Here is a 49,641-nt window from a genome sequence, read left to right as displayed (position 1 = left end):
GGGTGGAAAAGTAGGACACCGCCGAACACCCTTTAACCGCGGCCCTCCGACACCAACCGGAGGGCCGCGGCATTTCCATTTGAATAATGGCGAATTGTCGACCGTTCACGCCGGCACGTAAACTCGCGTCGGCGGGGCGACAGCGAGAGGTGTACGTGAGCGAGGACAGGCAGGCCGGCGGACGCGACGAACGTCGGCCGCGGCGAACGTCGAACTCGAGTGGGCCGCGTCGTCCCCGCGATCAGCGGGCGGCGCCGCGCAGTTCCGGTCCCAACCGCGCCCGCTCGTCGCAACCACGCTCCACGGACAGCCCGCGTTTCGAGGGTCCGCCCATTCCGCCCGAGATCGAGGCGAAACAGCTGGCGCCCGAAATCCGCGGTGAATTGACCACTTTGGACCGCAGCACCGCCGACGCCGTCGCCCGCCACCTCGTGGCGGCCGGCGAATTCCTCGACGAGGACCCCGAACTCGCGCTGGCGCATGCCCGCGCCGCGAGGGCCCGGTCCGGGCGCATCGCCGCGGTGCGGGAGGCGGTCGGCATCGCGGCCTACCACTGCGGTGACTGGGCCCAGGCTCTCGCCGAACTTCGAGCCGCCCGCCGAATGGGCAGCAAGTCACCGTTGCTCCCGCTCATCGCGGACTGCGAACGGGGGGTCGGACGTCCCGAACGCGCCATCGAACTGGCCCGCGGCCCCGAGGCCGATCAGCTCACCGGAGACGACGCCGACGAGATGAAGATGGTCGTCGCCGGTGCGCGGGCGGACCTCGGACAACACGAACAGGCCCTCGCCGTGCTGGCCACGCCGCAGCTCGATCCGGCCCGGCGCGGCCCAACGGCTGCGCGTCTGTTCTACGCCTACGCCGACACGCTGCTGACCCTCGGGCGCACCGCGGACGCGCTGCAGTGGTTCCTCCACGCGGCGGCCGCCGACATCGAGGGCGTCACCGACGCCGAGGACCGGATCACGGAACTCAGCTGACGTGACAACCCTTGTGCAGCAGCACGACTGTCTGCTTCTCGACCTCGACGGGACCGTCTTCCGCGGACACGAACCGACCACCGGAGCGGTCGACACCCTCGCCGCGCTGAGCGTGCGCGTGCTCTACGTGACCAACAACGCCTCGCGCAGCCCCGCCGACGTCGCGGGCCACCTCGTCGAACTCGGCTTCGCCGCGGCGGCCGACGATGTGGTGACCAGCGCCCAGAGTGCGGCCCACCTGCTGGCCGAGGAGCTACCCGCTGGATCGCGGGTACTGGTCGTCGGCACGGACGCGCTGGCCGCCGAGGTGGCCCTGGTCGGGCTCGAACCGGTCCGGCGGTTCGACGAGGACCCCGTCGCCGTCGTCCAGGGGCATTCGCCACAGACCGCATGGGCCGATCTCGCCGAGGCCGCACTGGCGATCCGCGCAGGCGCACTGTGGGTCGCCGCCAACGTCGACCTCACGCTGCCGTCCGAACGCGGCCTGCTGCCCGGCAACGGCTCCATGGTGGCCGCGTTGCGCACGGCGACCGCCCGCACACCCAGGGTGGCGGGCAAACCGCAGCCCACGCTGATGCGAGACGCGTTGAGCCGCGGCGACTTCCGCACGCCGCTGGTGGTGGGCGACCGGCTCGACACCGACATCGCCGGGGCGTCCGCGGCGGACCTGCCGAGCCTGATGGTGCTCAGCGGCGTCAGCACCGCCGACGAAGCTCTGCGCGCGATACCCGAGGAGCGGCCCGACTACATCGCCGAGGATCTGCGGTCCCTCGACGCGCCGGCCGACGTCCTGCGCATCGGACCGCACCCCGGGTGGCGATGCGAGGTGGACGCCGACGGGGTGACCGTGCACACCGTCGACGGGCACCGCGGCGACGCACTCTCGGTGTTGCGCGCGACGGCGTCGGCGGTCTGGCAGTCCGACCTGCCCGGCACCGACTTCGCCGTGCGCGCCGGTGACGACACCGCGGCCGCCGCGCTGCAGCGGTGGTCGCTGCTGTCCACAGCCATCGACTAGCGTGGCTGTCGACATGAGTACCGATCCCGATCAGCTTCGCACCGAGGTCGCGGCCCTGCTCGCCGACCTGCCCGCGCCCGATCATGCCGGGGACCTCGCCGACGGCGACATCGACACGGTCGCCGCGCGCTTGGAGGAGGCGCACGATCTGCTCGTGCAGGCGCTGGCGGCGGTCGAGAAGGGCTGAGCGCACGTGACACGGCGCGCCCGGGTCGACGCCGAGTTGGTGCGGCGGGGGATGGCCCGATCGCGGCAACAGGCCGCCGAACTCATCGCGGCCGGCCGGGTCACCGTCGACGGGATGCCCGCGGCCAAACCCGCTACCGCCGTCGCGGTGACCGCCAACATCACCGTCGACACCGGCGACGAACGCACGTGGGTCTCCCGCGGTGCCCACAAGATCATCGGCGCCCTCGACGCCTTCGGTGTCGTCGTGACCGGCAGGCGGGGTCTGGACGCCGGGGCGTCGACGGGTGGGTTCACCGAGGTCCTCCTCGACCGGGGCGCCCGGGAGGTTGTGGCCGTCGACGTCGGCTACGGACAGCTGGCGTGGTCGCTGCGTTCGGATGCGCGCGTGGTCGTCGTCGAACGCACCAACGTGCGGGAACTCACCCCGGAGATGATCGGCGGCCCCGTCGACATCGTGGTCGCCGACCTGTCGTTCATCTCGCTGGCGACCGTGCTGCCCGCGCTGACCGCCTGCGCGTCGCCCGACGCCGATATCGTTCCCATGGTGAAGCCGCAGTTCGAGGTCGGGAAGGATCGGGTGGGCGCCGGTGGTGTCGTCTCGGATCCCGAGCTTCGGATGGAATCCGTACTGGCCGTGTCGGCCAAGGCCGACGCGCTCGGCTGGCAGACCGTCGGCGCGACCGCGAGTCCGTTGCCGGGCCCGTCGGGCAACGTCGAATACTTCTTGTGGCTGCGGTCCCGCACAGACAGCGGGTTGCGCGGCGACGATCTCGAGAACGCGGTGCGCCGCGCCGTGACGGAAGGGCCGCAATGACGTCCGAACGCACGATCCTGTTGGTGGTCCACACCGGCCGCGACGACGCCACCGAAGTGGCGCGTCGGGTACAGAAGGTGCTCAGCGACAACAACATCGGATTACGGGTGTTGGCCGCCGAAGCCGTCGACCGCGGTCCGGTGCACCTGTCGCCCGACGATATGCGCGCGATCGGCGTGGACATCGACGTCGTCGACGCCGACGAACGCGCGGCCGAGGGCTGCGAACTGGTGCTCGTCCTCGGCGGTGACGGCACCTTCCTGCGGGCCGCCGAACTCGCCCGCAATGTCGAGATCCCGGTCCTGGGCATCAACCTCGGCCGCATCGGCTTCCTGGCCGAGGCCGAGGCCGAGGCCATCGACACCGTGCTCGACCACGTCGTGCGGCGGGACTACCGGGTGGAGAACCGGATGACCCTCGACGTCGTGGTGCGGGCGGAGGGCCGCATCCTCACCCGGGGGTGGGCGCTCAACGAGGCGAGCCTGGAGAAAGGGCCGCGGCTCGGGGTGCTCGGCGTGGTCGTGGAGGTCGACGGCAGGCCGGTCTCGGCGTTCGGCTGTGACGGTGTGCTGGTGTCGACGCCGACCGGTTCGACGGCCTACGCGTTCTCCGCGGGCGGGCCCGTGCTGTGGCCGGACCTCGAGGCGATCCTCGTGGTGCCCAACAACGCCCACGCGTTGTTCGCGCGGCCGATGGTCACCAGCCCCGACGCGGCAATCGCCGTCGAGATCGAGGCCCGCGGCCACGACGCGCTGGTGTTCTGCGACGGCCGACGCGAGATGGTCGTGCCGGCCGGCGCCCGGCTCGAGGTGACGCGGTGCGGGACGCCGCTGAAGTGGGTGCGGCTCGACAGCGCCCCGTTCACCGACCGCCTGGTGCGCAAGTTCCGGCTCCCCGTCACCGGATGGCGGGGGCAGTAACGCATCGTGCTGTCGGAAATCCGCATCGAGTCCCTCGGCGCGATCAGCGCCGCCACCGCAGAGTTCGACCGTGGCCTCACCGTGCTCACCGGCGAGACCGGCGCCGGTAAGACCATGGTCGTCACCGGGCTGCACCTGCTCGGCGGCGCGCGCGCCGACGCCAACCGCGTCCGGTCCGGTTCCGAACGCGCCGTCGTGGAGGGCCGGTTCCTGACGACCGACCTCGGCGACGGCGTCGCACAGCGCGTCGACGACCTGCTCGAATCCTCGGGCGCCGAACGCGACGACGACGGCAGCATCATCGCCGCGCGGTCGGTCAGCAAGGACGGACCGTCCCGCGCCTTCCTCGGGGGCCGCAGCGTGCCCGCCAAGTCGCTGGGCAACTTCACCACCGAACTGCTCACCCTGCACGGTCAGAACGACCAGTTGCGGCTCATGCGCCCCGACGAACAGCGTGCCGCTCTCGACCGGTTCGCCGCGGTCGACAAACCGCTGCGCCGCTACCGCGCCGCCCGCGAGGAGTGGCTCACCGCCCGGCGCGATCTGACCGACCGCCGCGCGCGGGAGCGCGAACTCGCGCAGGAGGCCGACCGGTTGAAGTTCGGGATCGCCGAGATAGAGACCGTCGACCCGGCGCCCGGCGAGGACGACACGCTCGTCGACGACATCCGGCGGCTCTCGGAACTCGACGCGCTGCGCGACGCCGCGGTACTGGCCCGCGCCGCGCTCAGTGGCGCCGACGACGATCCGACCGGGGATGCGGCATCGGCGGCCAACCTCGTCGCGCAGGCCAAGGCGGCCCTGGAGGGCACCGACGACGCCACCCTGCGGTCGCTGGCGACCCAGCTCGCCGAAGCGCTCGCGGTCGTGGGCGACGTCGCCGGCGAGCTGGGCGACTACCTGGGCGCGCTGCCGTCGGACGCGAGCACGCTCGAGACCAAACTCGCGCGCCAGGCCGAGCTGCGCACCCTGACGCGCAAATACGCCGCCGACATCGACGGGGTACTCGCGTGGGCGCAGGAGTCGCGGGACCGCCTCGACCAGCTCGATGTGTCGGAGGAGGCGCTGGCGAGCCTGGAACGGCGCGTCGGCGAACTGCAGGACGCGGTGGTGGCCGCCGCGGCCGAACTGACCAAGACCCGCGCCAAGGCCGCCAAGGGGCTGGCCAAGGCGGTGACGGCCGAACTGTCGGGGCTGGCGATGGGCGGGGCGGAGTTCACGGTCAGCGTCGCACCGCTGGCCGTGCGCGCCGACGACACAGCCCCGCTCACGCTCGCCGACGGCACCGTCGCCCACGCCGGCCACGACGGGGTCGACGCCGTCGACTTCGGGTTCGCGGCCCACCGCGGCACCGACGTGCTGCCGTTGTCGAAGTCGGCGTCCGGCGGCGAACTGTCGCGGGTGATGCTCGCGATCGAGGTGGTGCTCGCCGCGTCGGCGGAGGGCACCACGATGGTCTTCGACGAGGTGGACGCGGGTGTCGGCGGCCGGGCCGCGGTGCAGATCGGCAGGCGGTTGGCGCGCCTCGCGCGGACCCACCAGGTCATCGTCGTCACCCACCTGCCGCAGGTCGCGGCGTACGCCGACGCGCACCTCGTGGTCGACAGCAGCGGGCGGGGCAAGGCCAGCGTGGTCCGGCGCATCGAGGACGACGACCGGGTCGCCGAACTGGCCCGGATGCTCGCCGGCCTCGGGGACACCGACAGCGGCCGCGCCCACGCCCGGGAACTGCTCGACGCGGCGCGGGCCGAGGCCGCCGAAGCGCGGTGAGCCTCAGCGCGCGAGGACGGTGTCGACGAGGGTCGAGATGAAGAGGGCGTCGGGTGCGTCGGCGGTGAGCAGACATCGGTAGAAGACGGCGCCGGACAGTGCCAGCGATGCCGACTCGGGATCCACTGATCGCACCTCACCCGCCCGCACCGCGTCGGCGATGGTGTCGGTCAACCGCCGGCGGCGCTGTGCCGAGTACGCGTGCAAATGCGCGCGCATGCCGGTGTCTACATCGGCGGCGTGGATCAGCGCCGGGATGGCCGCCGACACCGCGGAGTCGGACAGGGCCCCGGCCAGGTGGGTCAACAGCAGTTCGATCCGCTGCCGGAACGTGCCGGCCGGAATGGCCGACGCCGGGTCGGGTTGGGTGTTGAGGGTGCGAAGAGCATCGGCGAGTAGCGCCGCCTTGTCCGGCCAGTGCCGGTAGACGGTACTTCGTCCCACGCCTGCGCGGGTCGCCACCGCGTCCATGCGGAACCCGGCATATCCCGACGCGGCGAACTCCTCGAGTGCGGCGCGGCAGATCACCCGGCGCGAGTGCTCGACGCGCGGGTCGGGCGGACGGTCAACCACGCGTTTTCCTGTGACACAGACCTGTTCTATAGCGAGACATGAGCGTATCGTAACCCTCAGGAGGTGCGAAGATGACTGAGACACGCATCCGTTACATCGTGGACGACGTCGACGTGGCGGTCGAGTTCTACACCCGGCATCTGGGGTTCGACGTTCGGATGAGACCCGGTCCCGGCTTCGCGATGATCGGCCGGCAAGACCTGTGCCTACTGCTCAACTCCCCGGACGGCGGCGGTGGCGCGGGCCGTTCGCCGGTGCCCGGCGACAGTCCGGAACCCGGCGGGTGGAACCGCTTCCAGATCCAGGTCGACGACCTCGCCGCCGTGGTGGACGACATGCGTCGCGGCGGTGTGCGCTTCCATGGCGACATCATCACGGGCCGGGGCGGCAGACAGGCGCTCGTGCTCGATCCCGCGGGCAACAAGGTGGAACTCTTCGAGGCCTACGGCTGACCGCTGACCTGGGACGCGTGTGACAGAAGGTAACTTCTGAGGCAGGTGTTACGGCGCGCCTCCACCTCTACTTGAGGGTTCGACTACAGAATCGCCGACATGAAGATGTCAGCGCTGCTCACCCGTAATGCCAGTGCACGTCCGGGAATCACCGGCACCGCCCGCGTGGATCGCGACATCGACCGACTTCTGCGCCGTATCGGGCCCGGTGACATCGTCGTCATCGACGCCCTCGACCTCGACCGCATCACCGCCGACGCGCTGGTCGAGGCCAGGGTGGCGGGTGTGGTCAACGCCTCGCCGTCCATCTCGGGGCGCTACCCGAACCTGGGTCCTGAGGTGTTGGTGGCCAACGGGATCGTGCTGATCGACGAGACCGGTCCCGAGGTCTTCAAGAAGGTCAAGGACGGCCACCGGGTGCGGCTGCACAACGGCGGCGTCTACTCCGGTGACCGGCGTCTGATCGCGGGCACCGAGCGCAGCGACCACGAGATCCACGAGTTGATGCACGAGGCCAAGAGCGGGCTGGTCGCGCACCTCGAGGCGTTCGCGGGCAACACCATCGAGTTCATCCGCAGCGAGAGCCCGCTGCTCATCGACGGTATCGGCATCCCCGACATCGAGGTCGACCTCAACCGCCGCCACGTGGTGATCGTCGCCGAGGAGCCCAACGCCGCCGAGGATCTCAAGGCGCTCAAACCGTTCATCAAGGAGTACCAGCCCGTGCTGGTCGGGGTGGGCACCGGCGCCGACATCCTGCGCAAGGCCGGCTACCGGCCGGCGCTCATCGTCGGCGACCCCGACCGGATGAGCGCCGAGGTGCTGCGCAGCGGCGCCCAGGTGGTGTTGCCCGCCGACGCCGACGGCCACGCCGCGGGCCTGGAGCGCATCCAGGACCTCGGGGTGGGGGCGATGACGTTCCCGGCCGCGGGTTCGGCCGCCGACCTCGCGCTGCTGCTGTGCGATCACCACGGCGCGTCGCTGATCGTCACGGTCGGCCACACCGCCAGCATCGAGGAGTTCTTCGACCGTAACCGGCAGCGCAGCAACCCCTCGACGTTCCTGACCCGCCTCAAGGTGGGGGAGAAGCTCGTCGACGCGAAAGCCGTTGCGACGCTGTACCGCAGCCGGGTGTCCGGTGGTGCGATCGCGCTGCTGATCCTGGCGATGCTTGTCGCGGTGATCGCCGCGCTGTGGGTGTCCCGCGCCGACGCCGCGGTGATCGAATGGGTCCAGCAGTACTGGAATCAGCTCGTGCTCTGGGCGCAGGGCCTGGTCAGTTAGGGGGGCACGGTGATATCGCTGCGTACGCACGCGATCTCGCTGGCGGCGGTGTTCCTGGCGCTGGCGATCGGTGTCGCGCTGGGTTCGGGCCTGCTGTCCAACACGGTGCTCTCCGGGCTGCAGGACGACAAGAAGGATCTGCAGAACCAGATCAACGGGCTCACCGACGAGAAGAACGCGCTCAACCAAAGGCTCACCGCCGCAGGGGAATTCGACGCGCAGATCGCGCCCCGGGTGCTGCGCGACACGCTCGGCGGCAAGTCGGTGGTGCTGTTCCGCACCCCGGACGCCGCCGACGCCGACGTCGACGCGCTGACCCGCTCGATCGGGCAGGCGGGCGGAACGGTCAGCGGCACCGTGACGCTGACCCAGGAATTCGTCGACGCCAACTCCGCGGAGAAACTGCTGTCGGTGGTGAACTCGCCGATCGTGCCCGCGGGCCAGCAGCTCAGCACCACCGCGGTGGACCAGGGCTCGCAGGCCGGCGACCTGCTCGGCATCGCGCTGCTGCTGGGCAAGGACCCCGCCGCTCCCGCGGTCGGGGACGCCGAACGCGACACCGTGCTCACCGCGCTGCGCGACACCGGGTTCCTGACCTACGGCGCCGAACCGGTGCGTGCGGCGAACACCGCGCTGATCGTCACCGGCGGCGGCCTGGGTGACGACGCGGGCAACCGCGGCGCCACCGTCGCGCGCTTCGCGGCCGGCCTCGCCAAACACGGCGCCGGGACCGTCCTGGTGGGGCGGGACGGCTCCGCGACGGGCACCGGCGCCGTGGCGGTCACCCGCTCGGATGCGGCGCTGACGGGCGCCGTGAGCACCGTCGACGACGTGGACACCGAATCGGGTCGCATCACCGCGGTGCTCGCGCTCGCCGACCTCATCGGCGGTGCCAGGCCGGGGCAGTACGGCATCGGTCAGGGGGCGGGTGCGGTCACCGTCACGCAGTGACCTCCGGCGCGCCACCGACGACCTGTCGGAGTCGGTGTTAAGGTGGGGTTCCGTGGGTCGGCAGGCCCCAAAGCTAGGACCAAGCCTAGAAAAGTAAGCCCTGCCCGTCGTCACGGAGGTTGTTCTTGCCAGCGCTACGCAAGCATCCGCAAACGGCCACAAAGCACCTCTTCGTCACGGGCGGCGTCGTCTCCTCCCTGGGCAAGGGTCTTACGGGGTCGAGTCTCGGACAGTTGCTCACTGCCCGCGGTTTGCAGGTGACGATGCAGAAGCTCGATCCCTATCTCAACGTCGACCCCGGCACCATGAACCCGTTCCAGCACGGCGAGGTGTTCGTCACCGAGGACGGGGCCGAGACCGACCTCGACGTCGGCCACTACGAACGGTTCCTCGACCGCAACCTGTCGGGGTCGGCCAACGTGACCACGGGCCAGATCTACTCGTCGGTGATCGCCAAGGAACGCCGTGGCGAGTACCTCGGTGACACCGTGCAGGTGATCCCGCACATCACCGACGAGATCAAGAGTCGCATCCTGGCGATGGCCGCTCCCGACGAGCACGGCAACCGGCCCGATGTGGTGATCACCGAGGTCGGCGGCACCGTCGGCGACATCGAATCGCTGCCATTCCTGGAGGCCGCCCGCCAGGTGCGCCACGAGGTCGGCCGGGAGAACTGCTTTTTCCTCCACTGCTCGCTGGTGCCGTACATGGCACCGTCGGGCGAGCTCAAGACCAAGCCGACCCAGCACTCGGTCGCCGCGCTGCGCAGCATCGGTATCCAGCCCGACGCGCTGATCCTGCGCTGCGATCGCGATGTGCCCGAGGCGCTGAAGAACAAGATCGCGCTGATGTGCGACGTGGACGTCGACGGCGTCATCTCCACTCCCGACGCCCCGTCGATCTACGACATCCCCAAGGTGCTGCATCGCGAGGAACTCGACGCCTACGTCGTGCGGCGGCTGAACCTGGCGTTCCGCGACGTGGACTGGACGCAGTGGAACGATCTGCTCAAGCGGGTGCACGAACCGCACGAGACGGTGCGAATCGCGTTGGTGGGCAAGTACATCGACCTCTCCGACGCCTACCTGTCAGTGACCGAGGCGCTGCGCGCGGGCGGGTTCTTCCACCACGCCAAGGTCGAGATGGTCTGGGTCGCCTCCGACGACTGCGAACTCGACAACGGTGCGGCCGCGGCGCTCTCCGACGTCGACGGTGTGCTGATCCCCGGTGGGTTCGGCATCCGTGGGATCGAGGGCAAGATCGGCGCGATCGCCTACGCCCGCAAGCGGGGTCTGCCGGTGCTCGGGCTGTGCCTGGGACTGCAGTGCATCGTGATCGAGGCGGCCCGCTCGGTCGGGATCACCGGCGCCAACTCGGCGGAGTTCGATCCGGCCACCCCGGATCCGGTGATCTCCACGATGGCCGATCAGCGCGACGCGGTCGCCGGTGCGGCCGACCTCGGCGGCACCATGCGGCTCGGCGCGTATCCCGCTGTGCTGGAAGAGGATTCGATCGTCGCGCAGGCCTACGGTGCGACCGAGGTGTCCGAGCGGCACCGGCACCGCTACGAGGTCAACAACGCCTACCGCAAGCGGATCGCCGAGAGCGGCCTGCGCTTCTCGGGCACATCGCCGGACGGTCACCTGGTCGAGTTCGTCGAGTACGACGCCGAACAGCATCCGTTCCTCGTGGGCACGCAGGCGCATCCGGAGCTCAAGAGCCGGCCCACCCGGCCGCACCCGTTGTTCGCGGCGTTCATCGGCGCCGCACTGGACTACAAGGCCGCTGAGCGGTTGCCCGTGGAGATCCCCGAGCAGCGTTCCAACGGGGTCGAGCAGTTGCTGCAAGAGCCCGCATCCCGTGGCTGAGCACGACTTCGAGACCGTCGACAGCGAGATCGTCTACGAGGGGGCGATCCTCGCGCTGCGTGCCGACGAGGTGCGGATGCCGGGCGGCACCACCGCCCGCCGCGAGGTCGTCGAGCACTTCGGCGCGGTGGCGATCGCCGCACTCGACGACGACGGCAACATCACGCTGGTCTACCAGTACCGGCATCCGGTGGGCCGGCGGTTGTGGGAGTTGCCCGCCGGACTGCTCGACATGGGCGGTGAGGCCCCCCACCTGACGGCGGCGCGCGAACTGCAGGAGGAGGCGGGGCTGGCCGCGCAGGAGTGGCGGGTGCTGGTCGACATCGTGTCCTCCCCGGGCTTCGCCGACGAGAGCGTGCGCGTCTACCTCGCGACGGGGATCACCGAGATCGACCGGCCGGAGGCCCACGACGAGGAGGCCGACCTGATCGTCAAACGCGTTCCGCTGTCGGAGGCGGTCCGTATGGTGCTGTCCGGAGAGATCGTCAACTCGATTGCGGTGGCGGGGATCCTGGCGGCACATGCGTTCCGGGACGCGGACACCCTGCGTCCGCTCGACGCGGAGTGGACCGACCGGCCCTCGGCTTTCGCCGGGCGGAAAGGTCACTGATGACCACCTCAGCTGTTCGACGCACGCTCGACGATCAGCTGCAGGGGTATCTCGACCACCTGACCATCGAACGCGGCGTCGCCGCGAACACCCTGAGTTCCTACCGGCGGGACCTGCGCCGCTACGCCGAGCACCTCACCGTGCGCGGCGTCGAGGACCTCGCGCAGGTCACCGAGACCGACGTCAGTGAGTTCCTGGTGTCACTGCGCCGGGGCGATCCGGACACCGGCGCGAATGCGCTCTCGGCGGTGTCGGCGGCCAGGGCGCTGATCGCGGTGCGTGGTCTGCACCGCTTCGCCGCCGCCGAGGGGCTGACCGAACTCGACGTCGCCCGCGCGGTCAAACCGCCCACACCCGGCCGCCGCCTGCCCAAGAGTCTGTCGATCGACGAGGTGCTCGCGCTGCTCGACGGCGCAGGCGGGGACAGTGAGGCCGACGGCCCGCTGACGCTGCGCAACCGCGCCCTGCTCGAACTGCTCTATTCGACGGGCGCCCGGATCTCCGAGGCCGTCGGGCTCGACATCGACGACGTCGACACCCACGCGCGGTCGGTGCTGCTGCGCGGCAAGGGCGGTAAACAGCGGCTGGTGCCGATCGGCAGGCCCGCGGTGAGCGCACTCGACGCCTACCTGGTCCGCGGTCGTCCGGACCTCGCGCGCCGGGGTCGCGGCACCCCGGCGATCTTCCTCAACGCGCGCGGCGGGCGCCTGTCCCGCCAGAGCGCGTGGCAGGTGCTGCAGGACGCCGCTGAACGGGCCGGGATCACCTCGGCGGTGTCGCCCCACACCCTGCGCCACTCCTTCGCCACCCACCTGCTCGACGGCGGCGCCGACGTCCGCGTCGTCCAGGAACTGCTCGGCCACGCCTCGGTGACGACGACGCAGATCTACACGATGGTCACGGTGCATGCGCTGCGCGAGGTCTGGGCCGGGGCCCATCCGCGGGCGCGCTGACTCAGCGTCTGCTGATCCCGTTCGCACGCAGCCCGTCGACCTCGAGGGTGATCCGCTTCGCCGGCGCCACTGCGATACCGCGGGCGACGCTGCGCGGCGACGGCGCGAGGCGGTCACGTTCGGGCATTCTCAGGTCGAGGCGCGCCAGGATGGTGCCGAGGGCGACGGCGAGTTCGGCCGTCGCGAATGCCGCGCCGATACAGCGCCGGTACCCGCCGCCGAACGGTGCGTACTCGAACGGTGTGGGGCGACGGGCCAGGAAGCGGTCCGGATCGAACCTGTCCGGCGCCGACCAGATCTCCGGGTTGAAGTGCAGCGCGTGGAGCGCGACGCCCACGACCCGGCCCGCGGGGTGGGTGACCCCGGCGACGGTGAGTGGTTCGGTCAGTCGCCGCAGCACGATGGGCACCGGCGGGTGCATCCGCAGCGTCTCCTTGACCACCGCACCCAGGTACGGCAAGGCGACGAGGTCGAGTGGGGTGGCCGCGCCGGAGAGTTCGGTGAGGACGCGCCCGCGCACCGCGTCGTCTCGGTGGATGTGGAAGAGCGCCCACGCCACCGACGAGGCGGTGGTCTCGTGACCGGCGGCGAGCAGGGTCCGCAGCTGGTCGAGGGTCTCGGCGTCGGTGCGACCCCGTCCGGTCTCGTCGGTGGCGGACAGCAACAGGTCCAGCATGTCGCCCCCGGAACACCCGGGTGCCCGGCGCGTTGCCATGTCCTCCGACAGCAGCCGGTCGAGATCGTCGCGCAAGCGCAACAGCTTCGCCCACGGTCCGACACCGGCGAGGTCGCGGCGTAGGGCGGGCAACAGCATCAGCGGTGCGGTGTTCGCGGCGAGCAGGGCCTTGACCGCCTCGGTGTAGCGCTGCCTGCGGGCGGGGTCGGCGACGCCGAAGACCACGCGGACGGCCACATCCAGGGTGATGTCGACACCGAGGTCGTAGGCGTCGACGGTGCCGCCGGGACGCAGGAGGTCGATCTGTGCGGCCGCGGCTTCGGCGATCACGTCGGTGTAGCTCTTGACCTGCTCGCCGTGTAAAGCGGGCGTGAGCAGTGCGCGCTCTCGGCGGTGGTGTTCCCCGGAGAGCAGGATCAGCGACGCCGGACCCACGACGGGTTCGATGGGGTTGGGCAGCGGCGCACGGCAGCCGTGCGACGGTGCGGTCAGGATGTCCCGGGCGGCCGCGCTGGTGCCATGGAAGACCACCCGTCCCAACCCGGGGAAGTGCAGTGCGAACGGGCCCTGCGAGGTGGCCTTACCGGTGAAGAACTTCACCGGGTCCACGGCTGCGGCGGCGGCCGACAGCAGCGCCGTGGGCAACTCGGACATTGTCGCTCTCACGGACACTGCACCACTTTTCGGTGACCGCTTTCGCCACCGACGCTCCGCCGCGTCGACCGTATTTCCAGGAGGCCGTGTCGTCGGACGGATCCATCGCCGCGGAGGACGGCCGGTGAGAATATCCCAGGTTTGCCTAATTGGTGCGAGGATGACGTTTTCACTGTTCGTACCCGGGGTAATTCGTCACGACTGGTTCTCTGAGAGAGCGAGTGGAGCCGTCGCGTCCTCAAAGGCGAAAGCACGGCATGGACACGCATCGGTGCTGGTCGCAGCATCGCGCGTGCAGGCGTTCCTTGCGGACGCGAATACCTTGCACAGCGTGGTTCGTTGAGTTGAGGTCGGGTGCCGCCGACTGTTGCGTCGCTCCGAGTTCTCATCAAGATCGCCGGATTGTTTGCGCGTGGCGATTCGGTATGGGGACCGAATTCCGCATGAATGGTATTCAGAAATTGACCAGGTGGTAAGTCCTCCATTGGTTGATCAATTCCTTTCTCGCTTTCATCGGTTCATTCGAACCGCCGGCGGACGGGAATTCGCAGGAGAATTGATTGTTTGCGAGCTCGGACCACTGCGTTGCGTGCTGTCGACCCCACGTTACGCCCGGCACGCGGCGGCGGAGCCGAAACAGCGATATCGGTCGCGGTGGTCATGTTGGCTGCGCGCACCGCGCGGGGCGGCGTCCTCCCGACCGAAGGCGCCGGCCCGGTGGCGCACGGTTCGACATCTCGACGACGGCGAAACACGCGGTTGTGGTGCAGATCGTGCCCATACCACGGCTCGGCGGCCGCTAGGGTTCAAACAGTTCGGTGGTCACTTCTCCGTCAGGAACCGGTGCTGTGGGGCGGTTGCTGACATCACACGCCCATGGTGCGTCGACCGGCTCCACGGCAAGTCGGTCGCCGTCCCGCAAAAGACCAATTTTGGTCGGACCTTGGTCGGTTCCGTTTGCCATAGGGCCGGAACCGGCTGGTAAATCACCTCGACATCGAACGGCTGCACGCAATCATCATTGATTAAGAAAGCATTTCGTCGAGGTCGCAAAAAAGTTTCGCTCTGATGGCCTGAATTCGGCGTAACGTAACGCAGCCAAGAGGGTCGACTCGCATTCCTGGGGCGCTATTCGCGGCGGAGTGGCGATGAATCGGGGTGGTTTTCATGGGTGGTTGTCCCGTCGACGCGGCAACCCGGCCACGCGTGGTGGACCACATCGTCGACTACCTGGCTGCCGGCGGTGTGCGGTATCTCTTCGGTGTCGACGGCGCGAACATCGAAGACGTCTACGACGCCGCCCATCTGCGTGATGACGTCACCGCGGTGCTGGCCAAGCACGAGTTCTCGGCGGCCGCGATGGCCGACGGGTACAGCCGCAGCGGTGCCGGGCTCGGGGTCGTCATGGCGACCTCCGGTGGCGGTTCACTCAACATCGTCCCCGGACTGGGGGAGTCCCTGGCCAGCCGCGTCCCGGTTCTTGCGCTGGTCGGCCAGCCGCCGTTGTCCCTCGACGGTCGGGGGAGTTTCCAGGACACCAGCGGGTGCAACGGGTCGCTCGACGCCCACGCGCTGTTCTCGGCGGTGTCGGTGTTCTGCGAACGGGTGACCGAGCCCGCCGACATCGTCACCCTGCTGCCGCGGGCGGTACGGGCGGCGTTCTCCGGCGGCCCGGCAGTCCTGTTGTTGCCCAAGGACATTCAGCAGGGCGTGCTCGAGCACGACCGGCATGCCGTCGAGCGGAACGGCCGCGCCCCGACGTCGCGGCATATCGGCGATCCGCTCCCGATCGCGCGGGCGCTGCGCAAGGTCGACGGGCCCGTCACGATCATCGCGGGGGACCAGGTGATCCGTGACGACGCGCGCGCCGAACTCGAACAGTTGCGCGCGGTGCTGCGGGCCTGCGTAGCCGTCACCCCCGACGCCAAGGACGCCGCGGGGACACCCGGTGTGGGCTCTTCGTCGTCGATCGGGGTGACCGGTGTCATGGGACATCCCGGCACCGCCGAAGCGATCTCGGGAAGTGCGATGTGTCTGCTCGTCGGATCCCGCCTGCCCGTCACCGCGCGGGCCGGCCTGGATGCCGCGCTCGCCGAAACCCGGGTCCTCTCGATCGGCTCCGCCCCGCCCTACATTCCGTGCACCCACATCCACAGCGACGATCTCAGCGCGTCGCTGCCGCTGTTGACCCGCGGTTTGATCGGACACAACCGGCCACACGGATTGCGGGTCGCCGACCGTGTCCCGCGAAAGGAATTGGCGCCGCCGGTCTTCGACGGCGACGGCGTGCGCTACCGGGATGCGATGAAGGCGCTCGACCGGCTCCTGCCCACCGACGTGGACATCGTCGTGGACGCCGGGAACACCGGTGCCGCGGCGGTGCACTACCTGCCGGTGCGCCGGCGGGGACGGTTCCTCGTCGCCCTCGGCATGGGCGGTATGGGCTACAGCTTCGGCGCAGGTATCGGGGTCGCCTTCGGCAGGGGCCGCCGCACCGTGGTGATCGCCGGTGACGGGTCGTTCTTCATGCACGGCCTCGAACTGCACACGGCGATCCAGCACCGGCTGCCCGTGACCTTCGTGCTGTTCAACAACAACGCTCACGGCATGTGCGTGACGCGGGAACAGCTCTATTACGACGGCACCTACAGCTACAACAGGTTCAGCCCCAGCCGCCTCGGCGCCGGCCTGAGCGCGATGTTCCCCGGTATGCCGTCGGTCGACGTCGCCGACGTCGCCGATCTCCCCGGCGCGGTCGCCTCGGCACTCGACACCCGCGGACCATCGGTCGTGTCGGTGGAGTGTTCCGCCGACGAGATCCCGCCGTTCGCACCGTTTTTGACGGCAAACCGGCCGACAACCCCCAGCCTGTCCACCATCCACGAGGAGGAACCGATCGATGTCCCTGCCAGCGCTTGACGATATCGTCACCCACACCGGTAGCACCGGTCCGATCGACGGCGTCATCCGCATCGAGACGTCGCCGCGCGAGAAGGCGACCCCCATCATCATGGACATGATGCGGTCGGTCTATCCGCACGATGAGGTGTTCGGCGAGTTCTGCACCGTCAACAGCTACGTCGACTGCCCGCCGGACGCCCTGTTCGACTACCTCTCCGACACCCGCTGCCTCGAGGAATGGACCTACAGCCTGCGGGGCTTCGAACCCACCGCCGAGGAGGGGCTGTGGCTGGCGTGGGACCGACTGGGCTCCGAGACCGAGATCTACACCAGGACGGTGGCCAACCGCGAGGCGGGCACGGTCGACTACCACTGCGCGTGGGACCAGGGCAGGCATCTGTGGATGATCTATCTGATGCGCGTGGTCGACGCACGGGTCGTCCTCAACAAGCCGGGTTCGGTTGTGCTGTGGACGAACTGCCATCACCCGTTCTATGACGACAACCCCTACCCGGAGACCGCACCGCCGGAGCGGCCGGTCTGGGTGGGCGACTTCTGGGACATGTTCGGCGCCGGCCACCTGCTCGAGTTGAGAAACCTCAAGGCGATCGCGGAGTACCGCCACCGCAACGGCCTGCCGATCAAACCGGCCTGGATGGATTGAGGGTTTCCGAGATGACCGTCAGCCTGGTCGACGTTTCGACCTACCTGCCCGGTGAACCCATCGGCGCCGAGTACTACGCCGATTTCGCCAGCGCCGACGAACTCCGCGAGCACCTGATGTTCCGGGCGCCGAAGTACCGCCACCACGTCGCCGAGGACGAGACCGCCATCGACATGGTGGAACGCGCCACCGCGGGCCTCGTCGAACGCCACGGCCACGACGCCATCGCCGAGGCCGACATCCTGATCACGCATTCGCAGATGCCCGACATGCCGTTCTACGGCGGCGGCGGCGGGATGGCCCACCGACTCGGGATGAAGCCGCGGACGGTGATCGACCTGCACAACGGCGGCTGCGCCGCCTTCATTCTCGGCCTGAAACTGGCCCGCACGCTGATCGAGGCGGGTGAGGGGCGCACCGCGCTGATCGCGTTGGCGCAGAATGCCGCCGGCCAGATCTTCGACCAGCCGCTCACGCGGCAGAAAGCGCAGTCGTGCGTGCCGGGCGACGGCGCCGCGGTGGGACTCGTGACGCTGTCCGACGAGTCGCCGGTGCTCGACGTGGAGTGCCGCACCTACGGTGAGTACGCCGGCGACATGACGATCGCCGTGGAACCGTTCCGCAAGTGGTGGCAGCCCGGCCCGGGGGAGGGCTGCATCGGCTTCACCGAGGCCAAGATCACCAAGGTGCTCGCCCGCGGCAACCGCCAGGTGCCGGAGGTGTCCTTCGCGGTGTGCGACCGGCTCGGCATCAAGCCCAAGGAACTGGATCTGTTCGTGACGAATCAGCCCAACCGCGTGTTCCTGCGCAATTGGCGTGACGCGCTCGAACTGCCCAAGGAACGGCACCGCGACACCTTCGACGAATGCGGGAACCTGTTCGCCGTCGGCATCCCGATGAACCTCGACCGGGCGATCAACGACGGTCAGCTCAAGCACGGCGACACCGTGCTGATGGCGGCGTTCGCCCACGCCGGGGACTTCGCGGGCGCCGCGGCCGTCCGCTGGGGTGGTCGGGTCGCATGACACTCGTCGCCGAACCGGGACCGGCGTCCTCACCACCGAGACCGACGCCGCGGGGCGCCTCGGCGCTGGCCCCCGCGGTGGACCCGATGGCGTTGTCCCTCAACGAGAATCCGTTCCCGCCGCTGCCCGCCGTCCGCACCGCGATGATCGAGTCGATCCAGGCGGCCAACCGGTACCCGGAATTCCTGCCGGAGTCATTGCGCCACCTGATCGCCAATCACATCGGCGTCCCCGACGAGCAGGTCGTCGTCGGTGCCGGGGCGACCGGGGTGCTGGTGCAGGTGATGCACGCGTTCACCACACCCGGCGACCGGATCGTGCTGCCGGTACCGACTTTCGAGGGTTACACGATCGCCTCGGCGATGACGCGCCTCGACGTCGTCAAGGTGCCGTTGCTCCTGGACGGGCACCACGACCTCGACGCGATGGCCGATGCGGCGGCCGACGCCCGGCTCGTGGTGATCTGCCGGCCGCACAACCCGACGGGCACGGTGGAGACCCTCGCCGCGCTGGAGGCGTTCCTGCGCCGGCTGTCTGAGGACACCATCGTCGTCCTCGACGAGGCCTACGTCGAATTCGTCGCACCCCAGTGGCGCATCGACGCGATCGGCCTCATCGAGCGGTACCCCAATGTCCTCGTGCTGCGGACGTTCTCGAAGGCCTACGGGCTGGCGGGTCTGCGCATCGGGTACGCGATCGGATCGTGGGGTCTGACCGCAGAGCTGTGGGCGATGCAATTGCCGTTCGGGATGGCCAGCACCGGGCTGGTCGCCGTCGCCGCGTCGTATCGCGCGGAAAGCCAACTGCGCCAACGTATTCGGATGATCACCTCGGAGCGGCGCAACTTGCGGATGCGGTTGCGCTCGATTGGTGTGCAGAGCATCGACGGACACGCCAACTTCGTGTACCTGCCCAGCGGGGACCGGCCGTGGCGCGAGATCTTCGACGGGGCGGACGGAGTCCGGGTCAAACACTGCGCAGACGGCGGCGTGCGGATCACCGTGGGCGGCCGGTCCTCGACAGGTGCCGTGCTCACCGCCCTACGCGGGAAGGGTTGACCGTCATGGGCGAACACCAGGTCGTCGTGATCGGGGCCGGGCCGTCCGGGGTGGCCGCCGCGTTGAGCCTGCGCGACAGGGGATTGCGACCGGTCCTCGTCGACCGCGCCGACCACGTCGGGTCGTCGTGGAAGGCCCGGTATGACCGGCTCAAACTCAACACCGGCAGGCGCACCTCCCACATGCCGAACCGGCCCTACCCCAAGGGCACCGGGATGTTCCCGACTCGCGATGAGGTGGTCGAGCACCTCGACCGGCACGCCCACGAGGACGGCATCCAGCTGATGCTCGGCACCACGGTGAACCGGGTCGACCGGCACGCCGAAGGGTGGGCGCTCAGCACGTCGTCGGGCGAGCTGACCGCCCGTCAGGTGGTGGTGGCCACGGGATACGAACACAGTCCCCGCATCCCGGAGTGGCCGGGTATGGCGGATTTCCCCGGGGAGATCAGCCACTCGTCGAAGTACCGCAACCCCTCGCCGTACGTGGGCAAACGGGTGCTGGTCGTCGGCGCGGGGTCGTCGGCCATGGAGATCGTGCACGACGTCGCCACCGGCGGCGCCGTCGCCGCCTGGCTGGCCGTGCGCACCGCACCCCACATCATGATCCGGGCCCTGCCGGGGGGTTTCCCGTCCGACTACATCGCGACCCCGCTGTTCGACGCGCCGCTGTGGCTCGCCGACACGGTGTCGCGGGTCGGTCAGCGCATCGACGTCGGCAACCTCGCCGCCTACGGTCTCCCGACACCGGCGGAGGGGGTGTTCGCGCGGGGGAAGCGGCTCGGGCGGGCACCGGTCATCGTCGACCGCGAGGTGGTGCGCGCGATCCGGGCGCGGGTGTTCGAGGTCGTCCCCACGGTCCAACGGTTCGACGGTGACCACGTCCACCTCATCGACGGCAGGCGGCTGCAACCGGATGCGGTGATCTGCGCGACCGGATACACCCGCGGCCTCGACGCCATGGTCGGCCACCTCGGCGTCCTCGACGACCGCGGACTGCCCCGCTCCTGCGGCGTCACCCCCGCCGCCCCGGGACTGCGGTTCGTCGGCTTCATGTCTCGGCCCGGCCTGATCTCCTATGTCGCCAAACAGTCCCAGCACGTCGCCAGGCACATCGCGGATGAACTCGACCGCACCCCCTCGCTGACCAACTGAGGCGCCATGTTGCAGACGCTGACCCGGATGGCGATGGCCAGACCCAGACGGGTGATCGCCGCCGCGGTCGCGGTGCTGATCGCGTGCGCGGTGTTCGGGGTGCCCGTGGTCGATCACCTGTCCGGCGGCGGGTTCAGGGACCCCGAATCGGGGTCGGCGCGCGCATCGGCCATCCTGGCCGACACGTTCGGCAGGCCGGAGATGCAGCTCCTGCTCACCGTGACGGCCCGCGACGGGGCGTTGACCGGCGCCGGGGCCGCGGTCGGTGCAGAGGTCGTCGCCGCCCTCGAGCAGTCCCCGGCGGTCGGCTACGTGGAAGCGCCCTGGGGCGCACCGCCCGGGGCGGTCGGCGACCTGGTCAGTACCGACGGGACCACCGCGCTGGTCGTCGCGGGCCTCAACGGCGACGAGAGCGCCGCCGCCGCCCACGCCCAGGAGTTGTCGGCGGCGCTCACCGGTGACCGCGGTGGGGTCACGGTGCGAGCCGGCGGCGGCGCGGCGGTGAACGCCCAGATCAACGCCCAGACGGAGAAGGATCTGCTGGCGATGGAGTCGCTGGCCATCCCGCTGAGCTTCCTGGTGCTGGTGTGGGTGTTCGGCGGGCTGTTTGCGGCCATGCTGCCGATGGCCGTCGGGGCGCTGGCGATCGTCGGGTCGCTGGCGGTGCTGCGCGGGATCGCGATGGTCACCGACGTGTCGGTGTTCGCGCTCAACCTCGCCGTGGCGATGGGTCTGGCGCTGGCGATCGACTACACACTGCTCATCCTCAGCCGCTACCGCGACGAGCTCGCCGACGGCGTCGACCCCGAGCAGGCGCTGCTGCGCACCATGGCGGCCGCGGGTCGCACCGTGGTGTTCTCGGCCGTCATCGTCGGGCTCTCGATGCTGCCGATGGCACTGTTCCCGATGTACTTCCTGCGGTCCTTCGCCTACGCCGGTGTCGCGGTGGTGGCGTTCGCGCTGTGCGCGGCGCTCGTCGTCACCCCGGCGGTCATCACGCTCGCGGGCGACCGCCTCGACAGACTCGACGTGCGGCGTCTGCTGCGGCGTGCACTGCGCCGCCCGGCCCCCGCGCCGCGATGCGTGGAGCGGACCTTCTGGTACCGCACCGCGCACGCCGTGATGCGGCGCGGCCTGCTGCTCAGCGTCGTCGTGGTGGCCTTCCTGGTGACGCTCGGCGCCCCGTTCCTCGACGCCCGCTGGGGTTTCCCGGACGACCGGGTGCTACCGACCACCTCCGACGCCCACCAGGTCGGCGACCAGTTGCGGACCCGGTTCGCCGCGGACTCCGCGACCACGGTCACCGTCGTGCTGCCCGACACCACCGGTCTCGCGCCGGACGCGCTCGGCGACTTCGCCGCCGAGCTCTCGCGGGTCCCGGACGTGCCGTGGGTGTCCTCGCCCGCGGGCACATTCACGGCCGGACGGCAGACGGGTCCGCCGTCGGGGCCGACCGGCACCGCCGGCGACAGCGCCTACCTGACCGTCGCGAGTTCGGCCCCTCTGGACTCGGCGGCCTCGGAGGCGCAGCTCGACGCACTGCACGCGATCGCCGCACCCGACGGGCGCGAGGTCCTGCTGACCGGGACCGCGCAGAGCAACCGCGACATCGTCAGCGCGGTGCTGTCGCGAATGCCCTTGGTGCTCGGCATCATCGGGCTCACCTCGCTGGTCCTGCTGTTCCTGCTGACCGGCAGCGTGGTCCTGCCGCTGAAGGCGGTCGCGCTCAACGTGCTGTCGCTGACCGCGGCGTTCGGCGCGCTGGTGTGGGTCTTCCAGCAGGGCCACCTCGACGCACTCGGCACCACCAGCACCGGCACCATCGGCGTCACGGTCCCCGTTCTGCTGTTCTGCATCGCATTCGGCCTCTCCATGGACTACGAGGTCTTCCTGATGGCCCGCATCCGCGAGTACTGGCTGGCGTCAGATCGCACCCGCGCCGACAACGACGAGGCCGTCGCGCTCGGGCTGGCGCACACCGGGCGGGTGATCACCGCGGCCGCGGTCATCATGTCGATCTCGTTCGCGGCGCTGATCGCCGCGGAGGTGTCGTTCATGCGGATGCTCGGGCTGGGGTTGACCGTCGCGGTGCTGATGGACGCGACGCTGGTCCGGTTGGTCCTGGTCCCGGCCTTCATGCACGTGATGGGACGGGCGAACTGGTGGGCGCCTGCGCCGCTGGCCCGGCTGCACCGCCGCGTCGGCATCAGCGACGCCACGGCCGCCGGGCGGCACGCCGACAGTCCGGGCGACAAGTCGTCTGCGGGTCTGCCCGTATCGACGGTCCCGCGACGTTAAACTCAACCGGATGTTCGCCCTGCGTGTGGAGTCACCGGCCTGCGGCGGTCCGGCATGACCAATGACGCCGCGGGTACCGACGCACCGCCGACGGGCCTGACCGGGCGGCCGTACCGCTCGATCCCCGAGCCCACCCCGCGCAGCACGCACGGACCCGCCAAGGTCATCGCGATGTGCAACCAGAAGGGCGGGGTCGGTAAGACCACCTCGACGATCAACCTGGGCGCCAGCCTCGCCGAATACGGGCGCCGCGTCCTGCTCGTCGACCTCGACCCGCAGGGGGCGTTGTCCGCCGGGCTCGGCGTGCCGCACTACGAACTCGACAACACCGTGCACAACCTGCTGGTCGAACCCCGGGTGTCGATCGACGAGGTGCTGATCAAGACCCGGGTCGCCGGACTGGACCTGGTGCCCAGCAACATCGACCTGTCCGCCGCGGAGATCCAGCTGGTCAACGAGGTCGGCCGCGAGCAGACGCTGGGCCGCGCGCTGTACCCGGTGCTCGACCGCTACGACTACGTGCTGATCGACTGCCAGCCGTCACTGGGCCTGCTCACCGTCAACGGGCTGGCCTGCAGCGACGGGGTGATCATCCCCACCGAATGCGAGTACTTCTCGCTGCGCGGCCTCGCGCTGCTGACCGACACCGTCGACAAGGTCCGCGACCGGCTCAACCCGAAACTCGACATCAGCGGCATCCTGGTCACCCGCTACGACCCGCGCACGGTCAACGCCAGGGAGGTCATGGCGCGGGTGGTCGAGCGGTTCGGCGACCTCGTCTTCGACACCGTCATCACCCGCACCGTGCGGTTCCCCGAGACCAGCGTCGCGGGCGAACCGATCACCACGTGGGCGCCGAAGTCCGCGGGCGCGGAGGCCTACCGGGCACTGGCCCGGGAAGTCATCGACCGGTTCGGCGCGTGAGCGGCGAGGACGACGAGCAGCCAGACAAGCGCGGGTTCAAGGTTCGGCTCGACAATTTCGAGGGCCCGTTCGATCTGCTGCTGCAGCTGATCTTCGCCCACCGGCTCGACGTCACCGAGGTGGCGCTGCACCAGGTCACCGACGACTTCATCGCCTACACCAAGGAGATCGGCCGCCGACTCGAACTCGACGAGACGACAGCGTTCCTGGTGATCGCCGCGACGCTGCTCGACCTCAAGGCCGCGCGGCTGCTGCCCGCCGGTGAGGTGCACGACGAAGAGGACCTCGCCCTGCTCGAGGTCCGCGATCTGCTGTTCGCCCGCCTGCTGCAGTACCGGGCGTTCAAACACGTCGCGGTGATGTTCGCCGAACTCGAGGCGGCCGCACTGCGCAGCTACCCGCGCGCGGTGTCGCTGGAACCGCGCTACAGCGAGCTGCTGCCCGAGGTCATGCTCGGCGTCGACGCTGCGCGCTTCGCCGAGATCGCCGCGTCGGCGTTCACGCCACGGCCGGTGCCCAGCGTGCGGACCGACCATCTGCACGCACCCGCGGTGTCGGTGCCCGAGCAGGCCCGACGGTTGCTGGCGCTGCTCGAACAGCGCGGCGTGGGGGAGTGGGCCACCTTCACCGATCTGGTCGCCGACTGCCAGGGCGGCATCGAGATCGTCGGCCGGTTCCTGGCGCTGCTCGAGCTCTACCGGGCGCGGGCGGTAGCATTCGACCAGGAAGAACCGCTTGGTGTGCTCCAGGTTTCGTGGACCGGGGATCGCCCGACCAACGAACAACTGGCAACCGTCGACGCGGGAGAACAACGAGAGCAATGACCGACGAGATCTCCGATGCCGACTTCGGCGTCGACGTCGCGACCGCCCCCGAGCTCGACGACACCGAACTGCGCAACGTCCTCGAAGCGCTGCTGCTGGTGGTGGATACCCCCGCGACCGTCGATCAGCTGGCCGCGGTGACCGACCAGCCCGGCTACCGGATCGTCACCACGCTGACCGAGATGGCCGCCGAACTCGCCGCCCGCGACAGCGGAATCGAACTGCGCGAGGCCGGCGGCGGGTGGCGCATGTACACCAGGGCCCGCTACGCGCCGTACGTCGAGAAGCTGCTGCTCGACGGCGCCCGCTCGAAACTCACCCGCGCGGCGCTGGAGACGCTGGCCGTCGTCGCCTACCGCCAGCCGGTGACGCGCGCCCGGGTCAGCGCGGTCCGCGGTGTCAACGTCGACGCCGTCATGCGCACCCTGCTGGCGCGCGGGCTGATCACCGAGGCGGGCACCGGTCCGGACTCGGGTGCGGTGACGTTCGCCACCACGGAACTCTTCCTGGAACGGCTGGGGTTGACCTCGCTGGCCGACCTGCCCGACATCGCGCCGCTGCTGCCGGACGTCGACGTCATCGACGACCTCAGCGAAACACTGGCCGACGAACCGCGATTCATGAAACTGGGCGCAGCGCCCGCACCCGCCGGACAGCCGATGTCCTACGACGTGGACAAGGATGACCGATGACCGAACCCGAAGGTGTCCGACTGCAGAAAGTGTTGTCGCAGGCCGGAATCGCCTCCCGCCGCGTGGCGGAGCGCATGATCCTCGACGGCCGCGTCGAGGTGGACGGCCACATCGTCACCGAACTCGGTACCCGCGTCGACCCCGACGCCGCCGACATCCGCGTCGACGGGACACGGGTGCTGCTCGACGACACCCTCATGCACCTGGCGATCAACAAACCGCGCGGGATGCACTCCACGATGTCCGACGACCGGGGCCGGCCGTGCATCGGCGACCTCGTCGAACACCGCGTCCGCGGCAACAAAGGCCTGTTCCACGTCGGGCGCCTCGACGCCGACACCGAGGGTCTGATGCTGCTGACCAACGACGGGGAACTCGCGCACCGGTTGATGCATCCGTCCTACGAGGTGCCCAAGACCTATGTGGCGACCGTACTGGGCACCGTGCCGCGCGGACTGGGCAAGAAACTGCGCGCGGGTGTGGAGTTGGACGACGGCCCGGCGCGGGTCGACGACTTCGCGGTCGTGGATGCGCTGCCCGGCCGGTCGATGGTCCGGGTGACCCTGCACGAGGGGCGCAAGCGTATCGTTCGTCGACTGTTGGCGGCGGTGGGATATCCGGTGCAGGAGTTGGTGCGCACCGATATCGGGTCGGTCTCGCTCGGCGATCAGCGCCCCGGCAGCATTCGGGTGTTGACGCGCAAGGAGATCGGTGAACTGTACAAGGCGGTGGGCATGTGACTGACGGGATGGTGATCGCCGTCGACGGACCCGCCGGAACCGGGAAGTCCTCGGTGTCAAGGGGTTTGGCGCGCGCGCTGGGTGCGCGGTATCTCGACACCGGTGCGATGTACCGGATGGTGACGCTGGCGGTGCTGCGCGCGGGCATCGATCCGGCCGACGGTGACGCGGTGGTCGCCGCGGTCGACCGCGTCGAGTTGGCCGTCGGCTACGACCCCGACGAGGACCGCTCTCTGCTTGCCGGAGAAGACGTTTCGGCCGAGATCCGTGGCGACGCCGTCACTCGCGCGGTGTCGGCGGTCTCGGCGGTCCCCGCGGTGCGCGCCCGGCTCGTCGAGTTGCAGCGGCAACTGTCCGACGGATCGGGCAGCGTCGTCGTCGAGGGTCGTGACATCGGCACCGTGGTGCTGCCCGACGCCGATGTGAAGATCTTCCTGACCGCCTCGGCGGAGGAACGCGCCCGCAGACGCAACGCGCAGAACGTGCGCAACGGCCTCGGCGACGACTACGCCGCGGTGCTGGCCGACGTGCGCCGCCGCGACCACCTCGACTCGACGCGGGCGGTGTCGCCGCTGCGCGCGGCCGACGACGCCCTGGTCGTGGACACCAGCGAGATGAACGAGGCGGAAGTGGTTGCGCACCTGCAGGATCTGGTGCACCAGAGGGCGGGAGCGCGGCGATGACGTCACCGGAGGACGGCACCTGGGTCGACGAACGCGACTGGGAACTGGGCGCCGAAGAGGTCGCCGAGGCGATCGAGGAGGCCGCCGCCCCGCCGCCGGTGGTGGCCGTCGTCGGGCGTCCCAACGTCGGCAAGTCGACGCTGGTCAACCGGATCCTGGGCCGGCGCGAAGCGGTGGTGCAGGACATCCCGGGCGTCACCCGCGATCGGGTGTCCTACGACGCGACGTGGTCGGGCCGCCGGTTCGTCGTGCAGGACACCGGCGGCTGGGAACCCGACGCTCAGGGGCTGCAGCAGCTGGTGGCCGATCAGGCCACCGTCGCGATGCGCACCGCCGACGCGATCATCCTGGTGGTCGACGCGGTCGTCGGCGCCACGTCGGCCGACGAGGCCGCCGCCCGCATGCTGCGTAAATCGGGGAAACCGGTGTTCCTGGCCGCCAACAAGGTCGACACCGAACGCGGTGAGGCCGACGCGGCGGCGCTGTGGTCCCTCGGCATCGGCGAGCCGCACACGGTCAGCGCAATCCACGGCCGCGGGGTCGCCGATCTGCTGGACCGGGTCCTGGAGAAGCTGCCCGAGGTGTCGGAGGTCGGCGGCGGTGGCGGCGGTCCGCGCCGGGTGGCGCTGGTCGGCAAGCCGAACGTCGGCAAGAGTTCGCTGCTCAACCGTCTTGCCGGCGACGAACGCTCGGTGGTGCACGACGTCGCAGGCACGACCGTCGACCCCGTCGACTCGCTCATCGAACTGGGCGGCAAGACGTGGCGGTTCGTCGACACCGCCGGACTGCGCCGCAAGGTCGGACAGGCCAGCGGTCACGAGTTCTACGCCTCCGTGCGCACCCACGGCGCGATCGACGCCGCCGAGGTGGTGCTGGTGCTCATCGACGCCTCCCAGCCGCTGACCGAGCAGGATCAGCGGGTGCTGTCCATGGTCATCGAGGCCGGCCGCGCGCTGGTGCTGGCGTTCAACAAGTGGGACCTCGTCGACGAGGACCGACGCTATCTGCTGGACCGGGAGATCGACCGTGAGCTGGCGCAGGTGCAGTGGGCACCGCGGGTCAACATCTCGGCGATGACCGGCCGCGCCGTGCAGAAGCTGGTGCCCGCGCTGGAGACCTCGCTGGCGTCCTGGGACACCCGCATCCCGACCGGACGGCTGAACACGTTCTTCAAGGAGATCGTCGCGGCGACGCCGCCGCCGGTGCGCGGCGGTAAACAGCCGCGCATCCTGTTCGCCACCCAGGCCACCGCGCGCCCGCCGACCTTCGTGTTGTTCACCAGCGGCTTCCTCGAGGCGGGGTACCGCAGGTTCCTCGAACGGCGGCTGCGGGAGACGTTCGGATTCGAGGGCAGCCCGATCCGGATCAACGTTCGGGTACGCGAGAAGCGTGGCAACAGATCGCGCTAGTAGAGTGAACTGGTTCGCAGACGAGAGGGGGACCACGGTGGCCGAAAACGCCTTCCGTGCCGCACCCTCGCATGCCTGCGCCCTGCAGCCGTTCTGGCCGTCGCGCCGGTTGATGGCTTTCGACGAGTGGTGTTGTCGGCGTCCCTGATACGCGCCCACCGCTAGTTCAGGCCGCCTTGTTCAAGGCGCCGCAACGTCGAAAGCCGGACCCATGCGTTCGCTACTGATCATCGCCCTCGTCGGGGTCGGAGCCCAGCTCGTCGACGGTGCCCTCGGCATGGCCTTCGGGGTGACCGCCTCGACGTTGCTCGTGCTCTCGGGTGTGGCCGCCGCACAGGCCAGCGCCGCGGTGCACCTCGCCGAGGTCGGCACCACGCTCGCGTCGGGCATCTCGCACTGGCGGTTCAAGAACATCGACTGGTCGATCGTCGCGAAGCTGGGCGTGCCCGGCGCCGTCGGCGCGTTCCTCGGCGCCACCGTCCTTTCGGCGCTGTCCACCGAGGACGCCGCACCGCTGATGGCGGCGATCCTGCTGTGCATCGGGGTGTACGTGCTGCTGCGGTTCTCGCTGCGCACCCCGCCGGTCATCGGCGGTGACGGCACCAAACACGGCGCGAAGTTCCTCACTCCGCTCGGGCTGTTCGGCGGGTTCATCGACGCCTCCGGTGGCGGCGGGTGGGGTCCGATCACGACCAGCACACTGCTGTCGAGCGGGAAGACCGCGCCACGCACGGTCATCGGTTCGGTCAGCGCGTCGGAGTTCCTCGTCGCGCTGTCGGCGTCGCTGGGGTTCCTCGTCGGTCTGCGCGACGAGTTCTTCCACAACATCGGCGTGGTGCTGGCGCTTGCTGTCGGCGGGGTGATCGCCGCGCCGATCGCCGCGTATCTGGTCAGCCGGATCAGCCCGGCGCTGCTCGGCACGGGCGTGGGCGGGGTCATCGTGCTCACCAACTCCCAGAAGCTCGTGCACTACTTCGGGGTGGCGGCGCCGTGGTCGTCGGTGATCTACGCCGTGGTCGTCGTCGCGTGGGCGGTGTTCCTCGTGCTGGCGTGGCGGATCATGCGCGCGCCGGCCTACGTCCCCGAGGAGCTCGAGGCCGAAGTCGCGCACTAGGGTTTGCGGGTGCCCGTCATCGACATGGTCCTCATCGCGCTGGCGGGGGTGGGCGCCGGGGCGATCAACGCGATCGTCGGCTCCGGCACGCTGATCACGTTCCCGACGCTGGTGACGCTCGGCTATCCGCCGGTCACCGCGACGATGTCCAACGCGGTCGGGCTGGTCGCCGGGGGCGTGTCGAGCACCTGGGGTTACCGTCGCGAGCTGCGCGGTCAGTGGCACCGGCTGCGCTGGCAGATCCCGGCCTCCTTCGTCGGTGCTTTGGCGGGTGCGTGGCTGCTGCTGCACCTGCCGGAGACGGTCTTCACCCAGGTGGTGCCGGTGCTGCTGATCGTGGCGCTGGTGCTGGTGGTGATCGGCCCACGGATCCAGGCGTGGGCGCGACAGCGCGCCGAGCAGAGCGGCCGGTCGGCCGACCACATCAGTGCGGCCCGGATGACGGCGCTGGTCGCGGCGACCTTTGCCGTCGGCGTGTACGGCGGCTACTTCACCGCCGCGCAGGGCATCCTGCTGATCGCGGCGATGGGCGCGCTGCTGCCCGAGGACATGCAGCGGATGAACGCCGCCAAGAACCTGCTGTCGCTGATCGTGAACATCGTCGCCGCGGCCGCCTACACGCTGGTGGCATTCGACCGGATCAGCTGGGCGGCCGCGGGGCTGATCGCGGGTGGCTCGCTGGTGGGCGGCTTCCTCGGCGCGCACTACGGCCGCCGGCTGTCGCAGAACGCGCTGCGCGGCGTGATCGTCGTCGTCGGGCTGATCGGGCTGTGGCGGTTGATGACCGTCTAGAAGTGTCGGCGCGCCTTCTCCTGGGCGAGCACATCCTCGAGGTCGCCCAGCCGGTCGAGCCCCTGCACCGCTCGCCGAGTGCGCATGTTGTGTTCGAGCAGGTTGCGGTGGCGGTGCACGAAGGCCCAGTACCCGGCGGTGAACGGGCAGGCGTCGGCGCCGAGGCGTTTCCTCGGGTCGTAGGCGCAGTCCCCGCAGTGGTTGCTCATCTTGTTGATGTACGCGCCGCCGGAGGTGTACGGCTTGGTCGCGAGCCTGCCGCCGTCGGCGTGCTGGCTCATCCCGACGACGTTGGTGGGCATCACCCAGCGGAAGCCGTCGACGTAGGCGGTGGCGTACCACTCGGTGAGCTCGCGCGGGTGGTAGCCGCGCTGCAGCGCGTGGCTGCCGAGGATCATCAGCCGCTGGATGTGGTGGGTCCAGCCGCGGTCACGCAGGCCCATCAACGCGTGCCGCAGGCATTCGGCGGTGACCGCGTCGGCGTCGAGGTCGCGCCACCAGTCGGGTAGCCGGGTGTGGGCGCCGAGTTCGTTGTTGTCGACGTACCGCTCGCCGAAGTGCCAGTAGAGGTGCCACATGTATTCGCGCCAGCCCAGGATCTGACGGATGAAGCCCTCGGCGGCGGCCAGCGGGGCCTGACCGTCGCGGTAGGCCCGTTCGGCGGCATCCACCGCATCCAGGGGGTGCAGGACGCCGAGGTTGAGCGGCACCGACAGCAGCGAATGGGACATCGCCCAGTCCGCGCCCATCATCGCGTCCTCGTACAGGCCGAAGGTGGGCAGCCGGTGCTCGATGAAGCGGGTCAGGGCGCGTCTGGCCTCCGCGGGGGTGACGGCGAACAGCCGCGGCCCGTCGGCGCCGACGGTGTCGAGGTCCATGCGGTCGAGGTCGTGGCGGACCCGCTCGTCGATGTCGTCCTCACGCGGCTTGTACGGCGCGGGCACCCCGAGGGTGCGCTGCCTCTTCGGCGGTGACCCGCGGTTCTCCTCGTCGTAGTTCCAGCGGTTGCCGATCGGGTCGGGTCCGTTCATCAGGACGTCGAAACGGCGGCGCTGGTCGCGGTAGAAGTCCTCCATGCGGAAGCGGGTGCGGTCACCGGCCCAGGCCTCGAAGTCCTTGCGCGGCAACGCGAAGGCAGGGGTGGGCAGGACGTCGGCGACCAGGCCCCGTTGTTTGAGGCGGTGCACGAACCGCTCGGCGGCGAACGACGTCGGCTCGTGCACGAGGACGGGACGGCCGAACTGTTCGAGCGCCTCGGTGTAGGTGTCCGAACGGATGAGGGTTGCGCGGTCGCCGAGGTCCGCGTCGGCGTGGCGCAGCGCGGACAACACGATGTGCAGCTTCTGCCGGTGGTAGCGGCGCTTGCGCAGCGCGGAGCCGGCCTCGATCAGCAGTACGTCGCGGTGGGCGTGCGCACCGCCGTGCAGAGCGGGGCCCAGTTGGTCGGCGAAGAGCCACAGCGGGGTGTCGTCACGCGGACCGCTCACCGTTTCGAGGCTACGACCCCGCTGCGCCGCGACGGGGCGGATCGCATCCCTCGTCAGCGTTGCGTCACACCCACGGTTCACCCGGCGCGCATGTTCTCGGCGTGTCAGGGTATGGCTCTGACACGCGAGAGAGTGCATGGAGCGGTTATGAGTGTGGTGTTGTTGGGTCCGATGAGCCGGTGTGCGAACTGCCGCCGTGTTCCTCCGGACGGGAAGCGCTGGCCGTACGTGGCCGGCAGCGACCGCTTCTGCTGTCTGGATTGCCTGTATGGATTGCACCCCGAGTTGGAGGAACAGGCGCAGTAGTCCGCCGGTCAGTCGGCGTGTTCGACGACCTCCAGGTACTGGCCCATGACCTCGGCGAGGCCTTCGTCGACGAAGGCGTCGGTCACGCGGAGGTGGGTGGCCACCAGTTGGACGCGGTTGACGAGCTGTCGGAACTCCTTGGTGCGGCGTAGGGCGTCGATCTGTGCAGCGGTGCCGCGGGTCAGGATGAAGCCGTTCAGATCTCCACCGGTCGCACCGAGAATGGCGACGTCGGTCCGCTCGATCTTGCCTTCCTCCTGGAGGCGGGCGAAGTACTGCATCGTGTCGTTGTAGACGTTGACGGCTTGCTTCTCCCGGCCGGGTACAGGGCCCCCGAACACTGTGCAAAGTGCGGCCTCGGCCATGATCCTTTCCTTCCTTCACTGGCCCCCCGTTCGTTGATTATCGGCGCGCTGACAGCGCGTTTTCGGTTTTCGCACCAGGCGCCTGCGAGGCGCTGGCGGGATCAACAAAATGTGGGACCACCACACGGTTTTCGGGTTCGTCTCGCGACCGTGGGCGGGCGGTTGGGAGCACGGGCCACTGGTGCGGTAGGCTCACGTTCCGCCGCAGGAGCAATCCCACGGCAACGGGCTGTGGCGCAGCTTGGTAGCGCACTTGACTGGGGGTCAAGTGGTCGCAGGTTCAAATCCTGTCAGCCCGACGCAGGACGACGGAGGAGCCGCGGACCTACTTCAGGTCCGCGGCTCCTTCTGTTCGGGGCCTTCGGGGGCGGGCGTTGGGTTGGTGGTCCGGAATGCGGACAGGCCGCTGGCCTCGCTGTCGTCATCCGGTTCGGCCGACGACGGTTCTGCATCAGGACATCGGTGACAGGGCGAGTTCCTGCCCGCGTAGGCACATGCCGTTACGTCCCGGCTTGCCACTCCCGGGCCGCCACCAGCTCGGGTACGAGCGTCTCGGTGAGCAGCCGGACGTCATCGACATCGTCGCCGGGATAGCGCACCGTGCCGGTGGCCCCGGGAACCGCTCCGCCGACGCCGATCACGCGGGTGCCGCGGGGCCCCGTCCATTCGGCCATCTGGGCTTCCCATTTCGATCGCGCGAACACCAGCATCCGCAGATCGGAGTTCTTGGTGCGGTAGACGTCGACGTGGCTCCAGTCGCCGCTCTCGCAACCGATGGCCGACCGGCGGGGCCCCTCGCGGAACATCAACGCACCCTGCTGCGCGGAGGACAGGCGGTGCGCCGGTGCGCACAGGTGTGTCTCGGCCTGACCTAGCAGGTGCTCGGATACCTCGGGGCGCCAATCTTTTTCGGTGGACAGCAGGTGATCACTGGCCCGCGCGGCCGCTCCGATCGCGGCGACCAGGGCGTCGGTGGGGGTCCCGATCAACTGGCATTCGAGCGCGATGAGCATCGCCAGGGTGTGCTGGTAGCTGCGGCAGGCCACCCCGCCGACCTCGGGCTCGGCCAGCAGCTCGACTGTCGCATTGCAACGCTCGGTGATCGCCGATCCGGCCGTGTTGGTCAGCGCCACGGTGGTCGCGGCGGGATCGATCCGGTCCAGTGCGTCCAGCGTCTCCACCGAACCGCCCGTCGCCGACGTCGCCACCACCAGCGTGCCCGGACCCCAGACCGGCAGCAGTTCCGACGACGCGATCTCGGAGACGGCGCAGACACCGCGGGCGCGCAGGCGAGCGGCGGCAACCCCCGCGGCGTAGGCCGACGAGCCCATGCCGACGAATACGACACGGGACACCTCGGCGGGGAGCGCCCGTGACCACGGATTGTGTTGTGCCAGTGCGTCGGCGAGCTGCGAGAGCACGTCCGGCTTGCGGGCGAGGTCGGTGGCGAATCCGTCGGGGTTCATCGGCTCGTTTCTCGGAGGAGGGCGGGTAGTGCCGCGTCGGGAACATACATCCAACGGGGCAGATGGCGACCGGCGTAGACGATCTCGCGGAGCACCTGCTGTAGCCGGAAAGCGGTCAGCGCGTGTGCAATGTGCAGATCGGCGTGCCCGGTCTCGGACAGCCTGTGCAGGTAGGCGTTCAACGGGGCAGCCCGGGCATCGGCATCGACCGGGGCGAGCTGCTCCGGCGTGAGCTCGCTGCGTTCGGCCGCGACGATCGCGACGTGCGACAACGATTGCAGGATGCCCGCCACATCGACCGCCGCCGGCGCGGGCAACATCCGTTCCGCCGGCGGGAGCACCGGGTTGCCGTCGAAGTCGGTGACGACCAACCGGTCGCCGGCGCGCAGCACCTGACCGACGTGCAGATCACCGTGTGCCTCGATGATCGGGACGTCCACCAGCTGCGACAGCCGGTCCAATTCGGCCGTGATGGTGTCGGCGTGGTCGGCCAGCAGCTGGGCGTTGGCCGGCCCCGCCAGTTCGCGTGCCGCCGCCAGCGTTGAGAACGCGCCGTCGCGCCAGCGCTGGGCGTCGGCGCGGGTCGAGGTGGTCACGGTGGCGCCCAACGATGCGTGCATGTCGGCCACCACCATCCCCAGCGTGGTGCAGACATCTATGACAGCGGTGTGATCTCCCGACCGGGCGGCGTCCTTGACGAGATCCACCGCCCAGGTCCAACCATCGACGGCGCCGGGCAGGTAGCCGGTGACCGTCGCCACCAGGGTTCTGGCACCGGCGCGTGGTGTCCACGTCACCACCCCCCACGGTGTCGGCATGGCGGTGAACCCCGCCGCAGTCAGGGCGGCCAGTCGGCCGGGTGCCGGATGCGGGCCGGGTTCGAGGTGGGTGGCCCACTTCACCACCGCGAGATCGCCGACGACGACCGACTCGTTGGTCTGATCCACGGTGACCGGGCGTTCGCCTTCCGGCGCGGGTCCGCCGGTCCAGGACACCACCTCGAACCGGCCCTGCGCTGATGAACCCGGCGTGGCGACGAGCAACTGCAGCAGCGCCTCGGCCGTCCCGTCACCCGCCCCGGCGCGTCGCCAGCGGTCGCCGTCGGCGACGGCAGGCACGGCCGAGAGCCTGCCGTCCCGGTCGACGACGGCCAGCGCGTGCCGATCGCCGAGGGGCAGCAGGTCGAGCGGGTCCAGGTCGGTTGAGGTCGAGGGCACGGCTCAGGCGGGCGTGGGGCGGTGTTCGTACCCGACGCGTTCGATGACATCGGCTGCCAGACGCACCCCGTCGCGCTTTCTGACCTGTTCGCCGATCCGCGAAACGCGCTCGCGGAGAGCGCCATCGGCGAGAATACGCTCGAGTGCACCGGTCAGTTGGTCGTCGGTGAAGTGGTAGGTATCCAGCCGCACACCGAGGTCCAGTTCGTCGATGCGCTGGGCGTTCTCGTACTGGTCCCAAAACAGCGGGAGCACGATCAGCGGCTTCCCGAAATGAAGCGATTCGGTGGTCGTGTTGTTGCCGCCGTGGGAGATCACTGCGTCGACCAGCGGCATGATCCTGGTCTGGGGCAGCATCTGTTCGCCGACCATGTTCTCGGCGAGGGTGAGCTTGTCCGCCTGCGGTCCCATGCTCACGATGAAGCGGTGCCGGGTGGTCGCCAGCACGTCGATCAGCCGTTGCATCAGCGAGACATCAGCTCCGCCAAGGGAACCCAACGACAGGTACACCAGGGCGCTGTCCTCTGGCCGGTCAGCGACGGAGGCGGGCACGACGTAGTCCTCGTCGGTTTCCCGGATGCTGGAGTCCACCCGGGTCCATGTTTCGTCGAGCGGGCGCTTGTCGGTGTAGTCAACCTCGGCGGGGTAGAGGTAGAGGGTCGCGGCGTTGTCGCGAGGCATGAACTCGAGCTCGGGTAGCGGTGCCCCGCCCTGCTCGCGGACCCAGGCGTCGAAATCCGCCCACATGGGGCGCAGCACCCGGTCGAACTCGGCGCGGTAGGTGTCCCAGTCGGACCTGTCATCGCTGGGCAGCCCCGAGAACTGCGGTGGCACATCGGGTCCCGGCACTTCGAGTGGGCTGCAGGACATGAAGCGCACGAACGGCTTGCCCGCGGTGGTCAGCGCGGGGAACAGGACCACGTTGTCCTCGACGATGACATCGGGTTGGTGCTCGGCGACGATCTCGCGCAACCGCGTTTCGCAGTACTTGGCGCCGTCGATGAGGGCCTGAAAGGTGGGTTTGATGAACGTGTCGAGCTGCTCGATGGTCGGTTTGGCGAACTCGGGGGCGGTCTCGGCGATGAAGTCCGTCCAGAATTGACCCGCATCGCCGTCGTCGGCGCCCTCAACCGGTTCGGCCAGGTCGACGAGTTCCTCGATGAAACCGAACTTGCTGATCTTGCCGGCCCAGGAGGACTCGGCGGCGAACACGATCCGGTGGCCCCGCTCGTGCAGCTTCGCCGCGACGCCGATGCACTGGTTGGTCGGTCCGTAGGCGGACTCCGGCCAGAACATGATGGTGAGGGGGTTGCTGATGGATCCGGTCATCGTGGTGTCCTTTCACCCGGCTCACGGCGGGGGAGGGGGTGGCCGGTTGCCACCCGTGCGTAGTCGAGGATCTGTTCGATCGATGCGTCGGTGTCGAGGCTGGGATGACGGGCCACCATGCGGTATCCGTAGGCGTCCTCGAGTGCCACGATATTGCGCGCGATCACCAACGAGGGTGAGGTCAGGGTGAAAACCCCCTGTGCGGCACCGGATTCCAGGATCACCTGGTACATCGCCACCTGCCGGTCGAAGAGCGCGGTCAGGAGGACACCGTAGGTGGGATAACGCCCGGCCGCGCCGCCGAGTTCGCACAGCAGCTTCACCGCCGGGTCGTCGGAGTCGACCGGGAGGCCCGATTCGATGGTGACGACCAAGCGGCGGTCGGGTTCGGCGATGCCCTCGATCGCGCGCAGTCGGTCGTCGTAGAACCGTTCCATACCGGCGCGGTTGGCCTCGATGAGCAGTGTCTGCACGTCGGGGAAGTGATAGAGGACTGCGCCGGAGGTCAGGCCGGCTTCGGCTGCCACCTGATTGAGTTGCACGTCGGCGCCGTGCTTCATCACGGCGCGCTGCGCGGCGTGCAGCAGCTTCGCGCGTCGTTCCGTGCGGCTCACGGGCACAGGCATCTCCTCGGATTACGTCGTGGGTCACTGTGCCAGGAAACTCGCGATTCAGGAAGCAAAACTTTGAATACAAGCTCAGGTTTTACATATGTAACACGGTTGACATGCGGTTTCTGGACTTGTGTTCTCTGAATGGCAGTGCAACTATCGTCCGGATGATCGACGACTTGCGCGATGCGGAACCACGCCCGGTGTGGTGGGACGGTCTGCGAACCGGTCCACAGACCGAGCCGCTGGTCGGCCGTGTGCCCGCCGATCTGGCCATCGTCGGCGCCGGATACACCGGTCTGTGGGCCGCCATCGAATCGTTGATCGAGGACCCGTCGCGCCGGGTCGTCGTGCTCGAACGCGACTGGGTGGGTTCGGGCGCGTCGGGCCGCAACGGCGGGTTCGTCTCCGAATCACTGACCCATGGCGTGGCCCACGGCGAGGCGATGTGGCCCGATGAACTCGACGAGTTGCAGCGCCTCGGCCGGCAGAACGTCGAGCAGATCGCCGCGTTCCTGGACGAACACGGCATCGTCGCCGATCTGCGGTTGGTGGGAAAGACCACGCTGGCCAGGACCGCGCACGAGTACGAAGCCCTGCGCAGAGCGGCGCCGACCCACGCCCGTTACGGCGAAGAGGTCCGCTTCCTCGACCGCGACGAGGTCCGTGCCGACATCCATTCGCAGGCATTCCTCGGTGGGCTCCGCACGATGCGCGGCGGCCTGACCGACCCGATGGCTCTGACACTCGGCCTGCGCCGCGTCGCAGAAAGCTTGGGCGCCAGAATATTCGAGCAGTCCGCGGCGACTGGTATCACCCGCGATGGCGGCGGGTTGACCGTCCGCAGCGAGCGTGGCAGCGTCCACGCCACGCAGGTGCTGCTCGCATCCAACGCCTACCGTCCGCTGCTGCGACGGCTGCGCGCATGGATCCTGCCCGTCTATGACTACGTGTTGGCGACGGCTCCGTTGACCGTCGCACAGCTGGACTCGATCGGCTGGGCGCAGAACCAGGGACTCACCGACGCGGGCAACCAATTCCATTACTTCCGCAGGACCCGTGACGATCGGATCGTCTGGGGCGGATACGACGCCGTCTACCACTACGGCAATGCCGTCAGCGCGAATCTGGAACTGCGGGATCGGTCGCACCGATTGTTGGCGCGCCACTTCCGGGAGACGTTCCCGCAATTGGCGGAGGTGCCGTTCACCCATCGATGGGGCGGCGTCATCGACACGACCAGCCGGTTCACCCCGATCTTCGGCACCGCCATGGGCGGCCGGTTGGCCTACGCGGTCGGATTCACCGGCCTTGGAGTGGCGTCGACGAGATTCGGCGCCCAGGTGGCACTCGATCTGCTGGCCGGCCGCGAGACCGAACGGACCCGGCTCAAGGCCGTCACCGGTACCGCGGTGCCCTTCCCGCCTGAACCGCTTCGCTGGCCCGCCGTCGAGTTGACCCGTGCCGCCCTGGCTCGTGAGGACGAAACCGGCCGTCGGGGTTGGCTTCTGCGCACATTCGACCGCTTCGGTGTGGGCTTCAACAGTTGAGGAGTGAGGACATGACCGCAGGGCGATTCCACCGGGGACAGCGGCTCCCCGGGTCGGGTGGCGAGCGGGTACTGGTGAACCCGGCGAACGGCAGACCCACCGCGACCGTCTCGGAGGCGACGATCGACGAGGCCGCCGACGCCGTCGCGGCTGCGACGGAGGCCTTTCCGGTTTGGTCGGGGCGCACCGCCGGTGAACGCGCGCGCACGCTGCTGCGGTGGGCCGACCTCATCGACACCCATGCTGCCGAACTCACCGCGCTCGAAGTCGCCGAAACCGGTAAGCCGAAAGCGGTTTTCCGCGACGGCGAGCTGCCGTTCGGAACCGACAACCTGCGGTTCTTCGCCGGTGCCGGACGTTCGCTGGAGGAAACCGGCGCCGGTGTGCTCAGCACCGGTTACACCTCGATGATCGTCCGGCGCCCGGTCGGGCCGGTCGTCGGAATCGCGCCGTGGAACTTCCCGCTGATCATGGGCCTGTGGAAGATCGGTCCTGCACTGGCCGCCGGCAACACCATCGTCATCAAACCGGCCCCGACAACGCCGTCGAGCACGCTGCGTATCGCCGAACTCGCCGTTGAAGCCGGTATCCCGCCCGGGGCTCTCGAGGTGGTGACCGGTGATCACACGGTCGGGGAGGCGCTGGCGAGCGACGAACGCGTGCAGCTGATCTCGATCACCGGGTCCACCCGCGCCGGCCGTCAGGTGATGTCGACCGCCGCGGTTCGCGGCGCGCGGGTGCACCTGGAACTCGGCGGCAAGGCGCCGTGTCTGGTGTTCGAGGACGCGCATCTCGACGACGCCGCACACGGCATCGCGATGGGCGCGACCTACAACTCCGGACAGGACTGCACCGCCGCCACCCGGGTGTACGCCCACGAGTCGGTGTTCGAGGATCTCGTCGACCGACTCGCCGCCACGTTCAAGGGCATTCGAGTCGGCGATCCCCTCGACACCGCCACCGATATCGGACCGCTGATCAGCACCGAGCATCGCGACCGGGTGCACGGATTCGTCGAGCGTGCCGTCGCGGCCGGCGCGACGGTGCATGCCGGAGGTGTCCTCCCAGGCGGCGACGGAGCCTACTACCCGCCGACGCTGATCACCGGCGTCGACCAGTCCGCCGAAATCGTCCAGCACGAGGTGTTCGGCCCGGTGCTGGTCGCCCTGCCGTTCCGCGATGAGGCCGAGGCCATCCGACTCGCCAACGACTGCCGGTACGGGCTGGCGTCATCGGTGTGGACGGCGGACGTGGGACGTGCGCTGCGCACCGCACACGCGATCGAGGCAGGCGTCACCTGGGTCAACGACCACCTGCCGATCGCGTCGGAGGCACCGCACGGTGGGGTGAAGGCCAGCGGTTTCGGCAAGGACATGAGCCAAGCCGCCGTGGCCGAATACACCGTCGCTCGCCACATCATGGTCAAACACGCTCCGCGTGCGGCGCACGATTCTTTCCGCCCCGCGTGAAACCCCCAGTGCCGCAGAGGCATCCAATCAGAACTGCCGTGACTCCGGCACTCTGACCGCCCCCACAGGCAACCTCCGGGCGATGACCGACAGGTCCGGATCGAAGGTTTCGGCATGCCCAAAAGTCGTGAAAATAATTGCTGTTGGCAAGTTTTGGAGTTGCGCTGCAAAACCAGGCGCGAGGGTTTACCGTGTGATCGGCGCTTCGAGGCGTGAGTCCTCAAGCAGCGCTTCACAATCCACGACCCGACACACGTGTCGAGATTCAGCACGGAGAAACGGAGGCTCGACATGGTGACCAATAAGGATGCCGCAGCGCTGCATTCGGTGGACGAAGTCTTGCCGCGCAGGATGCGCTGGTTCGACGGCTTCGCGATGGCCATGACGATGCCGGCCGCGCTGATCGCCACGTTGGGCGCCTCGATCGCCGGCCTCGGCGGATGGGGCGCGGCAGTGCTCTGGGCGATCTCGATGGTCATCTCGCTGGCAGTGAACTGGATCTACATCGAGCTGGCCGCGATGTTCCCCAACGCATCCGGCGGCATCTCCGGGTACGCGGCCGAGGCGTGGAAGAAGCGGGTGCCGTGGTTCGCGCCTCTGGCCGGGGTCGGGTACTGGTTGCCATGGGGATCCAACCTGGCCACCTATGGTTCCTTGACCGGCCTGCTCGTGCAGTCACAGTGGTTCCCCGACCAACAGTGGGCGGTGAACTTCGGTCCGTTACATCTGAGCTTCCCGATACTCATCGGCCTGGCGGTCATCGTCCTGCTGTACGGCATCAACGTCGTGGGCGTGCGGGTCACCATGGCATTCGTCTACGTGACCGCGGGAATTCTGATGATCCCGCTGGCGGTGTTCATTGTGTTCCCGCTGCTGCACGCGGACTGGGCGCCGATGGATCTGACGTGGAATCTGCACGGGCTGGAAGGCCTGCACACCGCGATCGTCTGGCTGTACGTGATGGCGTGGACAACACTGGGAATCGAGGTGTGCGCAACGTTCGCCTCGGAGTACCGCGACCCGGTCCGGGACACCTCGCGCGCCATTCGCGCCTCGGCGCTGTTCTGCCTGGGCGTGTTCTTCCTGGTTCCGCTCACCCTCGGCGGATTCGCCGGCGAGCAGGCGATCAGCGCAGACCCGTCGACGTTCTTCGTGGCCAGTTTCTCGCAGCTGACCGGCGCCGGCGCGGACGTCATGGTGCTCTGCCTCATCGCATCGCTACTGCTGGTGATGCTGACCTCGGTCGCCGATGCCTCCCGGGTGCTGTTCAACATGGGCAAGGAGGGCATCACTGTTCGGTCGATGGGCAAGCTCAACCGCCGCGGTGTGCCCGTCCGTGCGCTGAACGTGATGCTGGTGCTCAACGTGGTTCTGCTGGTGGTGCTCCAGCAGCCGCTGGCCATCATCGTGACCGGCAACCTGGGCTACATCCTGGCTCACGTGCTGGCCGTCGCCGGGTTCGCGCTGCTGCGCAAGGACCGGCCGGACGCTGCGCGCCCGATCCGTCTGCCCCAGGTGTTCGTGCCACTGTCGATCGGTTTGGCGGCCCTGCTGGTCGTGTTGTTGGTGGTCGGGGCCACCGGATTCTCCATCACCGGCTACGGCGGCGTACTGGAACTGTGCATCGCCCTGTCGATCCTGGCGGCCGGTGTGGTGCTGTGGTGGTTCGTCCAACGCCGGGACCGAGCGGACGCCGCAATCGACCGGTGACGCAGGGGCCCAGTCCTTACAGAGACGAAGCGCAGTTCGGCCCGGGCTCGGAGTCGCCGCGAACGGCGACGCCCCATACGAAGGCGTCGGCGAAGATGGCGCAGCTCGCCTCGAGGTCCGGTGGGCTGACATGAGGAAAGTTGGTCAGTCCCGGGCGCATCACCGCGTGCACCAACACGGGGCTGATGAACTGCTGGATCAGCACGGGCCTGGGCAGGTCTTGAATGCGCCCGGCGGCGACCTCCCTGTCCAGCCATCTCTCGAGTACGGCGATGGTGCGAAGCGCGCCACGTTCGATGAGAACACCGGCGCTGGGCCCCGCCGGCCGGGCCAGGGTCTCGACCAGCACGGCGGAGAACACCCGAGGCTCCCGCGAACACAGTTCGGCGAGCTGCCGATAAATGGCGCTGACCGTCTCCGTCAGCCCGGCGGCGCCTAGGCCGCCCACGAGAGCCGAGACGTCGAGAGCGGGAATGTAGCGGTCGTACACGGCTTCGAGCAGGGCGTCGCGCCCACCGAAGGTCGCGTACAAGCTCGGCACCGAACAATCGGCACGGGTGGCGACGGCTTCCAGCGTCGCCGACGCCACCCCTCCGGCCCCGATGAGCGCCGCCGCCGCCTCGACCGCTCGTAATCGGACAGGAGGTCGTCCACCGGGGTCCACGCCGAGGTCGCGCACGGCGTCGTCCAGCGCTCGGCGCGACCCTCCGAGCTGACGTAGCAGGGTGCTCCTCGAGATCCCGAGCGCGTGGGCGATCACCACGATCGGGACATCGGCGACGTCTCGTCCGAGCTGTTCTGCCGATCGCAATGTGGCGTGAATGACCTCGGACGGAACGACGTTCGAGCGGCGGGTCCGGCGCCTCGGCATGTGAGCGATCCTCCCATGCTGATACACGGCTAGAACCACACCCTAGCGAGGTTTCAAGTCGGTGTCGGTCGGCTATAGCGACCCTTGGGCGGGTGACGGAGCTCACAGGAACTGCCGCGGCGAGGAGGATCACAGATGGCGGAACGCGGTGCCCAGCCGCCGGTGCCCCGCGGGCGTCGGCTCTTCCTCAAAGCGGTCCACCACCTGTTCAAACCGTTGCGGCCGGACGACTACCTGGAGATGATCAACCCGCTGTGGACGACGAAGGAGCTACGGGGGAAGGTTGAACGGGTCGAGCAGCAAGGTTCGGAAGCCGCCAGCGTGCTGATCCGGCCGAGCTACGAGTGGCCCGGTCACAAGCCTGGTCAGTACGTGCGGCTGGGCCTGGTGATCGACGGTCGCTACCACTGGCGCGCCTACTCGCTCACCTCGGACCCGCACCCCGAGGACGGCCTGATCAGCGTCACACCCAAGAAGGTCTCAAGCGGCGTCGTGTCGCCGTATCTCGTCGAGAAGATCCAACCCGGTGAACTCGTTCGACTCGGCGAGATCGAGGGTCAGTTCACGCTGCCCGAGCCGCTGCCGAAAAAGCTCCTGTTCATCAGCGCGGGCAGTGGCATCACGCCGATCATCAGCATGCTGCGCAGCCTGGACCACAGCGACGAGTTGCGCGACGCCGTGGTGATCCACTCCGACCGCACCCGTGACCACGTCATGTTCCTGTCCGTCCTCGAGGACATCGAACGCCGCCATGACGGGGTGCGACTCGACATACGGCTGACCTCCGACCGCGGTCGCTTCTCGCCGGAGCAACTCGGCGATGTCTGCCCGGACTGGCGCGAGCGCGAAGCGTTCTGCTCGGGTCCTGGCGAGCTCCTCGATGCGCTCATCGAGCACTGGGAACGTGATGGCGATCCGGACCGGCTGCACTACGAGCGCTTCCAGCCCAAGATCGGCGGCGACGCCGGCGAAGGGGAGGGCGGCACGGTGACCTTTTTGGACAGCGAGGAGACCGTCGAATGTGACGGCGGCACACCGATTCTCGAGGCCGGCGAACAGGCGGGCCTCGAGCTCGCCTTCGGCTGCCGCATCGGGATCTGCCACACCTGCGTCGGCACCGTGAAATCGGGCAAGGTCCGGGATCTTCGCTCCGGCGAGGTCTCCGAGCCGACCGGAGGAGACGTCCGAATCTGTATCCACGCCGCCGAGGGCGACGTGGAAATCGAACTCTGACTGGAGGATTCGTATGACTATCACCGCTGCAAGCCCGCTCACCCGACTGAGCGAGCAGGACCTCGAGAAGCTCGCCAAGGAGTTCGACGCCATTCACGACGAGGTGTTCGCCGAACTCGGCGACCGGGACCGTCACTACATCAAGACGGTGATCTCGGTGCAGCGGCAGATCGTGGTCGCCGGACGCGTGCTGCTGTTGGCGTCACGGTCACGGACCGCACTGGTACTCGGCACAGCATGTCTGAGCCTGGCCAAGATCCTGGAGAACATGGAACTCGGGCACAACATCCTGCACGGGCAGTGGGACTGGATGAACGACCCCGACGTCCATTCCTCGGTGTGGGACTGGGACACCGCGTCGAGCGCCAAAGCGTGGAAGCACTCCCACAACTACATCCACCACACGTATACGAACATTCTCGGCAAGGACAAGGATCTCGGCTACGAGATCATGCGCATCGACCCCAATCAGAAGTGGCGCCCGAGCAATCTCGGTCAGCCGTTCTACAACTTCCTCCTGACGGTGCTCTTCGAGTGGGGGGTCGCCGTTCACGACACGGACGTCGAGGCTCTCTTCCGGGGCGAGAAGACCTTGAAGGATCTGAAGGAGGACTTCAAGTCGATCGGCGGCAAGGCCCGCCAGCAGATCGTCAAGGACTACCTCGGCTGGCCCATCGTGAGTGCAGGCGCGTTCGCGCTCGCGCAACTGGTGTTGCGTGGTCGGCTGGACCAACCAGACCACTCGCGTATTGCGAAGAGACTCCGCATGAGGACGGCGAATCGCCGCGTCGGCGCCGTCGCGCAATTGCTCGACCGGTACGCACCGGGTGTCGAGAGCACCTACCTGCGAACGCTCGGCGCGGACGCGCTGGCCAACCTCATCCGAAACGTGTGGGCCCACGCCATCATCTTCTGCGGGCATTTCCCCGATCAGACATGGACTTTCACCGAGGAGGAGGTCGAGAACGAGACCCGAGGTGGCTGGTATGTCCGCCAGCTACTGGGGGCAGCCAACATCGAGGGCAGCCCGCTGTTCCACGTCCTCAGCGGCAACCTCGGCTACCAGGTCGAGCATCATCTCTACCCCGACATGCCGAGCAGTCGCTACGCCGAGATCGCCCCCAAGGTCAAAGACATCTGTGAGCGCTACGAGTTGCCCTACAACTCGGGCCGATTCGGCAAACAGTGGTTCACCGTGCACCGCACCATCTTCCGGCTGGCATTCCCGGGAGGCACGCCGCGGCCGAAGCCCGGCCCGTACCGCAGCCCTGACCGCACTCGGTCGCCGCAGGGCGTCAGTGAGGCCGAGCGGTTCCGCAGCCGGGTGCCCGCCGAGCACCCGGATGCCGGCCCGGAACACGAATCCGGCGGCGTGGCGGTCCAGCCCCCGGCCAGAGTTAACGACTGAACGTGACCGTGCGCTAGCCGTATCTGCCGCCGTTGCCCTCGTTGCCGTTGCCGCGGCCCTCCCGCTTCTTCTCCTCTTTCTTCTTGTCTTCGCCCTTCTTCTCCTCAGGGGCGAACTGAGGCTCGCTGACGACAGGCGCGGGAGGGGGAGGCGGTGGCGGCGGACTGGTCGGCGGTGGTACGGGGGTGCTGGTGCCGGCCGGTTGCATCGGTGCGGTGGAGAAGGGTTCGGCGGCGATGGCGAGTGCGGCCACGGTCAGGCACAGCAGTGCGGCGGCGGCCATGAGACCTCGTCGCGTCCGGCGGGACAGCCGACTCCACGGCCCGGGCGGCGGGGCAGGCGCGACGTAGTGCTGCGACGGCGGCAGGGGTTGGTCGAGCACCATGGTCGCAGGGCGCACCGCGGGTGTGGGCATGGGGGGCGCGCCGGCGAGCAGCGCCTCGCGGTCACCGCGCAGGGCCGCGCGCATGTGCGCGGCGTCGGCGAAACGCCGGCGGGGATCGTGGGTCATCGCCCGGTCGATGGTGCCGGCAAGGCTGGGGTCGAGGTCGGGGCGGAGGGCGCGCAGTGGAGGAGGGGGATCGTCCATGATGGCCCGCGCGAGCGCGACGGGAGTGTCCTGCGGGAAAGCCCGATGTCCCAGGAGCCCTTCGTATCCCATGACGCCGACCGCGTAGAGATCGTCGGCCACCGAGGCCGGTGCCCCGCCGACGCGTTCGGGGCTCATGTACGCCATCGTGCCGACGATCTGGCCCGTCGCGGTGAGTGCCGCACCGCCGGTCTTCGCGATGCCGAAGTCGGCCACCTTGAGGCGCTCACCCGTGGTCGACAGCAGGATGTTGGCGGGCTTGATGTCGCGATGCAGCACCCCGGCGGCGTGCGCGACAGCGAGCGCCGACAGCACGTCGTCGAGCATCGAGCGGACGTGCTCGGGTGGCATCGGTCCTCGGCTCATCACGTCGACGAGCGTCTGGCCCGGCAGGCGCTCCATGACGATGAACGGCGTGCCGTCGTCTTCGCCGTAGTCGTGCACCGCGACGATGCTCGGGTGAGACAACATCGCCGCTGACCGCGCCTCGTCGCGGAACCTGTGCAGGATGTCCGGTTGAGCCTTCATCGCCGGATGCAGCAGCTTGATCGCCACGGCTCGGTTGAGCCGGGTATCCCATGCGTCGCGGACCTCCGCCATGCCGCCGGCACCGAGGAGGCCCCGGAGCTCGTAGCGGTCGGCGAACAATCCGTGGCCGGTCATGTCCACAACTGTGCCCCATCCGACCCGGACGTAAACTGTCTTCGCAGGTCAGAGGGCGCAGCGGGCCTCGGGAAACGCGTCGCGCGGGCGAGGCGTCAACGACCGCAACAGGTCGGGTCGAGGACCTGGCAGAGCGCGATCAAGGATTCTCTACGCGGACGGTGGTAGACGTTCATGCCTCGACGCTCCGACTCGACGAGTCCCGCGCGACGCAGGTGTGACAGATGGTGGCTCACCGTCGACTCGCTGAGATCCACCGCACTCGCGAGGTCGCAACTACAGATCTCACCTTCGTCGGAACTGAACAACAACGACACCAACTTCACCCGCACGGGGTCGGCCAGGGCCTTGAGCCGCAGTGCGATCTCCAACGCCGCCGCGTCATCGACCGGTCCTGCCGCGACCGGCGAGCAGCAGACGGGGTCGGAGATGTCCAGAACGGGAAGAGCCTTCGGCATGGAAACAGTCTGCCACACCTTGTTGACATATATCGAAAAGGTGGTCATTCTGGACCCGTCACTAGTTCGACATACGTCACAAAGGTTCCACGGAGGTCGCCATGTCACGTGTTCAACTCGCCCTCAACGTCGATGACCTCGACGAGTCCATCGCGTTCTATTCCACGCTGTTCAAGACCGCGCCCGCGAAGGTGAAGCCGGGATATGCCAACTTCGCGGTGGCCGAACCGCCGCTCAAGTTGGTCCTCATCGAGAACCCGGGCCGCGGCGGCACGCTCAACCATCTCGGTGTCGAAGTGGAGTCCAGTGGAGCCGTCCATGCCGAAATCGAGAGACTGACCACCGAGGGCATGTTCACCGAAGAGGAGATCGGCACGACGTGTTGCTTCGCCACCCAGGACAAAGTGTGGGTCACCGGGCCGGCGGGGGAGAAATGGGAGGTCTACACCGTTCTGGCCGACGCAGAGACGTTCGGAGTCGGCTCGGCGGCCCTCGAGAACGACGGCGGCGTTCACGCAACCTGTTGTACGGACACCGCGACAGCGTGACCGTCGTCGGGAAGCTCTCCACGCTCGACCGCTTGCTGCCGGTCTGGATCGTCGTAGCCATGGTCGCCGGCCTGCTGCTGGGCCGGCTGGCGCCTGGCTTCGACGACGCGCTGAACAACGTTCAGCTGCAGGGCATCTCCATCCCCATCGCGCTGGGGCTGCTGGTGATGATGTATCCGGTGCTCGCCAAGGTCCGGTACGACAGACTCGGGACCGTCACGGCCGACCGCAGACTGCTCGTGAGCTCGCTGGTCCTCAACTGGCTGCTCGGCCCCGCGTTGATGTTCGCCCTGGCATGGCTGTTGGTTCCCGACCTCCCGGAGTACCGAACCGGCCTCATCATCGTCGGCCTCGCGCGCTGTATTGCGATGGTGATCATCTGGAACGACCTGGCCTGTGGTGACAGAGAAGCCGCCGCGGTCCTCGTCGCGCTCAACTCCGTGTTCCAGGTCGTCATGTTCGCCGTGCTCGGCTGGTTCTACCTATCGGTGCTACCGGGATGGCTCGGGCTCGAAACCGCCGAGATCAGTGCCTCACCGTGGCAGATCGCCCAGTCGGTGATCGTCTTCCTCGGCATCCCGCTGCTGGCGGGTTACCTGTCGCGACGGCTCGGCGAGAAGGCCAGGGGAAGGACCTGGTACGAAACGCAGTTCGTGCCGAAGATCGGACCGTGGGCGCTTTACGGCCTGCTGTTCACGATCGTCATCCTGTTCGCGCTCCAAGGTCAGCAGATCACCAGCCGCCCGCTCGACGTGCTGCGGATCGCCGTCCCGCTGCTCGTCTACTTCGCCGTCATGTGGAGCGGCGGTTACCTCCTCGGCGCCATCCTCGGGCTGGGCTACCCGCGCGCCACCACGCTGGCGTTCACCGCCGCGGGCAACAACTTCGAACTCGCCATTGCCGTAGCCATCGCCACCTACGGTGCGTCGTCCGGTCAAGCGCTGGCCGGTGTGGTGGGTCCCCTCATCGAAGTTCCCGTGCTCGTCGCGCTCGTGTACGTATCGCTGTTGCTACGCAGGCGTTTCCGACGAGAGCCCGAACACCACCCGGCGGGGGAGAAGTCCAGTGCGTGACGGAAAACCCTCGGTGCTGTTCCTCTGTACCCACAACGCGGGCCGCTCGCAGATGGCCATGGGCTTCTTCAGACAGCTTGCCCGCGACCGGGCGAACGTGTTCTCGGCAGGGTCAGAGCCCGCCGCCGCGGTGAACCCCGCGGCCGTGGCCGTGATGGCCGAGAAGGGTATCGACATCTCCGGCCGACAACCACAGCGATGGACCGATGACCTCGTCGAGGCGGTCGACGTCGTGGTCACCATGGGGTGCGGGGACGAATGCCCGTACCTGTCGGGCAAGCGGTACGAGAACTGGGAGCTCGCCGACCCCGCCGGCCGGAGTATTGACGACGTGCGACCGATCCGCGACGAGATCGAACAACGCGTGCGGATGTTGCTCACCGAGCTCGGCATCGAGGTCTGATCGCGCGCTGTTTGCCGCGCGGACGCCTAGAGTCGTGATTCAGTCCGCGACCGAACCGGGCGAACGACCCACCACAGGGGGCAGGTTTGAGTCAGTGGCTGGTGACCCATGTGCCCTCGTGGCTGCTGTTGCTGTCGATCGTGGTCCTCACGGCGGGCACCGCGATGCTCGTCCAGACGGTGGTACGCCGACGCTTTCCCAATTTTCGCGGTGAAGAACACAACGACGTCACGAAGTTCGCCTTCGGCGTCGTCGGCTTCGTGTTCGCGTTCTTCATCGGCTTCGTGGTGTCGGCGATGTGGGGCCAGATCGGCCACGCCGACGGAATCGTCCGCACCGAAGGGACCGCCGGCGCCCAACTCGCCAGGGACTCCCACATTTTCGACCCGCCCGACCGGGACCGCATCCGGCAGAGCCTGCTGACGTACGAGCAGGAAGCGGTCGCAGAATGGGATGCCCTCAACAGCGGTGCGTCGCACCCACAGGCCGACCAGGCCCTCGACCGGCTCTACGAAGCCTACGAAGGTGTGCAGGCCCGCACGGAGGCACAGAAGACCCTCCTCGCGAACTCATTCGGCAATCTGAGCGACGTGAGCAAGTCCCGCGCCGAACGCATCCTGCAGGCGCGGACCGACACCGGACCGCCCTGGTCGATCTGGGCCGTCATCCTCGTCACCACCGGACTACTGCTGGGCTGCGCGATCATCTACGGCGTCGATAAGTCGACAAACCACTACGTCATGGTCGCGATCATCGGCACCCTCGTCGGGGCGCAACTGTTCCTCGTCGTCGAACTCTCGCACCCGTACGCCGGCGCGGTGTCGACAGTTCCCGAACCCCTGCACGAGGTCATCCGCATGCTGCAGAACGGCTCCGCGTAAGCCTCGAAAAGTTG

At 68.8% G+C, this 49,641-nt stretch carries 44 protein-coding genes, 1 tRNA gene and 1 pseudogene; 35 read left to right on the top strand and 11 right to left on the bottom strand.

What is annotated here, in order from left to right; translation table 11 throughout:
* Positions 1 to 149: 149 nt before the first annotated feature.
* Genes AU194_RS11555 through recN form a run of 6 tightly spaced genes read left to right on the top strand, consistent with a single transcriptional unit; the run spans position 150 to position 5,691 of the window.
* The gene (locus AU194_RS11555) at positions 150 to 980 is read left to right on the top strand and encodes a tetratricopeptide repeat protein (protein WP_369804091.1); all 831 of its coding nucleotides are present in this window, start codon (positions 150 to 152) and stop codon (positions 978 to 980) included.
* Position 981: 1 nt separating this feature from the next.
* The gene (locus AU194_RS11550) at positions 982 to 1,998 is read left to right on the top strand and encodes an HAD-IIA family hydrolase (RefSeq protein ID WP_059089370.1); all 1,017 of its coding nucleotides are present in this window, start codon (positions 982 to 984) and stop codon (positions 1,996 to 1,998) included.
* Positions 1,999 to 2,011: 13 nt separating this feature from the next.
* Complete coding sequence (locus AU194_RS11545) at positions 2,012 to 2,185, top strand: hypothetical protein (protein ID WP_197417599.1); 174 nt, start codon at positions 2,012 to 2,014, stop codon at positions 2,183 to 2,185.
* Between the two features lie 6 nt (positions 2,186 to 2,191).
* A complete protein-coding gene (locus AU194_RS11540; RefSeq protein WP_059089368.1) occupies positions 2,192 to 3,001 on the top strand; it encodes a TlyA family RNA methyltransferase in 810 nt (269 codons plus the stop codon).
* A complete protein-coding gene (locus AU194_RS11535; protein WP_059089367.1) occupies positions 2,998 to 3,921 on the top strand; it encodes an NAD kinase in 924 nt (307 codons plus the stop codon). The genes AU194_RS11540 and AU194_RS11535 overlap by 4 nt, the downstream gene beginning before the upstream one ends.
* 6 nt (positions 3,922 to 3,927) lie before the next feature.
* A complete protein-coding gene (gene recN, locus AU194_RS11530) occupies positions 3,928 to 5,691 on the top strand; it encodes a DNA repair protein RecN (RefSeq protein ID WP_059089366.1) in 1,764 nt (587 codons plus the stop codon).
* Positions 5,692 to 5,694: 3 nt separating this feature from the next.
* Here recN and AU194_RS11525 read toward each other — a convergent pair whose 3' ends face one another.
* Positions 5,695 to 6,264 carry a TetR/AcrR family transcriptional regulator gene (locus AU194_RS11525; protein WP_059089365.1) on the bottom strand — a complete coding sequence of 190 codons (570 nt, stop codon included), beginning with the start codon at positions 6,262 to 6,264 and terminating at the stop codon, positions 5,695 to 5,697.
* Positions 6,265 to 6,335: 71 nt separating this feature from the next.
* On the opposite strand from AU194_RS11525, the gene AU194_RS11520 reads away from it, so the two are divergent.
* The 6 genes from AU194_RS11520 to xerD all read left to right on the top strand — a co-directional run bounded on the left by AU194_RS11520 (position 6,336) and on the right by xerD (position 12,382).
* Positions 6,336 to 6,716 (top strand): VOC family protein, encoded by a 381-nt coding sequence (locus AU194_RS11520; protein ID WP_059089364.1) that lies wholly within the window; start codon positions 6,336 to 6,338, stop codon positions 6,714 to 6,716.
* Between the two features lie 99 nt (positions 6,717 to 6,815).
* On the top strand, positions 6,816 to 8,000 hold the full coding sequence (steA, locus tag AU194_RS11515) for a putative cytokinetic ring protein SteA (RefSeq protein ID WP_059089363.1): 1,185 nt from the start codon (positions 6,816 to 6,818) through the stop codon (positions 7,998 to 8,000).
* 9 nt (positions 8,001 to 8,009) lie between these two features.
* Complete coding sequence (locus AU194_RS11510) at positions 8,010 to 8,951, top strand: copper transporter (protein ID WP_059089362.1); 942 nt, start codon at positions 8,010 to 8,012, stop codon at positions 8,949 to 8,951.
* A 125-nt stretch (positions 8,952 to 9,076) separates the two neighbouring features.
* Positions 9,077 to 10,819, top strand: coding sequence for a CTP synthase (locus AU194_RS11505; protein WP_059089390.1), 1,743 nt, complete (start codon positions 9,077 to 9,079; stop codon positions 10,817 to 10,819).
* A complete protein-coding gene (locus AU194_RS11500; protein ID WP_059089361.1) occupies positions 10,812 to 11,429 on the top strand; it encodes an NUDIX hydrolase in 618 nt (205 codons plus the stop codon). The genes AU194_RS11505 and AU194_RS11500 overlap by 8 nt, the downstream gene beginning before the upstream one ends.
* On the top strand, positions 11,429 to 12,382 hold the full coding sequence (gene xerD / locus AU194_RS11495; protein WP_059089360.1) for a site-specific tyrosine recombinase XerD: 954 nt from the start codon (positions 11,429 to 11,431) through the stop codon (positions 12,380 to 12,382). Before AU194_RS11500 ends, xerD begins: the two co-directional genes overlap by 1 nt.
* Position 12,383: 1 nt before the next feature.
* Here the strand turns inward: xerD and AU194_RS11490 are convergent, their stop codons facing one another.
* On the bottom strand, positions 12,384 to 13,712 hold the full coding sequence (locus tag AU194_RS11490) for a cytochrome P450 (protein WP_059089359.1): 1,329 nt from the start codon (positions 13,710 to 13,712) through the stop codon (positions 12,384 to 12,386).
* A gap of 1,167 nt (positions 13,713 to 14,879) precedes the next feature.
* Here AU194_RS11490 and AU194_RS11485 point away from each other — a divergent pair.
* From AU194_RS11485 to AU194_RS11420, 14 genes are all read left to right on the top strand, one after another.
* Entirely contained in the window at positions 14,880 to 16,631 is a 1,752-nt protein-coding gene (locus AU194_RS11485; RefSeq protein WP_059089358.1) for a thiamine pyrophosphate-binding protein, read from the top strand.
* Positions 16,612 to 17,277 carry a hypothetical protein gene (locus AU194_RS11480; RefSeq protein WP_059089357.1) on the top strand — a complete coding sequence of 222 codons (666 nt, stop codon included), beginning with the start codon at positions 16,612 to 16,614 and terminating at the stop codon, positions 17,275 to 17,277. The genes AU194_RS11485 and AU194_RS11480 overlap by 20 nt, the downstream gene beginning before the upstream one ends.
* Positions 17,278 to 17,288: 11 nt before the next feature.
* Complete coding sequence (locus tag AU194_RS11475; protein WP_059089356.1) at positions 17,289 to 18,302, top strand: 3-oxoacyl-ACP synthase III family protein; 1,014 nt, start codon at positions 17,289 to 17,291, stop codon at positions 18,300 to 18,302.
* Positions 18,299 to 19,360: a histidinol-phosphate transaminase gene (locus AU194_RS11470; RefSeq protein ID WP_059089355.1), complete on the top strand. Its 1,062-nt coding sequence runs from the start codon at positions 18,299 to 18,301 to the stop codon at positions 19,358 to 19,360. The genes AU194_RS11475 and AU194_RS11470 overlap by 4 nt, the downstream gene beginning before the upstream one ends.
* Positions 19,361 to 19,365: 5 nt before the next feature.
* The gene (locus AU194_RS11465) at positions 19,366 to 20,514 is read left to right on the top strand and encodes an NAD(P)/FAD-dependent oxidoreductase (protein ID WP_059089354.1); all 1,149 of its coding nucleotides are present in this window, start codon (positions 19,366 to 19,368) and stop codon (positions 20,512 to 20,514) included.
* A 6-nt stretch (positions 20,515 to 20,520) separates the two neighbouring features.
* Positions 20,521 to 22,812 carry an MMPL family transporter gene (locus tag AU194_RS11460; RefSeq protein ID WP_059089353.1) on the top strand — a complete coding sequence of 764 codons (2,292 nt, stop codon included), beginning with the start codon at positions 20,521 to 20,523 and terminating at the stop codon, positions 22,810 to 22,812.
* A 54-nt stretch (positions 22,813 to 22,866) separates the two neighbouring features.
* Entirely contained in the window at positions 22,867 to 23,736 is an 870-nt protein-coding gene (locus tag AU194_RS11455; protein WP_059089352.1) for a ParA family protein, read from the top strand.
* On the top strand, positions 23,733 to 24,560 hold the full coding sequence (locus AU194_RS11450) for a segregation/condensation protein A (protein ID WP_059089351.1): 828 nt from the start codon (positions 23,733 to 23,735) through the stop codon (positions 24,558 to 24,560). Before AU194_RS11455 ends, AU194_RS11450 begins: the two co-directional genes overlap by 4 nt.
* Positions 24,557 to 25,252 (top strand): SMC-Scp complex subunit ScpB, encoded by a 696-nt coding sequence (scpB, locus tag AU194_RS11445; RefSeq protein WP_059089350.1) that lies wholly within the window; start codon positions 24,557 to 24,559, stop codon positions 25,250 to 25,252. Before AU194_RS11450 ends, scpB begins: the two co-directional genes overlap by 4 nt.
* Entirely contained in the window at positions 25,249 to 25,992 is a 744-nt protein-coding gene (locus tag AU194_RS11440) for a pseudouridine synthase (protein WP_059089349.1), read from the top strand. Before scpB ends, AU194_RS11440 begins: the two co-directional genes overlap by 4 nt.
* Before the next feature lie 8 nt (positions 25,993 to 26,000).
* A complete protein-coding gene (gene cmk / locus AU194_RS11435; protein WP_197417601.1) occupies positions 26,001 to 26,675 on the top strand; it encodes a (d)CMP kinase in 675 nt (224 codons plus the stop codon).
* Positions 26,672 to 28,084 (top strand): ribosome biogenesis GTPase Der, encoded by a 1,413-nt coding sequence (gene der, locus AU194_RS11430; RefSeq protein WP_059089347.1) that lies wholly within the window; start codon positions 26,672 to 26,674, stop codon positions 28,082 to 28,084. The genes cmk and der overlap by 4 nt, the downstream gene beginning before the upstream one ends.
* Positions 28,085 to 28,295: 211 nt before the next feature.
* Positions 28,296 to 29,198 (top strand): sulfite exporter TauE/SafE family protein, encoded by a 903-nt coding sequence (locus tag AU194_RS11425; RefSeq protein WP_059089346.1) that lies wholly within the window; start codon positions 28,296 to 28,298, stop codon positions 29,196 to 29,198.
* A gap of 9 nt (positions 29,199 to 29,207) precedes the next feature.
* Positions 29,208 to 29,990, top strand: coding sequence for a sulfite exporter TauE/SafE family protein (locus tag AU194_RS11420; protein WP_082698597.1), 783 nt, complete (start codon positions 29,208 to 29,210; stop codon positions 29,988 to 29,990).
* Here AU194_RS11420 and AU194_RS11415 read toward each other — a convergent pair.
* Positions 29,987 to 31,477 (bottom strand): cryptochrome/photolyase family protein, encoded by a 1,491-nt coding sequence (locus AU194_RS11415; RefSeq protein WP_157576023.1) that lies wholly within the window; start codon positions 31,475 to 31,477, stop codon positions 29,987 to 29,989. The two genes, AU194_RS11420 and AU194_RS11415, sit on opposite strands and share 4 nt — an antisense overlap.
* Before the next feature lie 314 nt (positions 31,478 to 31,791).
* Positions 31,792 to 32,148, bottom strand: coding sequence for a hypothetical protein (locus AU194_RS11410; protein WP_059089345.1), 357 nt, complete (start codon positions 32,146 to 32,148; stop codon positions 31,792 to 31,794).
* Positions 32,149 to 32,373: 225 nt separating this feature from the next.
* Between AU194_RS11410 and AU194_RS11405 the strand changes: the two genes are divergently transcribed.
* Positions 32,374 to 32,447, top strand: a tRNA-Pro gene (locus AU194_RS11405).
* A gap of 201 nt (positions 32,448 to 32,648) precedes the next feature.
* Here AU194_RS11405 and AU194_RS11400 read toward each other — a convergent pair.
* Genes AU194_RS11400 through AU194_RS11385 form a run of 4 tightly spaced genes read right to left on the bottom strand, consistent with a single transcriptional unit; the run spans position 32,649 to position 36,774 of the window.
* A complete protein-coding gene (locus AU194_RS11400; RefSeq protein WP_059089344.1) occupies positions 32,649 to 33,614 on the bottom strand; it encodes an SIS domain-containing protein in 966 nt (321 codons plus the stop codon).
* Entirely contained in the window at positions 33,611 to 34,831 is a 1,221-nt protein-coding gene (locus AU194_RS11395) for a glucosamine kinase (RefSeq protein WP_059089343.1), read from the bottom strand. The genes AU194_RS11400 and AU194_RS11395 overlap by 4 nt, the downstream gene beginning before the upstream one ends.
* A gap of 3 nt (positions 34,832 to 34,834) precedes the next feature.
* Entirely contained in the window at positions 34,835 to 36,160 is a 1,326-nt protein-coding gene (locus tag AU194_RS11390) for a glycosyltransferase (RefSeq protein ID WP_059089342.1), read from the bottom strand.
* Positions 36,157 to 36,774 (bottom strand): TetR/AcrR family transcriptional regulator, encoded by a 618-nt coding sequence (locus AU194_RS11385; protein WP_231743304.1) that lies wholly within the window; start codon positions 36,772 to 36,774, stop codon positions 36,157 to 36,159. Before AU194_RS11385 ends, AU194_RS11390 begins: the two co-directional genes overlap by 4 nt.
* Before the next feature lie 164 nt (positions 36,775 to 36,938).
* Between AU194_RS11385 and AU194_RS11380 the strand changes: the two genes are divergently transcribed.
* The 3 genes from AU194_RS11380 (at position 36,939) to AU194_RS11370 (ending at position 41,500) form a co-directional block, all read left to right on the top strand.
* Complete coding sequence (locus tag AU194_RS11380; RefSeq protein ID WP_082698596.1) at positions 36,939 to 38,321, top strand: FAD-binding oxidoreductase; 1,383 nt, start codon at positions 36,939 to 36,941, stop codon at positions 38,319 to 38,321.
* A gap of 11 nt (positions 38,322 to 38,332) precedes the next feature.
* Positions 38,333 to 39,790, top strand: coding sequence for an aldehyde dehydrogenase family protein (locus tag AU194_RS11375; RefSeq protein ID WP_059089339.1), 1,458 nt, complete (start codon positions 38,333 to 38,335; stop codon positions 39,788 to 39,790).
* 291 nt (positions 39,791 to 40,081) lie between these two features.
* The gene (locus AU194_RS11370) at positions 40,082 to 41,500 is read left to right on the top strand and encodes an APC family permease (protein WP_059089338.1); all 1,419 of its coding nucleotides are present in this window, start codon (positions 40,082 to 40,084) and stop codon (positions 41,498 to 41,500) included.
* 16 nt (positions 41,501 to 41,516) lie between these two features.
* Here the strand turns inward: AU194_RS11370 and AU194_RS11365 are convergent, their stop codons facing one another.
* On the bottom strand, positions 41,517 to 42,371 hold the full coding sequence (locus tag AU194_RS11365; RefSeq protein WP_059089387.1) for a TetR/AcrR family transcriptional regulator: 855 nt from the start codon (positions 42,369 to 42,371) through the stop codon (positions 41,517 to 41,519).
* A 135-nt stretch (positions 42,372 to 42,506) separates the two neighbouring features.
* On the opposite strand from AU194_RS11365, the gene AU194_RS11360 reads away from it, so the two are divergent.
* Both AU194_RS11360 and AU194_RS11355 read left to right on the top strand, forming a co-directional pair.
* Complete coding sequence (locus AU194_RS11360; RefSeq protein ID WP_059089337.1) at positions 42,507 to 43,604, top strand: ferredoxin reductase; 1,098 nt, start codon at positions 42,507 to 42,509, stop codon at positions 43,602 to 43,604.
* Positions 43,605 to 43,617: 13 nt separating this feature from the next.
* Positions 43,618 to 45,012 carry an acyl-CoA desaturase gene (locus AU194_RS11355; RefSeq protein ID WP_059089336.1) on the top strand — a complete coding sequence of 465 codons (1,395 nt, stop codon included), beginning with the start codon at positions 43,618 to 43,620 and terminating at the stop codon, positions 45,010 to 45,012.
* 13 nt (positions 45,013 to 45,025) lie between these two features.
* Here the strand turns inward: AU194_RS11355 and AU194_RS11350 are convergent, their stop codons facing one another.
* Positions 45,026 to 46,264 carry a serine/threonine-protein kinase gene (locus AU194_RS11350; protein ID WP_059089386.1) on the bottom strand — a complete coding sequence of 413 codons (1,239 nt, stop codon included), beginning with the start codon at positions 46,262 to 46,264 and terminating at the stop codon, positions 45,026 to 45,028.
* Between the two features lie 95 nt (positions 46,265 to 46,359).
* The gene (locus AU194_RS11345; RefSeq protein ID WP_059089335.1) at positions 46,360 to 46,722 is read right to left on the bottom strand and encodes an Rv2640c family ArsR-like transcriptional regulator; all 363 of its coding nucleotides are present in this window, start codon (positions 46,720 to 46,722) and stop codon (positions 46,360 to 46,362) included.
* A 101-nt stretch (positions 46,723 to 46,823) separates the two neighbouring features.
* Between AU194_RS11345 and AU194_RS11340 the strand changes: the two genes are divergently transcribed.
* The 3 genes and pseudogenes from AU194_RS11340 to AU194_RS11325 all read left to right on the top strand — a co-directional run bounded on the left by AU194_RS11340 (position 46,824) and on the right by AU194_RS11325 (position 49,627).
* Positions 46,824 to 47,270 carry an ArsI/CadI family heavy metal resistance metalloenzyme gene (locus AU194_RS11340; RefSeq protein WP_059089334.1) on the top strand — a complete coding sequence of 149 codons (447 nt, stop codon included), beginning with the start codon at positions 46,824 to 46,826 and terminating at the stop codon, positions 47,268 to 47,270.
* Positions 47,243 to 48,746 (top strand): annotated as a pseudogene (gene arsB, locus AU194_RS11335) (ACR3 family arsenite efflux transporter). The gene AU194_RS11340 and the pseudogene arsB overlap by 28 nt, the downstream one beginning before the upstream one ends.
* A gap of 101 nt (positions 48,747 to 48,847) precedes the next feature.
* Positions 48,848 to 49,627, top strand: a complete 780-nt coding sequence (locus AU194_RS11325) for a DUF4239 domain-containing protein (protein ID WP_059089331.1) — start codon at positions 48,848 to 48,850, stop codon at positions 49,625 to 49,627.
* Positions 49,628 to 49,641: the final 14 nt, after the last annotated feature.

This window comes from Mycobacterium sp. GA-2829 (assembly GCF_001499965.1).
In the GTDB taxonomy this organism is placed as follows: Bacteria; Actinomycetota; Actinomycetes; order Mycobacteriales; family Mycobacteriaceae; genus Mycobacterium.
Note: the sequence above shows the minus strand (reverse complement) of the source record. Positions and strands in the feature narration are given on the sequence as shown.

Coding starts and splice junctions, on each gene's coding strand:
- AU194_RS11460 (WP_059089353.1), top strand. CDS start 20,521: ATGTTGCAGACGCTGACCCGGATGGCGATGGCCAGACCCAGACGGGTG.
- AU194_RS11465 (WP_059089354.1), top strand. CDS start 19,366: ATGGGCGAACACCAGGTCGTCGTGATCGGGGCCGGGCCGTCCGGGGTG.
- AU194_RS11470 (WP_059089355.1), top strand. CDS start 18,299: ATGACACTCGTCGCCGAACCGGGACCGGCGTCCTCACCACCGAGACCG.
- AU194_RS11520 (WP_059089364.1), top strand. CDS start 6,336: ATGACTGAGACACGCATCCGTTACATCGTGGACGACGTCGACGTGGCG.
- AU194_RS11455 (WP_059089352.1), top strand. CDS start 22,867: ATGACCAATGACGCCGCGGGTACCGACGCACCGCCGACGGGCCTGACC.
- scpB (WP_059089350.1), top strand. CDS start 24,557: ATGACCGACGAGATCTCCGATGCCGACTTCGGCGTCGACGTCGCGACC.
- AU194_RS11390 (WP_059089342.1), bottom strand. CDS start 36,160: ATGACCGGATCCATCAGCAACCCCCTCACCATCATGTTCTGGCCGGAG.
- AU194_RS11380 (WP_082698596.1), top strand. CDS start 36,939: ATGATCGACGACTTGCGCGATGCGGAACCACGCCCGGTGTGGTGGGAC.
- AU194_RS11345 (WP_059089335.1), bottom strand. CDS start 46,722: ATGCCGAAGGCTCTTCCCGTTCTGGACATCTCCGACCCCGTCTGCTGC.
- AU194_RS11410 (WP_059089345.1), bottom strand. CDS start 32,148: ATGGCCGAGGCCGCACTTTGCACAGTGTTCGGGGGCCCTGTACCCGGC.
- AU194_RS11375 (WP_059089339.1), top strand. CDS start 38,333: ATGACCGCAGGGCGATTCCACCGGGGACAGCGGCTCCCCGGGTCGGGT.
- xerD (WP_059089360.1), top strand. CDS start 11,429: ATGACCACCTCAGCTGTTCGACGCACGCTCGACGATCAGCTGCAGGGG.
- AU194_RS11480 (WP_059089357.1), top strand. CDS start 16,612: ATGTCCCTGCCAGCGCTTGACGATATCGTCACCCACACCGGTAGCACC.
- AU194_RS11545 (WP_197417599.1), top strand. CDS start 2,012: ATGAGTACCGATCCCGATCAGCTTCGCACCGAGGTCGCGGCCCTGCTC.
- AU194_RS11440 (WP_059089349.1), top strand. CDS start 25,249: ATGACCGAACCCGAAGGTGTCCGACTGCAGAAAGTGTTGTCGCAGGCC.
- steA (WP_059089363.1), top strand. CDS start 6,816: ATGAAGATGTCAGCGCTGCTCACCCGTAATGCCAGTGCACGTCCGGGA.
- AU194_RS11365 (WP_059089387.1), bottom strand. CDS start 42,371: ATGCCGAGGCGCCGGACCCGCCGCTCGAACGTCGTTCCGTCCGAGGTC.
- AU194_RS11485 (WP_059089358.1), top strand. CDS start 14,880: ATGGGTGGTTGTCCCGTCGACGCGGCAACCCGGCCACGCGTGGTGGAC.
- AU194_RS11360 (WP_059089337.1), top strand. CDS start 42,507: ATGGCGGAACGCGGTGCCCAGCCGCCGGTGCCCCGCGGGCGTCGGCTC.
- AU194_RS11400 (WP_059089344.1), bottom strand. CDS start 33,614: ATGAACCCCGACGGATTCGCCACCGACCTCGCCCGCAAGCCGGACGTG.
- AU194_RS11350 (WP_059089386.1), bottom strand. CDS start 46,264: ATGACCGGCCACGGATTGTTCGCCGACCGCTACGAGCTCCGGGGCCTC.
- cmk (WP_197417601.1), top strand. CDS start 26,001: ATGGTGATCGCCGTCGACGGACCCGCCGGAACCGGGAAGTCCTCGGTG.
- AU194_RS11425 (WP_059089346.1), top strand. CDS start 28,296: ATGCGTTCGCTACTGATCATCGCCCTCGTCGGGGTCGGAGCCCAGCTC.
- AU194_RS11475 (WP_059089356.1), top strand. CDS start 17,289: ATGACCGTCAGCCTGGTCGACGTTTCGACCTACCTGCCCGGTGAACCC.
- AU194_RS11340 (WP_059089334.1), top strand. CDS start 46,824: ATGTCACGTGTTCAACTCGCCCTCAACGTCGATGACCTCGACGAGTCC.
- AU194_RS11370 (WP_059089338.1), top strand. CDS start 40,082: ATGGTGACCAATAAGGATGCCGCAGCGCTGCATTCGGTGGACGAAGTC.
- AU194_RS11490 (WP_059089359.1), bottom strand. CDS start 13,712: ATGTCCGAGTTGCCCACGGCGCTGCTGTCGGCCGCCGCCGCAGCCGTG.
- der (WP_059089347.1), top strand. CDS start 26,672: ATGACGTCACCGGAGGACGGCACCTGGGTCGACGAACGCGACTGGGAA.
- AU194_RS11355 (WP_059089336.1), top strand. CDS start 43,618: ATGACTATCACCGCTGCAAGCCCGCTCACCCGACTGAGCGAGCAGGAC.
- AU194_RS11535 (WP_059089367.1), top strand. CDS start 2,998: ATGACGTCCGAACGCACGATCCTGTTGGTGGTCCACACCGGCCGCGAC.